Origin of the sequence: Rugamonas violacea (genome assembly GCF_016461825.1) — a bacterium.
Classification (GTDB): Bacteria; Pseudomonadota; Gammaproteobacteria; order Burkholderiales; family Burkholderiaceae_D; genus Rugamonas.
The window spans coordinates 36,239-91,829 of sequence record NZ_JAEMNU010000004.1; the positions used below are offsets into that span (position 1 = coordinate 36,239).

The 55,591-nt window shown below is 64.8% G+C and carries 49 protein-coding genes; 34 read left to right on the plus strand and 15 right to left on the minus strand.

The features are described 5' to 3' along the window. The first annotated feature begins 109 nt into the window (after nucleotides 1–109). Together H7U20_RS01005 and H7U20_RS01010 are read left to right on the plus strand one after the other, a co-directional pair. Entirely contained in the window at nucleotides 110–2,197 is a 2,088-nt protein-coding gene (locus tag H7U20_RS01005) for a 3-hydroxyacyl-CoA dehydrogenase NAD-binding domain-containing protein (protein ID WP_199517755.1), read from the plus strand. A 185-nt stretch (nucleotides 2,198–2,382) separates the two neighbouring features. Beyond that, the gene (locus H7U20_RS01010) at nucleotides 2,383–5,355 is read left to right on the plus strand and encodes an EAL domain-containing protein (RefSeq protein WP_199517756.1); all 2,973 of its coding nucleotides are present in this window, start codon (nucleotides 2,383–2,385) and stop codon (nucleotides 5,353–5,355) included. A 65-nt stretch (nucleotides 5,356–5,420) separates the two neighbouring features. Here H7U20_RS01010 and H7U20_RS01015 read toward each other — a convergent pair whose 3' ends face one another. Further along, entirely contained in the window at nucleotides 5,421–7,124 is a 1,704-nt protein-coding gene (locus tag H7U20_RS01015; RefSeq protein ID WP_199517757.1) for an MFS transporter, read from the minus strand. Between the two features lie 315 nt (nucleotides 7,125–7,439). On the opposite strand from H7U20_RS01015, the gene H7U20_RS01020 reads away from it, so the two are divergent. The 6 genes from H7U20_RS01020 to H7U20_RS01045 all read left to right on the plus strand — a co-directional run bounded on the left by H7U20_RS01020 (nucleotide 7,440) and on the right by H7U20_RS01045 (nucleotide 13,875). Further along, a complete protein-coding gene (locus tag H7U20_RS01020; RefSeq protein ID WP_199517758.1) occupies nucleotides 7,440–8,618 on the plus strand; it encodes an acetyl-CoA C-acyltransferase in 1,179 nt (392 codons plus the stop codon). A gap of 133 nt (nucleotides 8,619–8,751) precedes the next feature. Then, nucleotides 8,752–10,668: an acyl-CoA dehydrogenase gene (locus H7U20_RS01025; RefSeq protein ID WP_199517759.1), complete on the plus strand. Its 1,917-nt coding sequence runs from the start codon at nucleotides 8,752–8,754 to the stop codon at nucleotides 10,666–10,668. A gap of 21 nt (nucleotides 10,669–10,689) precedes the next feature. After that, the gene (locus tag H7U20_RS01030) at nucleotides 10,690–10,992 is read left to right on the plus strand and encodes a Dabb family protein (RefSeq protein WP_199517760.1); all 303 of its coding nucleotides are present in this window, start codon (nucleotides 10,690–10,692) and stop codon (nucleotides 10,990–10,992) included. Nucleotides 10,993–11,142: 150 nt separating this feature from the next. Then, nucleotides 11,143–11,925: an SDR family oxidoreductase gene (locus H7U20_RS01035; RefSeq protein ID WP_199517761.1), complete on the plus strand. Its 783-nt coding sequence runs from the start codon at nucleotides 11,143–11,145 to the stop codon at nucleotides 11,923–11,925. 31 nt (nucleotides 11,926–11,956) lie between these two features. Then, complete coding sequence (locus H7U20_RS01040; protein ID WP_199517762.1) at nucleotides 11,957–12,952, plus strand: NADP-dependent oxidoreductase; 996 nt, start codon at nucleotides 11,957–11,959, stop codon at nucleotides 12,950–12,952. Next, nucleotides 12,952–13,875, plus strand: a complete 924-nt coding sequence (locus H7U20_RS01045) for an SDR family oxidoreductase (RefSeq protein WP_199517763.1) — start codon at nucleotides 12,952–12,954, stop codon at nucleotides 13,873–13,875. Before H7U20_RS01040 ends, H7U20_RS01045 begins: the two co-directional genes overlap by 1 nt. A 203-nt stretch (nucleotides 13,876–14,078) precedes the next feature. Here the strand turns inward: H7U20_RS01045 and H7U20_RS01050 are convergent, their stop codons facing one another. Beyond that, on the minus strand, nucleotides 14,079–14,597 hold the full coding sequence (locus tag H7U20_RS01050) for a hypothetical protein (protein ID WP_199517764.1): 519 nt from the start codon (nucleotides 14,595–14,597) through the stop codon (nucleotides 14,079–14,081). Nucleotides 14,598–14,911: 314 nt separating this feature from the next. On the opposite strand from H7U20_RS01050, the gene H7U20_RS01055 reads away from it, so the two are divergent. The 5 genes from H7U20_RS01055 (at nucleotide 14,912) to H7U20_RS01075 (ending at nucleotide 20,107) form a co-directional block, all read left to right on the plus strand. Continuing rightward, nucleotides 14,912–15,832: a prolipoprotein diacylglyceryl transferase gene (locus tag H7U20_RS01055; protein WP_199517765.1), complete on the plus strand. Its 921-nt coding sequence runs from the start codon at nucleotides 14,912–14,914 to the stop codon at nucleotides 15,830–15,832. A gap of 130 nt (nucleotides 15,833–15,962) precedes the next feature. Beyond that, nucleotides 15,963–18,335, plus strand: coding sequence for a DNA polymerase II (locus H7U20_RS01060; RefSeq protein WP_199517766.1), 2,373 nt, complete (start codon nucleotides 15,963–15,965; stop codon nucleotides 18,333–18,335). 110 nt (nucleotides 18,336–18,445) lie between these two features. Beyond that, the gene (locus H7U20_RS01065; protein WP_199517767.1) at nucleotides 18,446–18,895 is read left to right on the plus strand and encodes a GNAT family N-acetyltransferase; all 450 of its coding nucleotides are present in this window, start codon (nucleotides 18,446–18,448) and stop codon (nucleotides 18,893–18,895) included. A gap of 148 nt (nucleotides 18,896–19,043) precedes the next feature. After that, the gene (locus H7U20_RS01070; protein ID WP_199517768.1) at nucleotides 19,044–19,343 is read left to right on the plus strand and encodes a hypothetical protein; all 300 of its coding nucleotides are present in this window, start codon (nucleotides 19,044–19,046) and stop codon (nucleotides 19,341–19,343) included. A gap of 326 nt (nucleotides 19,344–19,669) precedes the next feature. Continuing rightward, nucleotides 19,670–20,107, plus strand: coding sequence for a GNAT family N-acetyltransferase (locus H7U20_RS01075; RefSeq protein ID WP_199517802.1), 438 nt, complete (start codon nucleotides 19,670–19,672; stop codon nucleotides 20,105–20,107). A gap of 78 nt (nucleotides 20,108–20,185) precedes the next feature. Here H7U20_RS01075 and H7U20_RS01080 read toward each other — a convergent pair whose 3' ends face one another. Together H7U20_RS01080 and H7U20_RS01085 are read right to left on the minus strand one after the other, a co-directional pair. Beyond that, complete coding sequence (locus H7U20_RS01080; RefSeq protein WP_199517769.1) at nucleotides 20,186–20,572, minus strand: Gfo/Idh/MocA family oxidoreductase; 387 nt, start codon at nucleotides 20,570–20,572, stop codon at nucleotides 20,186–20,188. A gap of 163 nt (nucleotides 20,573–20,735) precedes the next feature. Further along, nucleotides 20,736–21,581 carry a hypothetical protein gene (locus tag H7U20_RS01085; protein WP_199517770.1) on the minus strand — a complete coding sequence of 282 codons (846 nt, stop codon included), beginning with the start codon at nucleotides 21,579–21,581 and terminating at the stop codon, nucleotides 20,736–20,738. Between the two features lie 412 nt (nucleotides 21,582–21,993). Between H7U20_RS01085 and H7U20_RS01090 the strand changes: the two genes are divergently transcribed. From H7U20_RS01090 to H7U20_RS01100, 3 genes are read left to right on the plus strand one after another with little or no spacing between them, the layout of a single operon-like run. Further along, a complete protein-coding gene (locus H7U20_RS01090) occupies nucleotides 21,994–24,822 on the plus strand; it encodes a xanthine dehydrogenase family protein molybdopterin-binding subunit (RefSeq protein WP_199517771.1) in 2,829 nt (942 codons plus the stop codon). After that, nucleotides 24,819–25,370: a (2Fe-2S)-binding protein gene (locus H7U20_RS01095; protein ID WP_199517772.1), complete on the plus strand. Its 552-nt coding sequence runs from the start codon at nucleotides 24,819–24,821 to the stop codon at nucleotides 25,368–25,370. The genes H7U20_RS01090 and H7U20_RS01095 overlap by 4 nt, the downstream gene beginning before the upstream one ends. Next, nucleotides 25,370–26,722, plus strand: coding sequence for a c-type cytochrome (locus H7U20_RS01100; protein ID WP_199517803.1), 1,353 nt, complete (start codon nucleotides 25,370–25,372; stop codon nucleotides 26,720–26,722). Before H7U20_RS01095 ends, H7U20_RS01100 begins: the two co-directional genes overlap by 1 nt. A 122-nt stretch (nucleotides 26,723–26,844) precedes the next feature. On the opposite strand, the gene H7U20_RS01105 is transcribed toward H7U20_RS01100, so the two are convergent. The 3 genes from H7U20_RS01105 to ygfZ are packed head-to-tail and all read right to left on the minus strand — an operon-like array spanning nucleotide 26,845 to nucleotide 28,944. Then, nucleotides 26,845–27,588 (minus strand): NRDE family protein, encoded by a 744-nt coding sequence (locus tag H7U20_RS01105; RefSeq protein ID WP_199517773.1) that lies wholly within the window; start codon nucleotides 27,586–27,588, stop codon nucleotides 26,845–26,847. Next, nucleotides 27,579–27,869: a DUF4936 family protein gene (locus H7U20_RS01110; protein WP_199517774.1), complete on the minus strand. Its 291-nt coding sequence runs from the start codon at nucleotides 27,867–27,869 to the stop codon at nucleotides 27,579–27,581. The genes H7U20_RS01105 and H7U20_RS01110 overlap by 10 nt, the downstream gene beginning before the upstream one ends. 1 nt (nucleotide 27,870) lies before the next feature. Continuing rightward, on the minus strand, nucleotides 27,871–28,944 hold the full coding sequence (gene ygfZ / locus H7U20_RS01115; RefSeq protein WP_199517775.1) for a CAF17-like 4Fe-4S cluster assembly/insertion protein YgfZ: 1,074 nt from the start codon (nucleotides 28,942–28,944) through the stop codon (nucleotides 27,871–27,873). 161 nt (nucleotides 28,945–29,105) lie between these two features. Between ygfZ and mltG the strand changes: the two genes are divergently transcribed. The 5 genes from mltG to H7U20_RS01140 are packed head-to-tail and all read left to right on the plus strand — an operon-like array spanning nucleotide 29,106 to nucleotide 32,739. Continuing rightward, on the plus strand, nucleotides 29,106–30,092 hold the full coding sequence (mltG, locus tag H7U20_RS01120) for an endolytic transglycosylase MltG (RefSeq protein WP_199517776.1): 987 nt from the start codon (nucleotides 29,106–29,108) through the stop codon (nucleotides 30,090–30,092). Between the two features lie 14 nt (nucleotides 30,093–30,106). Continuing rightward, the gene (gene tmk / locus H7U20_RS01125; protein ID WP_199517777.1) at nucleotides 30,107–30,739 is read left to right on the plus strand and encodes a dTMP kinase; all 633 of its coding nucleotides are present in this window, start codon (nucleotides 30,107–30,109) and stop codon (nucleotides 30,737–30,739) included. Nucleotides 30,740–30,749: 10 nt separating this feature from the next. Next, complete coding sequence (locus H7U20_RS01130; protein WP_199517778.1) at nucleotides 30,750–31,787, plus strand: DNA polymerase III subunit delta'; 1,038 nt, start codon at nucleotides 30,750–30,752, stop codon at nucleotides 31,785–31,787. A 10-nt stretch (nucleotides 31,788–31,797) separates the two neighbouring features. Next, nucleotides 31,798–32,175, plus strand: a complete 378-nt coding sequence (locus tag H7U20_RS01135) for a PilZ domain-containing protein (RefSeq protein WP_199517779.1) — start codon at nucleotides 31,798–31,800, stop codon at nucleotides 32,173–32,175. Between the two features lie 48 nt (nucleotides 32,176–32,223). Further along, nucleotides 32,224–32,739: a GNAT family N-acetyltransferase gene (locus tag H7U20_RS01140; RefSeq protein WP_199517780.1), complete on the plus strand. Its 516-nt coding sequence runs from the start codon at nucleotides 32,224–32,226 to the stop codon at nucleotides 32,737–32,739. Between the two features lie 15 nt (nucleotides 32,740–32,754). Here the strand turns inward: H7U20_RS01140 and H7U20_RS01145 are convergent, their stop codons facing one another. Further along, on the minus strand, nucleotides 32,755–33,165 hold the full coding sequence (locus tag H7U20_RS01145; protein ID WP_199517781.1) for a tellurite resistance TerB family protein: 411 nt from the start codon (nucleotides 33,163–33,165) through the stop codon (nucleotides 32,755–32,757). 122 nt (nucleotides 33,166–33,287) lie between these two features. Between H7U20_RS01145 and nhaR the strand changes: the two genes are divergently transcribed. The 5 genes from nhaR (at nucleotide 33,288) to H7U20_RS01170 (ending at nucleotide 37,217) form a co-directional block, all read left to right on the plus strand. After that, complete coding sequence (gene nhaR / locus H7U20_RS01150) at nucleotides 33,288–34,187, plus strand: transcriptional activator NhaR (protein WP_199517782.1); 900 nt, start codon at nucleotides 33,288–33,290, stop codon at nucleotides 34,185–34,187. Between the two features lie 105 nt (nucleotides 34,188–34,292). Further along, nucleotides 34,293–35,072, plus strand: a complete 780-nt coding sequence (locus tag H7U20_RS01155; protein WP_199517783.1) for a TatD family hydrolase — start codon at nucleotides 34,293–34,295, stop codon at nucleotides 35,070–35,072. Between the two features lie 52 nt (nucleotides 35,073–35,124). After that, nucleotides 35,125–35,778: an ankyrin repeat domain-containing protein gene (locus tag H7U20_RS01160; protein ID WP_233410417.1), complete on the plus strand. Its 654-nt coding sequence runs from the start codon at nucleotides 35,125–35,127 to the stop codon at nucleotides 35,776–35,778. Nucleotides 35,779–35,909: 131 nt separating this feature from the next. Beyond that, nucleotides 35,910–36,833 (plus strand): methyltransferase domain-containing protein, encoded by a 924-nt coding sequence (locus tag H7U20_RS01165; RefSeq protein WP_199517785.1) that lies wholly within the window; start codon nucleotides 35,910–35,912, stop codon nucleotides 36,831–36,833. A gap of 138 nt (nucleotides 36,834–36,971) precedes the next feature. Beyond that, nucleotides 36,972–37,217 carry a hypothetical protein gene (locus H7U20_RS01170; RefSeq protein ID WP_199517786.1) on the plus strand — a complete coding sequence of 82 codons (246 nt, stop codon included), beginning with the start codon at nucleotides 36,972–36,974 and terminating at the stop codon, nucleotides 37,215–37,217. A gap of 290 nt (nucleotides 37,218–37,507) precedes the next feature. Here H7U20_RS01170 and H7U20_RS01175 read toward each other — a convergent pair whose 3' ends face one another. Beyond that, nucleotides 37,508–38,413 carry a LysR family transcriptional regulator gene (locus H7U20_RS01175; protein ID WP_199517787.1) on the minus strand — a complete coding sequence of 302 codons (906 nt, stop codon included), beginning with the start codon at nucleotides 38,411–38,413 and terminating at the stop codon, nucleotides 37,508–37,510. 122 nt (nucleotides 38,414–38,535) lie between these two features. Here H7U20_RS01175 and H7U20_RS01180 point away from each other — a divergent pair, with 122 nt between their 5' ends. The 3 genes from H7U20_RS01180 (at nucleotide 38,536) to H7U20_RS01190 (ending at nucleotide 40,766) form a co-directional block, all read left to right on the plus strand. Continuing rightward, a complete protein-coding gene (locus tag H7U20_RS01180; protein ID WP_199517788.1) occupies nucleotides 38,536–39,396 on the plus strand; it encodes a pirin family protein in 861 nt (286 codons plus the stop codon). 120 nt (nucleotides 39,397–39,516) lie between these two features. Beyond that, nucleotides 39,517–40,143: an isochorismate family cysteine hydrolase YcaC gene (ycaC, locus tag H7U20_RS01185; protein WP_199517789.1), complete on the plus strand. Its 627-nt coding sequence runs from the start codon at nucleotides 39,517–39,519 to the stop codon at nucleotides 40,141–40,143. A 422-nt stretch (nucleotides 40,144–40,565) separates the two neighbouring features. Next, a complete protein-coding gene (locus tag H7U20_RS01190; protein ID WP_093388956.1) occupies nucleotides 40,566–40,766 on the plus strand; it encodes a hypothetical protein in 201 nt (66 codons plus the stop codon). 46 nt (nucleotides 40,767–40,812) lie between these two features. Here the strand turns inward: H7U20_RS01190 and H7U20_RS01195 are convergent, their stop codons facing one another. Beyond that, nucleotides 40,813–41,880, minus strand: a complete 1,068-nt coding sequence (locus H7U20_RS01195; RefSeq protein ID WP_199517790.1) for a phospholipase A — start codon at nucleotides 41,878–41,880, stop codon at nucleotides 40,813–40,815. Between the two features lie 208 nt (nucleotides 41,881–42,088). On the opposite strand from H7U20_RS01195, the gene fusA reads away from it, so the two are divergent. Together fusA and H7U20_RS31070 are read left to right on the plus strand one after the other, a co-directional pair. Continuing rightward, the gene (gene fusA, locus H7U20_RS01200; protein WP_199517791.1) at nucleotides 42,089–44,200 is read left to right on the plus strand and encodes an elongation factor G; all 2,112 of its coding nucleotides are present in this window, start codon (nucleotides 42,089–42,091) and stop codon (nucleotides 44,198–44,200) included. A 226-nt stretch (nucleotides 44,201–44,426) separates the two neighbouring features. Next, on the plus strand, nucleotides 44,427–44,567 hold the full coding sequence (locus H7U20_RS31070; protein WP_458351861.1) for a DUF7661 family protein: 141 nt from the start codon (nucleotides 44,427–44,429) through the stop codon (nucleotides 44,565–44,567). A gap of 391 nt (nucleotides 44,568–44,958) precedes the next feature. On the opposite strand, the gene H7U20_RS01205 is transcribed toward H7U20_RS31070, so the two are convergent. The 4 genes from H7U20_RS01205 to H7U20_RS01220 all read right to left on the minus strand — a co-directional run bounded on the left by H7U20_RS01205 (nucleotide 44,959) and on the right by H7U20_RS01220 (nucleotide 50,835). After that, nucleotides 44,959–45,474: a hypothetical protein gene (locus H7U20_RS01205; RefSeq protein WP_199517792.1), complete on the minus strand. Its 516-nt coding sequence runs from the start codon at nucleotides 45,472–45,474 to the stop codon at nucleotides 44,959–44,961. A gap of 102 nt (nucleotides 45,475–45,576) precedes the next feature. After that, nucleotides 45,577–46,659 (minus strand): acyltransferase family protein, encoded by a 1,083-nt coding sequence (locus tag H7U20_RS01210; protein ID WP_199517793.1) that lies wholly within the window; start codon nucleotides 46,657–46,659, stop codon nucleotides 45,577–45,579. 34 nt (nucleotides 46,660–46,693) lie between these two features. Next, on the minus strand, nucleotides 46,694–47,935 hold the full coding sequence (locus tag H7U20_RS01215) for a DUF5009 domain-containing protein (RefSeq protein WP_199517794.1): 1,242 nt from the start codon (nucleotides 47,933–47,935) through the stop codon (nucleotides 46,694–46,696). A gap of 128 nt (nucleotides 47,936–48,063) precedes the next feature. Then, entirely contained in the window at nucleotides 48,064–50,835 is a 2,772-nt protein-coding gene (locus tag H7U20_RS01220; RefSeq protein ID WP_199517795.1) for a TonB-dependent receptor, read from the minus strand. A 416-nt stretch (nucleotides 50,836–51,251) separates the two neighbouring features. Between H7U20_RS01220 and H7U20_RS01225 the strand changes: the two genes are divergently transcribed. From H7U20_RS01225 to H7U20_RS01235, 3 genes are all read left to right on the plus strand, one after another. After that, nucleotides 51,252–51,908: a response regulator transcription factor gene (locus H7U20_RS01225; RefSeq protein ID WP_199517796.1), complete on the plus strand. Its 657-nt coding sequence runs from the start codon at nucleotides 51,252–51,254 to the stop codon at nucleotides 51,906–51,908. Next, nucleotides 51,905–53,296: a sensor histidine kinase gene (locus H7U20_RS01230; RefSeq protein ID WP_199517797.1), complete on the plus strand. Its 1,392-nt coding sequence runs from the start codon at nucleotides 51,905–51,907 to the stop codon at nucleotides 53,294–53,296. Before H7U20_RS01225 ends, H7U20_RS01230 begins: the two co-directional genes overlap by 4 nt. A gap of 81 nt (nucleotides 53,297–53,377) precedes the next feature. Further along, nucleotides 53,378–54,778, plus strand: a complete 1,401-nt coding sequence (locus tag H7U20_RS01235; RefSeq protein WP_199517798.1) for a DUF2799 domain-containing protein — start codon at nucleotides 53,378–53,380, stop codon at nucleotides 54,776–54,778. Between the two features lie 310 nt (nucleotides 54,779–55,088). Here H7U20_RS01235 and H7U20_RS01240 read toward each other — a convergent pair whose 3' ends face one another. Then, on the minus strand, nucleotides 55,089–55,307 hold the full coding sequence (locus H7U20_RS01240) for a DUF7661 family protein (RefSeq protein WP_199517799.1): 219 nt from the start codon (nucleotides 55,305–55,307) through the stop codon (nucleotides 55,089–55,091). Between the last annotated feature and the right edge of the window lie 284 nt (nucleotides 55,308–55,591).

Sequence of the window (55,591 nt, forward strand, 5' to 3'; positions counted from 1 at the left end):
CACCCCGGGGGATGGCAGGGGGAAGAAAAAATAATACGATCGTTCTTTTATGCGGTATAGTGAGCTTCTCGCATCCCCGACCCGATTTCATCAAATATAAGGAAGAGACATGAGCGCCGAATACTTAGTTAACGGTTCCGTTGCCGTCATTACGCTGAACAATCCGCCGGTCAACGGCCTCGGCCTGGCCACGCGTGCGGCTGCCGTCGACGGTATCAAGCGGGCTTTGGCCGACGACGCCGTCAAGGCGATCGTCATCACCGGCGCCGGCAAGGCCTTTTCGGGCGGTGCCGACATCAAGGAATTCAATTCGCCGAAGGCGCTCGCCGAGCCCAGCCTGGCCACTCTGATCGCCACGGCGGAGGGTTCGAGCAAACCGGTCGTCGCCGCCATCCATAGCGTGTGCATGGGCGGCGGGCTGGAGCTGGCGCTGGGTTGCCACTACCGGGTGGCGCTGCCGGGCGCGCAGATCGCCTTGCCGGAAGTTAAACTCGGCCTGCTGCCGGGCGCCGGCGGCACGCAGCGCCTGCCGCGCGTGCTGGGTCTGGAGATGGCCTTGAACATGATCGTTTCCGGCACGCCGGTGTTGTCGGAGAAGCTGGCCAAGACCGCCTTGTTCGACGAGGTGTTCGCCGCCGATGCCGATTTGCTGACGGCGGCCGTGGCCTTCGCCGGCAAGATCGCCGACGCCCGTCCGCTGCCGAAGGTGCGCGAGCGCACGGTCGACTATCCCAACCACGAGGCCTTCCTGCAGTTCTCGCGCAACACGGTGAAGGCCATGTCCGGCCCGTTCCCGGCGCCGCTGAAGTGCGTCGAAACGGTGGCCGCCTCGGTCACGATGAAGTTTGACGACGGCATCAAGTTCGAGCGCGAGTGCTTCCTGGGCCTGATGCAAACCACCGAGTCGAAGGCGCTGCGCCATGCCTTCTTCGCCGAGCGCGTCGCCAGCAAGGTGCCCGACGTGCCGGCCGACACGCCGACCCGCGCCATCAAGCGGGCCGCCGTGATCGGCGCCGGCACCATGGGCGGCGGCATCGCGATGAACTTCGTCAACGCCGGCATCCCGGTGATCCTGCTGGAAACCAAGCAGGAGGCGCTCGACAAGGGCCTGGCGACGATCCGCAAGAACTATGAGAACACCATGAAGAAGGGCAAGTTGACGCAGGATAAGTTCGACCAGCGCCTGGCCCTGATCAGCGGCACCCTGTCCTACGAGGAAATCGGCCAGGCCGACATCGTCGTCGAGGCGGTTTTCGAGGACATGGGCGTCAAGGAAACCGTGTTCCGCAAGCTCGACGAGGTGATGAAGCCGGGCGCCATCCTGGCCTCCAACACCTCGACCCTGGACCTGAACCAGATCGCCAACTTCACCCGGCGTCCCGAGGACGTCGTCGGCACCCACTTCTTCAGCCCGGCCAACGTGATGAAGCTGCTGGAAATCGTGCGCGGCGCCAAGACCGGCAAGGACGTGCTGGCGACCACGCTGGCGTTGTCGAAAAAGCTCAAGAAGACCGGCGTGGTGTCGGGCGTGTGCGACGGCTTCATCGGCAACCGCATGATCGAGCAGTACAGCCGCCAGGCCGGCTTCCTGCTGGAGGAGGGCTGTCTGCCGGAGCAGGTCGACAAGGCGGTCGAGAAGTTCGGTTTCGCCATGGGACCGTTCCGCATGGGCGACCTGGCCGGCAACGACATCGGCTGGTACATCCGCAAGCGCCGCTATGTGGAGTCGCCGCAGATCAGCTATTCGAAGACCGCCGACCTGTTGTGCGAACTGGGCCGTTTCGGCCAGAAGACCGGCGCCGGCTGGTATGACTACAAGGCGGGCGACCGCAAGGCCTATCCGTCCGAGCTGGTCAACGCGATGATCGTCCAGCATTCGGCCGATCTGGGTGTGGCGCGGCGCAAGGTCAGCGACCAGGAAATTGTCGAGCGGCTGGTGTTCTCGATGGTCAACGAGGCGGCCTTGATCCTCGAAGAGGGCATCGCCATGCGCGCCTCGGATATCGACATGGTCTACCTGACCGGTTACGGCTTCCCGCTGTTCCGTGGCGGCCCGATGTTCTACGCCGACACGGTCGGCCTGCCCAACGTGCTGGCGGCGATCGAGCAGTACGCCAAGGGCCATCACGGCGAGGCCTGGCAGGCGGCGCCGCTGTTGGTGAAACTGGCGTCCGAAGGCAAGTCGTTCAACGGCTGAGCCCGAAAATAGCCGTCGGAAAGTCCCAAGCCGCTAGCGATAGCGGCTTTTTTATTGCTAGTGTTGCGTGGATGGCGGCGGTGTTCTAACAGGCAAATGGCGAAATAAAAACAAGGTAAGATTGATTTCAGGTTCACCTTTTAGGCCCCACTCGAACACGAAGCACCCGATGAAAGCCTTGCGCCATGGCAGCCCTTTCCAAGTTCAGCGAGAAGTTCCAACAACTCAGTCTGCGCGCCCGCCTGCTGGTCGGCATGGCCGCGCTGGTGGCGCCGGTGCTGCTGGCCGTGCTGGTGGTGACCGCCAGCCAGCAATACCTGTCGTCGGCGTTGCAGGGCTTCATTGAGCGCGACAACCGCATCGTCGAGCTGAGCCTGCGCGCCAGCGCGGCGCTGCTGCAGGGGGGCGCCGAGGGACCGGGCCGGCTCGAGGCGCTGCGCGGCGTGCGCGAGGACATGCGCCTGGCCGCCGCCGTGGCCGCCGAGCCGCTGCGCGGCGAGGCGCAGGACATCGGCCTGCTGAGCTACCAGGCCGCCGCCTATGCGCAGTTGCCGGCCCGGCTGGCGAAGCTGACCGAGCACGCCAGCGAGGCCGGCGCGGCGGCGGAGCGACGCCTGGGCTGGCTGCGCCATCTGAGCACGCTGGTGGCCTTGCTGGCGCCGCTGGCGGCGTTGGCGCTCGGCATGGCGCTGGCCTTCGGCGTGGTGCGCGGCATCGACCGCACCCTGCGCGAATGCGTCGCCTTCGCCCGCGACGTGGCCGACGGCAAGCTGCCGAAACGTCTGCAGGTCAACAGTTCCAGCGAATTCCAGCAACTGGTCAACACCCTCAACGACCTGGCCATCGACGCCCGCCACAACGAGGATGTCCGCCACCAGCAGGCCGCCAGCCTGCTGGTGCTGGAGCGCGTGGCGGCGCTGCGCGGCGCCTGCAACACCGCGCTGGCCGGCGCCGCCGACGAGATGGCGATGCTGCAGGGCTTTTGCGAGGCGCTGGTCGACGCCGGCCACTACCGCCTGGCCTGGGTCGGCTACGCCCGCCGCGACGCCGAGCAGCACATCGAGCCGGTGGCGCACGGCGGCAGCGACCGCGACTATGTCGACCAGCTCAAGCTCAGCTGGGGCGAGGACGTGCGCCGCCGCGCCGCCGCCGGCACCGCCATCGTCCAGCGCCGCATCCTGGCCACCAGCGACGTCGCCCACGACCCGCTGTTCGCCGCCTGGCGCGGCGGCGCGCTGCCGCGCGGGCTGCTCTCCTGCGTCGCCATGCCGCTGTGCTGCGGCGACGAGGTGCTCGGCGCGCTCAACCTGTACGACGGCGCCTCCGGCCGCTTCGACGCCACCGAGCTGGCGCTGCTGGGCGAGCTGCTGCGCAACCTGGAGTACGGCATCGCCCGCGTGCGCGAGGCGTCCGAGCGGCAGCGCATCGAGGCGCTGCTCGACCACCGCGTCAGTTTCGACACGCTGACCGGCCTGGCCAACCGCGTCACGCTGGAGGGCCGGCTGGCCCAGGCGGCCGAGCAGGCCAAGGTCGGCGGCAAGCACCTGGCGGCGCTGTTCATCGACCTGGACCGCTTCAAGGACGTCAACGACAACTTCGGCCACAAGGTGGGCGACCAGATGCTGGCCGAAGTGGCCCGGCTGCTTGAGTCGCTGGTGGGCGACGGCGCCACGGTGGCGCGGCCGGGCAACGACGAGTTCGTCGTCCTGCTGCCCGGCGTCGAGTCGGCGGCGGCGGCCGGCGCGCTGGCCACCACCATCCTGGCGCGGTTGGACCAGCCGCTGCCCGGCGGGCCGCCCAATGTGCGGCCGCTGGCCTCGATCGGCATCAGCCTGTTCCCCGACGACGGCACCGACCCGACGGCGCTGCTGCGCATCGCCGACCTGGCCATGCAGGACGCCAAGGGTCTGGGCGGCAACACCTTCCGCTTCTACGCGCCGGCGATGAACGCCCGCATGGCGGCGCGCTTCTCGATGGAGGCCGACCTGCGCCAGGCGCTCGAACGCGAGGAGTTGCTGATGCACTATCAGCCCCAGGTGAGCCTGAGCAACGGCAACATCACCGGCGCCGAGGCGCTGATGCGCTGGCGCCATCCGAGCCGTGGCATGGTGGCGCCGACCGAATTCATCCGTCTGGCCGAGGAGACCGGCCTGGTGCTGCCGCTGGGCGCCTGGGCCATCAACAACGTCTGCGCCCAGCTGCGCGCCTGGCGCCAGCAGGGCCTGCCGGTGCCGCCGGTGGCGGTCAACCTGTCGGCGCGCCAATTCCACCAGAAGGACCTGGTGCAGGTGGTGCGCGCCGCCCTCAGCGACAACGGCCTGCCGCCCGGCGCGCTCAAGCTGGAGGTCACCGAGAGCGCGGTGATGCACGACGTCGAGGCGGCGGTGGCCATCCTGGCCGAGTTCAAGCAACTCGGCGTCGGCATCTCGCTCGACGACTTCGGCACCGGCTACTCCTCGCTCAGCTATCTGAAGCGCTTCCCCATCGACCAGTTGAAGATCGACCGCTCCTTCGTGCGCGACGTCACCACGGTGCCCGACGACGCCGCCATCTGCAACGCCGTCATCGGCCTGGCGCACAATATGCACATCAGCGTGATCGCCGAGGGCGTCGAGACCGAGGGGCAGATGAACTACCTGCGGCGGCGCCATTGCGACGAGATGCAGGGCTTCCTGTTCAGCAAGGCGGTGGCGCCGGCCGCCTTCGCCGAGCTGCTCGGCACGCACAAGAAGCTGGCGCTGCCGAGCGACGCCGCCGAGCGCATCCTGCTGATCCTCGACGACGAGGTCAACATCGTCAAGGCGCTGGCGCGCACCTTGCGGCCGGACGGCTACCGCATCCTCACCGCCAACAACGCCGCCGAGGCGCTGGCCCTGCTGGCCCTGCATCCGGTGCAGGTGGTGCTGTCCGACCAGCGCATGCCGGAGATGAGCGGCACCGAGTTCCTCAGCCGCGTCAAGGCGCTGTATCCGGAGACCATCCGCATCATCCTGTCCGGCTACACCGACCTGGAGTCGGTCATCGACGCCATCAACCGCGGCGCCGTCTACCGTTTCTTCACCAAGCCGTGGAACGACGAGTTGCTGCGCAATTGCATCGGCGAGGCCTTCCAGCAGCACCGCCTGATGTACCAGCACGAGGTCGCCGAGCAGGCCTGAGCAATGTTGCGGGACGAAAAAAAAGCCGCCATCGCTGGCGGCTTTCGTGTTGCTGCGCGGCTGGATCAGTCGGCCGCGTAGATGTCGTTGTCGCGCGTTTCGGCGACGAACAGGGTGCCGATCACCACGGTGGCCAGGGCGATCACGATCGGATACCACAGGCCGTAGTAGATGTCGCCCTTGAAGGCCACCAGCGCGAAGGCGGTGGTCGGCAGCAGGCCGCCGAACCAGCCGTTGCCGATGTGGTAGGGCAGCGACATCGAGGTGTAGCGGATGCGGGTCGGGAACATCTCGACCAACATGGCGGCGACCGGGCCGTAGACCATCGTCACGTACAGCACCAGGATGAACAGCAACAAGACCATCATCGGCTTGTTGATCTGCTCCGGATCGGCCTTGGCCGGATAGCCGGCCGCTTTGATGGCGGCGCCGGCGTCCTTCTTGAAGGTGGCTTCCAGTTTCTTGCTGGCGGCGTCGAAGTTCAGGCCGTCGGCGGTCATGGTGGCGTTGAACGAGGTCAGTTCCTTGTCGCCCACCTTGATGACGGCCACGCTGCCGGCCGGCGCGTCAAGCTTGCTGTAGGCGACCGAGCCGGCCGACAGGACCTGGGTGGCGATGTCGCAGGACGAGGGGAACTTCTTGGTGCCGGTCAGGTTGAACTGGAAGTGGCAGGAGGCCGGGTCGGCCACCACCACCACGGGCGAGTTCTTCAGCGCGGCTTCCAGCGCCGGGTTGCCGAAGTGGGTCAGGCCGGCGAACAGCGGGAAGTAGGTCAGCGCGGCGATCAGGCAGCCACCGAGGATGATGTATTTGCGGCCGATGCGGTCGGACAGGGTGCCGAAGAAGATGAAGAACGGCGTCGCCAGCAGCAGGGCGATGGCGATCAGGATGTTGGCCGTGGCGAGGTCGATCTTCAGCGTTTGCAGCATGAAGAACAGGGCGTAGAATTGGCCGGTGTACCAGACGACGGCCTGGCCCATGGTCAAGCCGATCAGCGCCAGGATGACGATCTTCAGGTTCTTCCACTGGCCGAAGGCTTCGCTCAGCGGCGCCTTCGAGGTCTTGCCCTCGGCCTTCATCTTGGCGAAGGCGGGCGACTCGTTCATCGACAGACGGATCCACACGGAGATGCCGAGCAGCAGCACGGAGACCAGGAAGGGCACGCGCCAGCCCCAGGCGTTGAAGCCTTCTTCGCCGATCGCCATGCGGGTGCCCAGGATCACCATCAAGGACAGGAAGAAGCCCAGGGTCGCGGTGGTCTGGATCCAGGCGGTGAAGGCGCCGCGCTTGCCCTCGGGGGCGTGCTCGGCGACATAGGTGGCCGCGCCGCCGTATTCGCCGCCCAAGGCCAGGCCTTGCAAGATGCGCAGGGTGACCAGGATGATGGGGGCGGCGATGCCGATCGCGGCGTAGCCGGGCAGCAGGCCGACGATGAAGGTCGAGGCGCCCATGATCAGGATGGTGATCAGGAAGGTGTATTTACGCCCGATCATGTCGCCCAGGCGGCCGAACACCAGCGCGCCGAAAGGACGCACGATGAAACCGGCGGCGAAGGCCAGCAGGGCGAAAATGAAGGTGGTGGTGGGATCGCCGATGAAAAACTGCTTGGCGATGATGGATGCGAGCGAGCCGTACAGGTAGAAGTCATACCATTCGAACACCGTCCCCAGCGAGGAAGCAAAGATGACCTTGCGTTCCTCGGGTGTGATCGGGTTGGACTTTTGGCCCATCTTGCGCACATCCGCAGAACTGCCGGTTGTAACTGCCATGATTTGTCTCCTTATAGTATTTATTGAGCTATGTCAGCCGATTTGGGTGTTTTCCCCGTTTTTATCGGCTTGAGTGAGTGTGACCGCTTAAGCTTACGTCAAACTTGCTTCACGCTTACATAAAGATTACAAAATGACAAGGCATGGGGTGGCAAAAGTGGCTACAAAAAGTTCTCGGAAAATTTGCGAACGACCGTACTAAAATATGCTATTCTCATTCTCACCAGTGGACACAAAGCCGCCACGGCGTGCGGGCCGACCCGCGCGTCGGGCTTGCGGACTCATTACAAAACACTTTTCCTCCAGGAGACTCACATGATAGATGCCGTCATCGTATCGACCGCCCGCACCGCCTTGGCCAAATCGTGGAAGGGCGCGTTCAACATGACGCACGGCGCCACGCTGGGCGGCCACGCCCTGCAGGCGGCCATCGGCCGCGCCAACATCGAGGCCGGCGAGGTGGAGGACGTGCTGGTCGGCTGCGCCAATCCGGAGGGCGCCACCGGCGGCAACATCGCCCGCCAGGTCGCCATCCGCGCCGGCTGCCCGGTCACCACCGGCGGCATGACCATCAACCGCTTCTGCTCGTCCGGCCTGCAAACCATCGCCACGGCGGCCCAGCGCATCATCGCCGGCGAAGGCGACATCTACGCCGCCGGCGGCGTCGAGTCGATTTCCTGCGTGCAGCAGGAGATGAACCTGCATATGTACAAGGAAGTCTGGTTGTCCGAGCACAAGCCGGAGCTCTACTGGTCGATGCTGCAAACCGCCGAGACCGTCGCCAAGCGCTACAACATCAGCCGCGAGCGCCAGGACGAGTACGGCACGCAAAGCCAGCAGCGCGCCGCCGCCGCCCAGGCCGCCGGCTTGTTCAACGCCGAGATCGTGCCGATGACCACCATCATGGGCGTGGCCGACAAGGCCTCCGGCATGTTGCTCAGCCGGGAAGTGACGATTTCCGCCGACGAGGGCATCCGCGCCGACACCACCTACGAGGCCGTCTCCAAGATCCGCAGCGCCATGCCGGGCGGCGTCATCAGCGCCGGCAACGCCAGCCAGTTCTCCGACGGCGCCTCGATGGCCATCGTGATGAACGCCCAGACCGCCGCCGCCAAGGGCTTGCAGCCGCTGGGCATCTTCCGCGGCTTCGCCGTGGCCGGCTGCGAGCCCGACGAGATGGGCATCGGCCCCGTCTTCGCGATTCCCAAGTTGTTGAAGAAGGCCGGTTTGACAGTGGCGGACATCGGCCTGTGGGAGCTCAACGAGGCCTTCGCCGTGCAGGTGTTGTACTGCGCCGACACGCTGGGCATCCCGCTCGAGCGCCTGAACGTCAACGGCGGCGCCATCGCCGTCGGCCACCCGTATGGCGTCTCGGGCGCCCGCCTGACCGGCCATGCGCTGATCGAAGGCAAGCGCCGTGGCGTCAAATATGTCGTCGTGACGATGTGCATCGGCGGCGGCCAGGGTGCGGCCGGCTTGTTCGAAGTCGTCTAGGCGGCGCACCGCCGACCGCAACCGAACCCAAAGGCGGAGTGCCGGGGTCGGACCCGCAGGGTCTGACCCCAGATTGTGCCTGTGGGTTTGCTTAAGCCCCCCCGGCGCATCCCCACACCATCAAGGCACCCGAATGCAATCGACCCTGCTGTCGCGCCGCGACATCGAATTCATGCTCTACGAGTGGCTGGACGCGGCGGCGCTGAGTCGCCGTCCGCGCTTCCAGGAGCACAACCGCGAAACTTTCGACGCCGCCATCGACACGGCCGAACAGATCGCCACCGACTTGTTCGCCCCGCACAACAAGACCAGCGACCAGCAGGAGCCGCACGCCGTGCCGGACGGAAATTGCCTGCGCGTGCAGATCATTCCCGAGGTCAAGACCGCGTTGGACGCCTTCTGCGCCGCCGGCCTGATGGCCGCCGGCCAGGACTTCGAGCGCGACGGCATGCAACTGCCGACGGTGGTGGAAAAAGTGCTGTCGGCCTACTTCACCAGCGCCAACGTCAGCACCGCCGCTTATCTCTTCCTGACCATCAGCAGCGCCAACACCCTGCTCAAATGCGGCACGCCGGAGCAGGTGCGCCGTTTCGTCGAGCCCATGTTCGCCGGCAAGTTCTTCGGCACCATGTGCTTGTCCGAGCCGCAGGCCGGCTCCAGCCTGTCCGACATCAGCAGCCGTGCCGAGCCGGACCCGGCGGCCGGCGTCGACGGCGAGCGCCAGTACCGCCTGCGCGGCAACAAGATGTGGATTTCCGCCGGCGAGCACGAGCTGGCCGGCAACATCGTCCACCTGGTGCTGGCCAAGATCCCCGGTCCGGACGGCAAACTGATTGCCGGCGTCAAGGGCATCTCCCTGTTCGTCGTGCCCAAATTCCTCGTCAACGCCGACGGCAGCCTGGGCGAGCGCAACGACGTCGTGCTGGCCGGCCTGAACCACAAGATGGGCAATCGCGGCACCAGCAACTGCCTGCTCAATTTCGGCGAGGGCAAGTTCCAGCCGGAAGGCAAGGGCGGCGCCATCGGCTACTTGGTCGGCAGCGCCCACCAGGGCCTGGCGAACATGTTCCACATGATGAACGAGGCGCGCATCGCCGTCGGCCTGGGCGCCGCCGTGCTCGGCTATACCGGCTACCTGCACGCCTTGGACTACGCCCGCAACCGGCCGCAGGGCCGCCATCCGGCGCAAAAAGACCCGGCCCAGCCGCAACTGGCGATCATCGAGCACACCGACGTGCGGCGCATGTTGCTGGCGCAGAAGGCGTATGTGGAAGGCGGCCTCGGCTTGGTGCTGTACAGCGCCCGACTGGTCGACGAGCAACGCAGCGCCGAGACGCCGGAAGCGCGCGAGCACGCCGGCCGCCTGCTCGATTTCTTGACCCCGATCACCAAGTCCTGGCCCTCGCAATGGTGCGTCGAGGCCAACAGCCTGGCGATCCAGGTGCACGGCGGCTACGGCTACACCCGCGAATACAATGTCGAACAGTTCTACCGCGACAACCGCCTGAACGCCATCCACGAGGGCACCCATGGCATCCACGGCCTCGACCTGCTCGGCCGCAAGGTGGCGCTGCAGGACGGCGCGCTGTTCAAGGCCTTCGGCGGCGAGCTGCGCAAGACCGTGCGCAAGGTGCGCGGCAGCGTCGCCGCGCCGCTCCACGCCGGTGCTGGACTGCCGGCCGAGCTGGCCGCCGAGCTCGCCGGCGAGCTGCTGGCCCACGCCGCCGCGCTGGAATCCGCCTGGCAGCGGGTGGAACAAGTGACCCAGGCCCTGTATGCTGCCGGGGACATGAACAAGACCCTGGCCAACGCCAGCGCCTACTTGGAAGCGGTCGGCCACGTGGTGGTGGCCTGGATCTGGCTGCAGCAGGCTGTGCTGGCCGCCAGCCAGCTGCCGGAGGCCAGCGCCGCCGACGCCGACTTCTACCGTGGCAAGTTGCAGGCCTGCCGCTTCTTCTTCCGCTGGGAATTGCCCAAGGTGGAGCAGCAGCTGGCCTTGCTCGAAAGCATAGACACCACCACGCTCGATATGCAAAACGCGTGGTTTTAACGACTTCGATACGAAAAACATATGATCAAACACATCGTCTTTTGGAAACTCAAGGACCACGCCGAGGGCGCCGACCGCGCCGGCAACGCCGCCAAGATGAAAACCCTGCTCGACGCCTGCGCCAATCTGGTGCCGGGTATCCTGAAATTGGAGGCGGTGGTGGCCCAGCCCGGTTTGGAAGCGACTTACGACGTGGTCCTCTACTCGGAATTCACCGACAAGGCCGCCTTGGACGCCTACCAGAACCATCCCGAGCACGTGGCACTCAAACCCTTCTTCGGCGCCGTGCGCGAAGCGCGCCAGTGCATGGACTACGAAATCTAAAACCACCCACCGGCAAAAACTGGGGTCGGACCCGCGGGGTCCGACCCCGGCTCTTCGCCTTTGGGTGGTTTTTGTAGCCGCCGACACCTCAAACGCACGGCGGCAAGCGAATTGAGCGACTTACCCCACACACAACAATAAGGAAGAGACATGCGTACAACTCAAGAATTGTTTTCCCTCGCCGGTAAAACGGCACTGGTCACCGGCGGTTCGCGCGGCCTCGGCCTGCAAATGGCGCTGGCCTTGGGCGAGCAGGGCGCCAAGGTGCTGATCTCCTCGCGCAAGCAGGCCGATCTGGACGAGGCGCTGGCCTTCCTCGCCGCGCAGGGCGTCACCGCCAGCGCCGTCGCCGCCGACCTGCAGGACGACGCCCAGGTCAACACCCTGGTCGACGCCGCCATCAGCCAGCTCGGCCACATCGACATCCTGATCAACAACGCCGGCGCCAGCTGGGGCGCGCCGGCCGAGGACCATCCGGTCGAAGCCTGGGACAAGGTGATGAACCTGAACATCCGCAGCATCTTCCTGGTGTCGCAGGCGGTCGGCAAGCGCTCGATGATTCCGCGCAAGTACGGTCGCATCATCAATATCGCCTCCATCGCCGGGGTCAGCGGCAACCCGCCGGGCACCATGAAAACCATCGCCTACAACACCTCCAAGGCCGCCGTCATCAACTTCACCCGCGCCCTGGCCGGCGAGTGGGGCGCCTACGGCATCACCGTCAACGCGGTGGCGCCGGGCTTCTTCCCGTCCAAGATGACCAAGGGCATCCTGGAGAAGCTGGGCAGCGAGGAGCTGGCCAAGGGGGCGCCGCTGCAACGCATCGGCGACAACGAAGACTTGAAGGGTGTGGCGGTGCTGTTCGCCTCCGACGCCGGCAAACACATCACCGGCCAGACGCTGGCGGTGGACGGCGGCGTGTCCGCCGTTTAGGAAATTTGAGAGAAACTGAGGGAGAATCAGCATGACAACTTTTCAACGCATCGTGTTGGCCGAGCGGCCGCGCGGCGAGGTGCAAGCCGGCAATTTCCGACTGGAGACGGTCGACGTGCCCGCCCTGGCCGACGGCCAGGTGCTGGTGCGCAACCATTTCCTCTCGCTGGACCCGTATATGCGCGGCCGCATGAGCGAGGCCAAGAGCTACGCCGCGCCGCAGCCGGTCAACGAAACCATGATCGGCGGCACCGTCGGCCAGGTGGTCGAATCGAAGAACCCCAAGTTCGCCGTCGGTGACCATGTCGCCGGCATGTTCGGCTGGGCCGAGATGGGCGTCTCCGACGGCGCCTTGCTGCGCAAGCTGGACGTCAGCCGGATTCCGCTGTCGGCCTACCTGGGTCCGGTCGGCATGACCGGCATGACCGCCTGGTACGGCCTGAACCAGATCATGCAACCGAAGGCCGGCGAGACCGTGGCGGTGTCCGCCGCCAGCGGCGCCGTCGGCAGCGTGGTCGGCCAGCTGGCCAAGCTGCGTGGCTGCCGCGTCGTCGGCATCGCCGGCGGCAAGGAGAAGTGCGATTACGTCGTCAACGAGCTGGGCTTTGACGCCTGCGTCGACTACAAGGCTGGCAACCTGTCGGCCGACTTGGCCGCCGCCGCGCCGAACGGCATCGACGCCATCTTCGAGAACGTCGGCGGCGCCGTGTTCGACGCCGCGCTGGCGCGCAGCAACGCCTTCGGCCGCATCGCCCTGTGCGGCATGATCGCCGGCTACAACGGCGAGGACGTGCACATCAAGAACGCGCGGGTCTTGCTGACCAACCGCCTGAGCATGCGCGGCTTCATCGTCACCGAACACATGGAATTCTGGCCGCAAGGCCTGACGGAACTGGGCATGCTGGTCGCGACCGGCAAGCTCAAGTACCGGGAATCGGTGGCGCCCGACTTGGCCGCCGCCCCGCAAGCGTTCATGGGCCTGCTCAAAGGCCAAAACTTCGGCAAACAACTGGTGAAACTGATCTGATGAAAACATTCAAAGACAAAGTCGTCGTCATTACTGGCGGCGCGAGCGGTTTGGGTCGGGAATTCGCCAACGTCGCGGCGCGCTTGGGCATGAAGCTGGTGCTGGCCGACGTGCAGCGCGACGCCCTCGACCGCGCCAGGGACGAACTGCTGGCCCAGGGTGCCAGCGTCATCGCCCTGATCTGCGACGTGCGCAAGGGCGAGCAGGTGCAGGCGCTGGCCGATGCCACCGTCGCCGAGTTCGGCGCCGTGCATCTGGTGTTCAACAACGCCGGGGTCGGCTCGGGCGGCTTGATCTGGGAAAACACCGAGGCGGACTGGGAGTGGGTGCTGGGCGTCAATGTCTGGGGCGTGATCCATGGCGTGCGCATCTTCACCAAGCTGATGCTGGATGCCGCCGCCAAAGACCCGGCCTTTGAGGGGCATATCGTCAACACGGCGTCGATGGCCGGCCTGCTGAACGCGCCGGCGATGGGCGTCTACAACGTCTCCAAGCATGCCGTCGTGTCCTTGACGGAAACCTTGTATCAGGATCTGCAACTGGTCGGCGCGCCGGTTGGCGCCTCCGTGTTGTGCCCGTACTTCGTGCCGACCGGCATCAGCCAGTCGCACCGCAACCGTCCGGACGATGTGCGCATGAGCAAGGGACCGACGGCCAGCCAGTTGGCCTCGCAGGCGATGACGGACAAGGCCGTGTCGTCCGGCAAGGTGTCGGCGGCCGATGTGGCCGAGCTGACCTTCAAGGCGATCGCCGACGGCCAGTTCTACATCTACTCGCATCCCGACGCGCTGGCCGGCGTGCAAGCCCGGATGGAAGAGATTGTGCAGCAGCGCAATCCGAGCGACCCGTACAAGGCAACGCCACATGTGCGCGAAGCCTTGCGGGCCAAGATGAAGCTGGGTGAAACGCCGGCAAAAGCCTGATTAGACGCAAAAGCCTGATTAGACTTTAAAGGCACTCAGAAAAACCGCCCAATTGAAAAACTGCCAAATTGTCGTTCCGCATCGGCGGACCGCCGCGCAAGCGGGAACCTATGCGTCGCATCTTGTCTAGCGCAGCATGGGTTCCCGCCTACGCGGCGGTCCGCCGATACGGAACGACGAATTCAGGTTGATTCGCCGCGCCCTTAAGGCTTGCCGACTTCGACGAGCCGTCCGTTCTTCAGCTGCAGCTTAACGGTGCTGCGCTTGCTGGGGAAATTCGGCGCATCGTCCGGGCCGACTTCCATAGTTGGGATGGTGATTTCCAACACCTGCGTTTTCGCATCGCGTACCAGCTTCGCGGCCAGGCTCATCACGACGCGCCATCCTTTACCGCCGATGGGTATCACATCCAGCAAGGTGTACTGGGGTCGCTTTCCATCGTCGTCCGTTGCGTAGCTGAACAGCGCGAAATACTGGGTGTGGCTGTTGCCGCCGCCAAATCCTTCGATCGTAAACAAGGTCAGCGCCAGTTGCTCGCCTTTTTGCGGGCTGACCATCTTGAACAGGGCCGCTTTCGGATAGCCGACCGCGTAAGAATCGCGCAACAGCTCGGTCAGGCGCTCAACCTGATCCAACAGCTGTTTCGGCGCGACTTCGGCGGCGGGCGCGGCCATGGCTGTTGACGTTGCAAACAGAAGGGCGAGGAGAAGGCGAAATGGCATGGGAGTTGCTCCAGTGAAAGTGACGGCGTGATGATACTCTTAAGGGCACTCCGAAAAACTACCAAATTGTCGTTCCGCGTCGGCGGACCGCCGCGCAGGGGGAAACCCATGGTGAGCCAATGGGCATGCGGGGTATGGATTCCCGCCTGCGCGGGAACGACGGTTTTTCGAGGTTCCCTTACAGTTGGTATTGTACTAAGCGATGCAGCGCCGGCGGCGAGCGCACGCGCCGACTCTGCAGTGAAGAACGCTCTCGGGCGTGCTACATTCTCGCATTCCGCCCGCGCCCACCTTCATCGATGAAGAGAGAATTCATGTCGTATCCGTATTTGAGCGATGTCATCAAGGCCTACATCGGCTACGACCTGCCGCTGCCGCTGGCCACCTTCGGCCTGCTGGTCGCCCTGGCGACGCTGGCCGCCGGCGCCTGCATGAAGGTGGAGATGCGCCGGCTGTATCAGGCCGGCCGCCTGGGCCTGGCCTGGCGCCGCAGCAAAGGCAAGGACGGCGTCGCCGTGCTGATCGAGAAGCCGCCGCAGGACATCGTGCCCGACCTGACCATCGCGGTGCTGATCGCCGGAGTGGTCGGCGCCCGGGTCTTCCACATCTTCGAGCATCTGGACAGCTTTGCCGCCGCGCCCTGGGACATGATCTTCAGCCGCTCGGGACTGAGCATCTTCGGCGGCCTGATTTTCGGCACGCTGACCGGCATGGTCTTCGTCAAGCGCTGGAACCTGTCGCCGCGCCCCTTGCTGGACGCCGCCGCCGGCGCCATGATGCTGGGCTACGGCATCGGCCGCATCGGCTGCCAGATTTCCGGCGACGGCGACTGGGGCGGCCCGGCCAACATGGCCTTGAAGCCGGACTGGCTGCCGACCTGGGCCTGGGCGCAAACCTACGACCACAACATCTACGGCGAACTCATCGCCGCGCCCGGCGTCTATCCGACGCCGATCTACGAGACGCTGATGGCCTTCGCCTGTTTCGCCCTGCTGTGGGCCTTGCGCAAGCATCCCTTCAAAACCGGCTGGCTGTTCTCGGTGTATCTGCTGCTGGCCGGGCTGGAGCGCCTGTTGATCGAGCAGATCCGCGTCAACCCGGTGCTCGACTTCGCCGGCATCCACGCCACGCAGGCGGAGATGATCGCCGTCACGCTGATCGTCTGCGGCCTGCTGGGCCTGGCTTTGTTGAGCCGGCGGGCGACGCGGGAGGCCGCCGTAGTTGCCAGCCTGTAAAGATCGCTCAGCGCGCAACGGCGCTTTGCTTTAAGATGCGAGGCCGCCGCCCGCGCACAGCCGGCGGCGCCATGCGAGAAAGCATTGAACAAGCAATAATCAGCCCGAGCGGCGCTTTGAAGGTAGTACCTTGGATCAAACACAGCAGGGTTTCCTGGGTTTCCTGTTAACCCGGCACTGGCGCGACACGGCCGCCGGCACGGAGGTCGACTTCTGGCTGGCGACCGACGAGGGACCGCGCCACCTGCGCTTGCCGCCGCAGACCTCGGTGGCCTTCATCCCGGCCGAGCAGCGCGAACAGGCCGAGCTGGTGCTGCGCGGCGAGCGCCACTGCGAGCTGCGTCCGCTGGCCTTGAACGACTTCCAGCACCGCCCGGTGCTGGGCCTGTATTGCCGCCAGTACCGCGTGTTGATGAAGCTGGAGAAACGCCTGCGCGAACACGGCGTCGACGTCTACGAGGCCGACGTGCGGCCGCCCGAACGGTATCTGATGGAGCGCTTCATCACGGCGCCGGTGCGCTTTGACGGCGTGCCTGGCGCCAACGGCAAGGGGCCGCTGCTGGACGGTCAAATGCGTCCCTCGGCCGGCTACCGGCCGACGCTGCGGCTGGCCTCGCTGGACATTGAAACCACCGCCCACGGCGAGCTGTACTCGATCGCGCTGGAGGGCTGCGGCCAGCGCCAGGTCTACATGCTGGGGCCGGCCAACGCCGAGGCAGGCGAGCTCGACTTCGAACTGGAGTATTGCGACAGCCGCGCCCAGATGATCGAGCGCTTGAACAGCTGGATGGAGCGGCACGACCCGGACGCCATCATCGGCTGGAACCTGGTGCAGTTCGACCTGCGCGTGCTGCGCCAGCACGCCGAGCGCTACCACCTGCCGCTGCGTTTCGGCCGCGACGGCAGCGAAATGGAGTGGCGCGGACACGAGCAGCATTTCTTCGCCGCCGCCACCGGCCGCCTGATTATCGACGGCATCGAGGCGCTCAAGTCGGCGACCTGGCGTTTCCCCTCGTTCAGCCTGGAGCACGTCTCGCAGGCCCTGCTGGGCGAGGGCAAGTCGATCGACAATCCCTACGACCGCATGGCCGAAATCGACCGCCGCTTCGCCGAGGACAAGCCGGCGCTGGCGCGCTACAACCTGAAGGATTGCGAGCTGGTCACGCGCATCTTCGCCAAGACCGAGCTGCTGACCTTCCTGCTGGAACGGGCCAGCGTGACCGGCCTGGCCGTCGACCGCAGCGGCGGCTCGGTGGCCGCCTTCGAACACCTGTACATGCCGATGATGCACCGCCAGGGCTATGTGGCGCCGAACCTGGGCGACGTGGTCGGCGACAACAGTCCGGGCGGTTACGTGATGGAATCGCGTTCCGGCCTGTACGACTCGGTGCTGGTGCTCGACTACAAGAGCCTGTACCCCTCGATCATCCGCACCTTCCTGATCGACCCGGTCGGGCTGGTGGTCGGCACGGCCATGGCCGACCAGGCGGCGACGGTGCCGGGCTTTCGCGGCGGCCGCTTCGCGCGCGACAAGCATTGCCTGCCGGCCATCGTCAAGCAGATCTGGCAGGGCCGGGAGACGGCCAAGCGCGAGCACAACCAGCCTTTGTCGCAGGCCTTGAAGATCATCATGAACGCCTTCTACGGCGTGCTGGGGTCGGACGGTTGCCGCTTCTTCGACCCGCGGCTGGCCTCGTCGATCACCTTGCGCGGCCAGGAAATCATGCACCGCACGCGCGAGCTGATCGAAGGGCAGGGCCATCAGGTGATCTATGGCGACACGGACTCGACCTTTGTCTGGCTCGGCCACGCCCACGACGACGAGCAGGCCGGCAACATCGGCCGCGCGCTGGTGGCGCACGTCAACCAGTGGTGGAGCGGCCACCTGCGCGAGGAATTCGGCCTCGACAGCGCGCTGGAGTTGCAGTACGAAACGCACTACCGCCGCTTCCTGATGCCGACCATCCGCAATTCCGAGCTGGGCAGCAAGAAGCGCTATGCCGGCCTGATCGGCAAGCCGGACGGCACCGAGGAGATGATCTACAAGGGCCTGGAGACGGTGCGCAGCGATTGGACACCGCTGGCGCAGCGGTTCCAGCAGGCTTTGTACCTGCGCATTTTCAAGGGCGAGCCCTACCAGGATTACTTGCGCGACTATGTGCGGCGCACGGTGGCCGGCGAGTTCGATGAGCTGTTGGTGTATCGCAAGCGCTTGCGCCGGCCGCTGGAGGAGTACGAGCGCAACGTGCCGCCGCATGTGCGGGCGGCGCGTGTGGCCGACGAGTACAACCGGCGCCACGGGCGGCCGCAGCAATATCAGCGCGGTGGTTGGATACGCTATGTGATGACGACGGCGGGGCCGGAGCCGCTGGAGGTGCGCCGCGCGCCGATCGACTACGAGCACTATCTGACGCGGCAGTTGCAACCGGTGGCCGACGCCATCCTGCCTTTCCTGCGCGATGATTTCACCACGCTGACCAGCTTGCAGCAGAGCTTGTTCTAAGCGGTGAAGTCTCGGCGCCGACGTTCGCCTTGGCCCGCGTTGCGCGCCGCTTCCATCCACGGCGGATGGCGTGCGACAATCGTCGTTTCGCCATTCCTTGCCCTCGCACCATGACCAATTCAGCCAAGCACGACATCCGTTTCGGCAACTGGGACGCCCTGAGCGCCGACGCCAAACTCATCCGTTTCGAAGTGTTTGTCGATGAACAGAAGGTGCCGGCCGAGATCGAACTCGACGACATGGACGCCGTCTGCCTGCACGCGGTCGCCTACGATGCCGCCGGCTTGCCGATGGGCACCGGACGCTTGCTGCCGGACGGTCATATCGGCCGCATGGCGGTGCGCAAGGCGGCACGGGGCAGTGGGGTCGGGGGTGAGTTGTTGCAGGCCTTGATGGCGCAGGCCAAGGCGCGCGGCGACCGCCAGGTCGTGCTCAGCGCACAGACCCAGGCGGCGCCGTTTTACCAAGGGCACGGCTTCGTCGTCGATGGCGCCGAGTTCTTCGAGGTGGGCATCGCCCATATTCAGATGCAGCTGACTTTCAATTGGTCGAGCAAGTAATTCTTGAATTGTTATTCTCGATCGCTTATCATTAAAATGATTTTAGACAATGAAATATTTTCATGCGACCCTTACTTGTTTCTTGACTCGGTAGTTTGAAGTAAATAGGGGTAATACTAATTATCACGATCATGGGGGCAAAATGGCAATGATTTTTCTCGTCAAAGATGGTCCGCGCGGAAATGCAACCAGCGAGGGATGCTCGAAGCAGATTCAGGAAATTACAAACCGTATTGGAAACCGTGTATGTAAATTTCTTGGTACTGCAACACCTGCATTCAACGTAGCATCTCCGTCAGACGACTATCGGCGTGTCGTGGTTGAAGTTGGTACCGCAGACAACTTGAATAATAAATTCCAACAGATTGGATTTTATATTATCGATGACCTTGATGCGTCGCAGGCCGAGTTCTTACTCAAAAATGTTGACGATAATGGGAATGAATGATGAAATTTATTTCCAAGATAGCGATTGTTGCAAGAAGAGGAATCCCGTGAAATGCGTAATGATTGTCGCGGCCATCATTTGATGTACTCAACCTTTGTCGTTGCTGAGGAGGCGGTATCAGAACCGACGCAAAAGACAGATGCTCCGTATCGAATGTGCAGAAGCTAGAATATACACATGCTTCTGAAATTCGATACACGTACGGGCCAAGTTTGGTAAGTTCAATGGGGTGAAAGAATTGTCGTCTTATCATTCAGATTAACTTGAAAATATTGGCAGAAGGCAAGAGGGCCAATCGTCGTTTCGCCATTCCTTGCCTTCGCACCATGACCAATACAGCCAAGCACGACATCCGTTTCGGCAACTGGGACGCCCTGAGCGCCGACGCCAAACTCATCCGTTTCGAAGTGTTTGTCGATGAGCAGAAGGTGCCGGCGGAGATAGAACTCGATGACATGGATGCCGTCTGCCTGCACGCGGTCGCCTACGATGCCGCCGGCTTGCCGATGGGCACCGGACGCTTGCTGCCGGACGGTCATATCGGCCGCATGGCGGTGCGCAAGGCGGCACGGGGCAGTGGGGTCGGGGGGGAGTTGTTGCAGGCCTTGATGGCGCAGGCCAAGGCGCGCGGCGACCGCCAGGTCGTGCTCAGCGCACAGACCCAGGCGGCGCCGTTTTACCAAGGGCACGGTTTCGTCGTCGATGGCGCCGAGTTCTTCGAGGTGGGCATCGCCCATATTCAGATGCAGCTGACTTTCAATTAGTCGAGGGCGGAAGCTGATGTCCAGTATCCGGTCTGGCGCCGCATGGGTTCCCGCCTGCGCGGGAACGACGGGTATGTCTTAGTAGCCCGTCTTGCGGCCTTCGATGACGGGCAGGGCGTCGTCGCTGATCAGCGCCCAGATCAGCCGGGCGATGGTTTCCGAGGCGATGATGGTGTGGTGGTTGCCCGCCGCCGCCAGCTTGTGGCGCAATTCGTTGCGCACATCGGCCAAGCCGCTCAGCTCGAAGATGACGTCGAGCTTGTCGCCCAGCGCCACCAGGTCGTCCAGGTTGACCACCTGGATGCCGGCGGCGATGGCTTGGGCCTTGCCCGGCGTGTCCATCTTCTCCGCGACATAGGCGAGGTTGATGCCGCCGCTTTTCTTTTTCAGCATTTCGGTGAGGAACGCCGATCCTATGCGTCCAAGTCCAATGATGGCGATGTTTTGATTGTTCTGACTATTCATGGGTGTCTCCGGAAATAGCTGCGCTTACGGTGGGGGTGCGGCTGGGCTGTATTTGCTGTTGCCTGCCGGTAAAGTATAAGCGCGATATTTATCTTCCCACAATAACTATTCCGGATTACAACTTTCGGCGGAAAAACGGCGGTGGCTGGCCCGGGCCGGGCGGCTATTTGGTCCGGCCGGCGACGCTGCCGTAACCGCTTTCGCAACTGCAGGGGCTGTCCGGCTCCAGCGGATACAGCAGGCTGCAGGTGCCGGACCGGGTGACGCAGCTGGAGCCCAATTTGACCTGTTTGGCGGCCTGGGGCGCGGGTCGGGGTGTGTTGCGCAGGGCCTCCAGATCGATCGGGGCGAACTGGCTGAGGGTGGCGCGCTTGTTGACTTCGCCGTCACCGGCGCCGGGCTTGTCGGCGGGCTTGGCGGCGTCGGCCGGGGCCGGGCGCGTGAGCTTGCGCTCCAGAATGTCGCCGGTGCGCGGGTTCAGCCGCTGCCACTCGCGCACGCCGTTCTCCCACTGCCGCTCGCGCACCACGTTGCCGTTGGCGTCATAGCTGTCCTGCTGCTGGTACTGGCCCAGGCCGCGCATCTTGCCGGTTTGCTCGGCGTGGGCCAAGCCGAGGAAGGGCAGGCCGAGAATGGACAGCCCGAGACCGCCCGTCTCGCTCTTGGGAAAGGGGAACCACTGGGTGAACTTGCCGAACTCGACGAAGATGTCGCCCTCGTCGAACACCGAAAAGCGCACCTCCACCGTGCCGTCGCTGCGCCGGATCGGCACGGGGAAGGCGGCCACCGGCTGCTTGTTGAAGTACTTCTTGAACAACTCGACGTTGAGCCGCTCGGACTCCGTCTTGGGCAGCCTGGCCAGCGCGGTGTAGATATCCAGCCCGCCGTTGATGAGCGCCGGCAGCACCACCAACACGCCGGTGAGACCAATCAGCCAGGCCTTGATCCGCTCGAATCCGCTGGCGGGCGCGCCCGCTTGGGCACTGGCGTGTGTCGCAATTTTGGCCATGACGATCTCCCCCGCCCAATAGGAAGGGCGGTAGGCACACGATAGCCCCGCCAGCGGGGCGGCCAAGGGAATCGCATACGGTGTTTGATTTTCCACAAATCCGGCCAGGCCCGTGGCATACCGGTGGCATACCCGGTATATGCGTACGGCTATGGGGTGGGCCATGCCTTGCGGTGATAATGCGGCGCCTCTTCAGTGTCGGCCACCTTGCCGTCCGCCAATTCCGTTCCTGACGAACGGGCGCCGTTGTTTATCCACTCGGATTTCTTCCATATTGTTGACGCCACCATGTAGCTCTGTTCCACTGATGTGGTAACGGAGACAGGACGGTGACGGCCGCACACGGTGGGAATGCTGGTGTAGGCTGGCATTCACAAGAAGCGCATAAGCTCATTCATCGGGAGTGTTACAAATGAAAGCAGAACTTTCGCGCCGCAATTTCCTCAAAGCCGGCTTGGTCGCCGGGGTATCGGTCTACATCGCGCCCTTGGGCGGCAAGGCCTTCGCCTCCTTGTTCGAGGAGAATATCCTCACCCCCATCGACTGGAACAGCAAGACCGGCCAGGTCAAATTCCGTATCGACGGCATCGCCAAAGTCACCGGCGGCAAGGTCTTCGCCCGCGACATCCGTTCGCGCGACATGCCGCACTGGCCGCAACAACAGTCGCACGCCTTCATTCTGCGCGCCACCAAGGCCGACCGCAGCTTCGAGGGCATCGACCTGGCCCTGCTCGGCGACGACCTCAAGCCGGACCGCATGGTCACCGCCGAGGACCTGGAGAAGGACGGCGTCGCCTTCCCTGCCTTCTACGGCGCCGACATGTTGCTGCCCGTAGGCAAGGTTCCGGCTTATCTGGGTCACGCCGTCGCCATCCTGATCTACCACGACTTCGCCCGTTTCCGCTTCGCCAAGGATGCGCTGCAGTTCAAGGAGGGCGTGCTGCGCTACGGCGCCCAAGTGCCGTTCGCCGAACGCGATCCCTGGGGCACTTTCCGCTTCGTCCGCGTCGGCGGCGCCACCTCGGCCGACGACGACGCCTTCTCCAGCCTGAAGGACGCGATGGTCTTCCCCAGTATGATGCGCAAGCAGCAGCCGGTGTGGCCGGACGGCGTCGAACACGGCAAGCTGGGCGAGCAGGGCATGTTCCACGCCAACAAGATCAAGACCGAGCTGGACCAGCCGCCGGCCGACTGGCTGGTGCTGGAGCGCGACTACAACACCCAGTCGGTCGACACGGCCGCGCTGGAGCCGGACAACGCCAACTGCTGGTACGACGCGGCCAACCAGGCGCTACACATGGTGGTGGCTAGCCAGTCGCCCAAGGAAGTGGCCGAGAGCGCCGTCGAAATGATGAAGAAGGGCAAGTTTCCGCTCAAGAAACTGTTCCTCCATCCCTGCTACACGGTGGGTTACGGCTCCAAGGACCATTACAACTTTCCCTTCTACGGCCTGGCCACGGCCCTGTACGCGGACGGCAAGCCGGTGCGCCTGGCCAACGACCGCTACGAGCAGTTCCAGTCCTCGATCAAGCGGCACGCCTTCAAGATGCATTACCGCATCGCCGTCGACCGTAAGAGCGGCATGTTGCAGTCCTTCCAGGGCAGCTTCGAGGCCAACGGCGGCGGCCGCAGCAACTTCTCGCCCTCGGTGGCGATGGTCGCGGCCACCGCCGCCCAGTCGATCTACTATTTCCCGAAGAGCGACTTGGCCGCCGTCGCCATCGCCTCGCGCGCCATCGACGCCGGCTCGGCGCGCGGCTACGGCACCTTGCAGAGCATGGCCGCGACCGAGATGATGATCGACGAGTTCGCCGCCAAGCTGGGGCTGGACCCCATCGAGTTCCGTCTGAAGAACGCGCTGCTCTCGGGCATGAAGAACAGCCAGGGCGCGATTCCGGCGGGCGCGATCCGGGTCGACGAGGTCTTGCAGAAAGCCAAGCTGCATCCGCTGTGGACCGGCCGCGCCGTGAAAAAGGCGCAGTTCGAGACCGCCCATCCGGGCCAGCGCTACGGCGTCGGCTTCGCCTGCGTGCAAAAAGACTTCGGCACCGGGGCGGAAAGTTCCTTCGCCAAGGTGCAGATCGACGCCGACGGCAAGATCCACCTGAGCCACAGCGGCACCGAGATCGGCACCGGCATGTCCACCTCGCAGGCGATCGCCTGCGCCAAGTGGCTGGGCAAGCCGGCCGGCGAAGTGCTGACCGCGATCATCGACTGGGACGACCTGCCGGTCGAGAGCAGCGGCGATCCCTACATCATGAGCCAGGCCGAGCAGGACAAACTGTCGGCCAATCCGCGCTGGTCGCCCACTTACTGCTCGCCGGCCAGCGCGACCAATTCGGCCTTCTACTTCACCCACAGCACGCGCGAAGCGGCGCGGGTGGTGTTCATGCACGGCCTGTGGCCGGCGGCGATGGCGATCTGGAGCCAGGGCATCGGCGGCGGCCAGGCGGCCTCGCTGGTGGTGCGGGTGGAGGACGCCCGCTGGGTCGAGGGCAAGCTGTCGGCCGGCGGCCTGGAGGCGCTGCCGTTCCAGCAACTGGTGGCCAAGGCGCACGAGCTGGGCCTGGTGACGGGCGCCACCGTGCACGTGTTCAACCGCTGGCGCTGGACCGAAGCCGAGTTCGACATCGCTGGCGCTGCTACGCAAACGTTGCCGGTGGACGGTTTGTCGCTGCGTTATGGCGACGGCGCCAACGCCGGCCAGAAGGCCAAGATGAACACCGCCGGCGGCTACCACGTGCTCAACCGCAAGCGGGTGTTCATTCCGCCGGTGCAGCGCAACAACGCCACCGTCACCTATTACAGCGCGGTCGGCACCCTGGTCGAGCTGGCGGTGCACGAGGCCAGCGGCAAGGTCAGCTTGCTGAGCCACCACTCGATCATGGAGTGCGGCAACATGCTGTCGCCACAATTGGTGTCCAGCCAGCTGCAGGGCGGCTTGGCGATGGGCATCGGCCACGCCTTGCTGGAATACCTGCCGTTGTACGAGGACGGCCCCGGCGACGGCACCTGGAACTTCAACCGTTACCAGCTGCCGCGCGCGACGGATGTGGCCGTCTGGAAGCAGACTGCCGACATCCTGCCGCCCCTGACCGACACCGATCCGCCCAAAGGCATCGCCGAGGTGGTGATGATTCCCGTCGTCGGCGCCATCGTCAACGGCATCGCCCACGCCATCGGCCACCGCTTCACCGACTTGCCGGTGAGCCCACAACACATTCAGGAGGTGCTGGCATGAGCCTCACGACCAAACCCATCACGCTGCACATCAACGGCAAGCCGGTCGGCCCGCTGCCCGTCCCCGAGGGCGTGATGATGATCGATTTCCTGCACGAGTACCTGGACCTGACCGGCTCGCGCCTTGGCTGCGGCCAGGGTGCTTGCCGCGCCTGCGTGGTGATCCTGGACAAGCCCGACGGCAGCAGCGAGGAGGTGCGCTCCTGCATCACCGGCGCCCACTACTTCGAAGGCAAGCAGGTGCGCACCATCGAGGGCCATGCCAAGCGCAACGACAAGGGCGAGGTGGTGTCGCTGTCGCCGATCCAGCAAAAATTCCTGGAACATTACAGTTTCCAGTGCGGTTACTGCACGCCCGGCTTCGTCAACGCCGCCACCGTGCTGCTGGAACGGTTGAAGCGCGTGCCGATCGCCCGCGACCAGGTCGAGCTGACCATCACCGAAGGGCTGAACGGACATATTTGCCGATGTACCGGTTACGTGCGCTACTTCGAGGCGGTCAAGGAAGTCGTCTTGACGACACCAGGACTGGTGAAGGAGCCGACATGATGCGCCTCTTCGCTAGCAAGCGCCTGCCGGCGCTGAGCGCCTTGACCCTCGGCATCGGCGCCGTGTTGGCTGCGGCCTGGCTGTCCGGCTGCGGCGAGCGGGCCGACGCGGCCGACAACGCCACCCAAGGCGCCAGCCAGACCGCCGGCCAGAACGCGGCGGCGGCAGGCGGCCAAAACGCCGGCGCCAACGCCGTCACGGCGGCCGCCGATCAGATCGGCCGTGGCCGTTATCTGGCCAGGGCGGCCGACTGCGCCGCCTGCCACACCACCGGCACCGGCGCGCCGTTCGCCGGCGGCGTCGAGTTGAAGTCGCCGTTCGGCACCTTCTACGGCAGCAACATCACTTCGGACAAGGAGCACGGCATCGGCAAATGGAGCGCCGCCGAGTTCTATACGGCGCTGCACGACGGCGTCACGCCGGACAAGCACCTGTATCCGGCGATGCCCTACACCTCCTACCGCACCTTGACGCGCGAGGACAGCGACGCCATCTACGCCTACCTGATGCAGAGCAAGCCGTATGCCGTCGCCAACAAGCCGCACGATCTGAGCTTCCCGTTCAACTTGCGCTTCGGTGTGCGTTTCTGGAATATGGTTTTCCTGAAGGACAGCTTGCCCGACGCCTCGACCGGGCAGTCGCCCAGCTGGCAGCGCGGCCGCTACCTGGCCAACAGCCTGGGCCATTGCGCCGAATGCCACACGCCGCGCGGCGTGGCCGGCCAGCTCGACCTGAAACGCACGCTCAACGGCAACGTGCTGGCGCGCATCGGCGCGCCGGACATCTCGCCGGCCGGCCTGTCGGCGGCCGGCTGGACGGCGCCGGATCTGGCGTCCTTCCTGGCCACCGGCGTGGCGCCGCAGGGCTCGGCCTATGGCGAAATGTTCCCGGTGGTACATCTGAGCACCCAGCATTTGAAGTCGGACGATGTGACGGCGCTGACCACCTATTTGCTGGGCGATACGCCGTTGGCGGCGCAGCCGATGAAACCCGTGGCGGCCAGCGGCGCGGCCATCGACGCCGGCAAGCGCAGTTATATCGCCGTGTGCGCCGGCTGCCATGCCGTCGACGGCGCCGGCAAGCCGCACGTGGCGGTGGCGATGAAGGCCAACACCACCGTGCGCGCGGCCGACCCGCACAATCTGATCGCGGTGACCTTGGACGGCATCGAGGCGCAGCATTTCGGCGCCAAGGAGAGCATGCAGGATATGCCTGGTTTCGCCGGCAAGCTGGGCGATAAGGAGATTGCCGACCTGGCCAATTTCCTGCGCACCAGCTGGGGCGGCCAGCCGGCCAATGTCAGCGAGGCGCAGGTCAAACAGTTGCGGGAGGAGGGTGGCGGGCATCATTGATTTGATGCTCGGCGGCCAAGGCGCCGGCGGTTGCAAAACCACCCAAAGGCATAGAGCCGGGGTCAGACCCCGCGGGGTCTGACCCCAGCCTTACGCCGGTGGGTTTTCTTGACCAGGCCCCGTTACTGGATCAACACTTCGTGCAGCTCGGCCGGGGCCTCGGCGTACAGTTTGACCACGGTCGAGGTGCGCGTGCCGTAGCCCGGCGTTTCGATGCGCACCGCCGACAAGACCCGTTCCAGATCGATCGGCACGCCGGTTTCCGGCAGGCGCATGTCGGGCGCCAGGGTGGTATCGGACAACATTTCAAAATAGGCGTCGTCGGGCGCGCCCAGGCACAGCAGACTGGCGAACTGGGCCTTGGTCTTCAAGACCTTCGGCCACGGCGCGTCGAGCAGCGCGTTGGACAGGCCATAGACGCCCGGCTCCAGCGGCAGGCCGTTGCGCGGGTCGCCCTGGCCCTTGTTGGAGAACCAGATCAAGGTGTCGCGGTCGGCCAGCACCAGGTTGAAGCCGTTGTAGGCCTCGCTGCCGGCGCGGATAGCCTCCACGTATTCCTGCGGCGTCATGGTGCCGGCCAGATAGTCGGCCACCAGATGGCCGCGCGAGGGCGCGTCCGGCTTGTGCTCGGCCGGCGCGCGGATGTTGGTGATGGCGGCGAAGCGCGACGGCTGTTCGGCCGCTTCGCCCTGGCTGATACCCATCCAGCTGCCGCCGGCCTTCAGGTCGCGGCCGGCGTAGATCCGCGGCTGATCCGGCCAGGCGGCGGCCGGCGCGGTGGCGCGCTCATAGAACTCGTCGCGGTTGGCGGCGGCCACCAGCGGAATGGCCGGGATGACCTTCCAGGCGAAAACGATCAAACACATGAGATGACATCCGTAAAGACTTCGGTATGGCGCGGGCCGGCGATCCAGGCGGACAGCCCGGCTTGTTCGACGGCGGCCTCCAGCGCGGCCGGGAAACCGGCCGGCGCGGCCGGGTAGACCTCCATCCAGGTTTGCCGGCCGTCCTTGGCTTGCGGCCGCCGCTTCAGCTGGGCGGCAACGCCGTGGCGCTGCGCCAGGCCGGCCTGCATGGCCGTGACGGCGCCTTGCAGGGCGGCCGTGTCGGCTTCGCCCACCTGGTAATAAATGTACAGGTCGGCCATATCAGAGGTCGAGCGCGTCCAGCACATACGGCATGGCGAGGAACTGCAATGGGGTACCGCCGGCAGAACCCAGGCGCACGGCGCCCTCGGCGACGCCGGCGTCGATCGCCGCCAGCTTCATCTCGACCAGCGCGTCGACACCGCCGGCACCGTTCGGCGCGGCGTTGACGACCATGCCGCACGGCTGCTCGGGGTCGGCCGTGGCGAACACCTCGGCACCCGGCACGGCGGCCCGGTCGGCGATGCTGACCAAGGTGGTGCGGCGCTTCAGCTTGCCCAAATATTGGCTACGGGCGACGATCTCCTGGCCCGGATAGCAACCCTTCTTGAAGTTGACGCCGCCCAGCAGCTCGTAGTTGACCATCTGCGGTACGAACTGTTCCTGCGTGCCGGCGCCGATCTGCGGCACGCCGGCGTGGATTTCGGACAGATGCCAGGCGTCGTTGCCGCCCACGGCCAGGCGCTCGGCCAGCAGCGGCCAGACGGTGGCGGCGGTGGCGCTCGACGTCAGCCACTGGTAGCGCGGCGCGCCGAACACGTCGGCGACGCGCAGCAGCGCGCCCAGCGGGTGGTCGATGCGGCTGTACGGCTGCGCCGGCAGAACGTCGAACCAGGTGCGCAGCAGCGCCTCGACGGCGGCGCCGCCCAGTCCCAGCACCACCTCGTTGGCGGGCAGGGCGGTGGCGTCGCTGAGTTTGGTCTTGGCGCGCAGCACGAACATTTGCAGGCGTTTTTGCAGCGGCGCCTGGATGGTGCGTGGCAGTTGCAAATAGATGGTCTCGGCGTCGCGCCACAGCAGGAAGCTGGCCAGCAGCCGGCCCTTGGGCGAGCAGTAGCCGGCCAGGCGCACTTGCTCCGCGTTCAGATGTTCGACGTCGTTGGTCAACTGGCTGTGCAGGAAGCTGGCCGATTCCTCGCCGTTCAGCGCGATCAGGCCCAGGTCGGTGACGGGGGCGGCGAAACCGGCGGCGAGTTCGGTGGCGCTGAGCGCGCGGCCGAAGTCCAGCACCTGATCCGGCGCCTGCTCGGCGCGGCGCGCACCCTGCGCGTCCAAAAGTTGATTCCAAGTATTCATAATTTCCAATAATTTGACGATTAAAGCATTATCATTACGGGTTCATTATAGTGATGTCGCGCAAATCGCGTCGGACGCGGCCAAAAACCGTATCGTGTTCGGCTGGCCTAGCCTGCATTTCTGGTCCACACTGGTGGATAACCACTTGGCTTGTTTGAGAGATGGCTTTCATAAAAAAAATCATAGTTAGCGGCATGATCGTTGCAGTGGCGGCGGGTGGCTATTTTGCCTATTGGGCGATGGACCCGATCACCACCGAAGAGCCGGCCATCGAATTCGCCATCACCCCCGGCAGCGGCGCCCACGCCGCCGGCCAACAAATCGCCGAGGCCGGCGTGCCGATCGAACCGCTGCTGTTCAATCTGCTGGCCCGCCTCACCGCCAAGAGCGGCAAGCTGAAGGCCGGCGCCTACGAGCTGAAACCCGGCACCACGCCGCTGCGCCTGATCGAGCAACTGGTGCGCGGCGAGTTCGCCCAGGAATCGCTGACCATCATCGAGGGCTGGACCTTCCGCCAGATGCGCCAGGCGATGGCGGCGCACAAGGGCCTCAAGCATGATACCGTCGCCCTGTCCGACAAGGAGTTGATGGCGCGCATAACTTCCGAGTATAAATTGCCGGAAGGACTCTTTTTCCCCGACACCTATCTGTTCGCCAAGGGCGCCAGCGACCTGCAAATCTTCCGCCAGGCGCACAGCATGCTGATCAACCGGCTCAACGAGGCCTGGGCCAAGCGCGACCCGGCGCTGCCCTACAAAACGCCGTACGAGGCGCTGGTGATGGCCTCCATCGTCGAGAAGGAAACCGGGCAAAAGTCCGAGCGCGGCATGATCGCCGGCGTCTTCGTCAACCGGCTCAAGCTGGGCATGCTGTTGCAGACCGATCCGACGGTGATCTACGGCATGGGCGCCAGGTACGAGGGCAAGATCCGCAAACGCGACCTGGAAACGGACACCCCTTACAATACCTACACGCGCAGCGGCCTGCCGCCGACGCCGATCGCCTTGCCGGGTGTGCAGTCGCTGACGGCGGCGCTGGCGCCGGCCAAGACGCCGGCCCTGTATTTCGTCTCGCGCGGCAACGGCACCAGCCAGTTTTCCGACAATCTGACCGACCACAACCGGGCAGTGAACCAATTCCAACGATAGGCAATCCAGTTTTCATGACACAACAACGCGGCAAATTCATCAGCTTCGAAGGCATCGACGGGGCCGGCAAGTCGACCCATATCGGCTTCGTGGCGCAATTCCTGCAAACCCAGGGGGGCGTGGCCATGGAGCTGGTCACCACCCGCGAGCCGGGCGGCACGCCGCTGGGCGAAAAGCTGCGCGACCTGCTGCTGCACGAAAAGATGCACCTGGAAACCGAGGCGCTGCTGATGTTCGCCAGCCGCCGCGAGCACATCGCCCAGGTGATCGAGCCGGCGTTGGCGCGCGGCGCCTGGGTCATCTCCGACCGCTTCACCGACGCCAGCTTCGCCTACCAGGGCGGCGGCCGCGGCATGGACCGCGCCAAGATGGAGGCGCTGGAGCAGTGGGTCCACCCGCATCTGCAGCCCGACCTGACCTTCCTGTTCGACCTGCCGCTGGAAGTGGCCCGCGCCCGCCTCGACGCCACCCGCTCGCTCGACAAGTTCGAGCAGGAGCAGGCCGACTTCTTCGCCGCCACGCGGCAGGAATACCTGCGCCGCGCCGCCCAGTTCCCGCAACGTTTCCGCGTCATCGACTCGACCCAGGACATCGCCGCGATCCAGTTGCAGTTGAGCGGGATTCTGCAAGCGGAACTTTCAGCATAGAATACTACTGATGAGCAATTCAATTTATCCTTGGCAAGAATCGTCCTGGCAGCAGCTGCAACTGCTGCGCCAGCGCATGCCGCACGCCATCCTGTTCCATGGCGCCGCCGGGATAGGCAAGTCAGACTTCATCGAACGCTTCGCTCAGGGCCTGCTGTGCGAGGCCGTGCTGCCCACCGGCCACGCTTGCGGCCAGTGCGCCTCCTGCGGCTGGTTCACCCAGCACAACCATCCCGACTACCGCCGCGTGCGCCCCGAGGCGCTGGAGGACGAACCGCCGGCCGACGGCGAGGAGGGCGGCGACGCCGAGGCCAAGAAGACCGCCAAATCGACCAAGGCGCCGTCGAACGAGATCAAGATCGAGCAGATCCGCAATCTGGCCGATTTCATGAACATCTCCACCCACCGCCAAGGCTTGCGGGTGGTGGTGCTGTATCCGGCCGAGGCGCTCAACATGCCGGCCTCGAACGCGCTGCTGAAAACCTTGGAGGAGCCGCCGCCGGGCACCGTCTTCCTGCTCGCCTCGAACAGCCTGGACCGGCTGCTGCCGACCATCCTGTCGCGTTGCCGCAAGTTCGCCCTGCCGATGCCCAGCCACGCCGAGGCGCTGGCCTGGCTCAAGGCGCAGGGCGTGGCCGACGCCGACAGCTGGCTGCGCGAGCAAGGCGGCGCGCCGCTGGCGGCGATGGCCCAGGCCGAGACGGGCAACCGCGACGACATGGACGCGTTGTTGCAGTTGCTGGCCCACCCGAGCATCGAAGGCGCGCTGAAAACGGCGGAAAAACTGCAAAAAGTGCCCCTGTCGGCGCAAGTTTCCTGGATGCAGCGCTGGCTTTACGACCTGTTTTCCTACAAACTGGCAGGCAGCGTGCGCTATTACCCCCGTTACCAGCGCGAGCTGGCCAGCCTGGCCGACAAGATCCATATCAGCCGCCTGCTGGCCGCCATCAAGAGCGGCAACGAGCGTCGCGCCACGGCCGACCACCCCTTGTCGCCCAAGTTGTTCATCGAAGACATGCTGCTCGACTACACGGCCTGCTGCGCCTGAAAGGGACGACATGAGCGCCAGCCCCTCCGACCCGATCACCGCGCCCGTGGCGCGGCCGACGGTGCTGTCGCTGGCGATCAAGGAAAAGGCCGCGCTGTACGCCGCCTACATGCCGTTTTTGAAGAACGGCGGCATGTTCGTTCCGACCCAGAAGCCCTACAAGATCGGCGACGAAATCTATCTGATCCTGGCGCTGATGGACGACGTCAACAAATACCCGATCGCCGGCAAGGTCGCCTGGATCACGCCACCCGGCGCGCACAACAACAAGGCGCAGGGTATCGGCGTGCATTTCCCCGACGACGACAGCGGCATCCGCACCCGGCTGCGCATCGAGGAGATCCTCGGCGCCGCGCTGCGTTCCTCCCGGGCTACCCACACCCTGTAGCCGTTCTCCGCCCGACCCCACTTCTTCTTTCCCGCATTTTCCGCCTATATGACCGCTTTCCGCCACCGCAACGCCACGCTCGACGACCTGCCCACCATCGTCGCCATTTACAACAGCACCGTCGCCTCGCGCGAAGTCACCGCCGACACCGAGCCGGTCTCGCTCGAATCGCGCCTGGCCTGGTTCCACGAGCACACGCCGGAACGCCGCCCGCTGTGGATCATCGAGGCCGACGACGACGCGGCCGCGCCGACAACGCTGGGCTGGATTTCCTATTCGAACTTCTACGGCCGCCCGGCCTACTCGGGCACGGCGGAAATTTCCGTCTACATCGCCGAGGTCGCGCGCGGCAAGGGCATCGGCCGCTACTGCCTGGAGCAGGCGATCGCCCACGCGCCCAGCATCCAGGTGCACACCTTGCTCGGCTTTATCTTCGGCCATAACGCGCCCAGCCTGGGCCTGTTCAGCAAGTACGGCTTCGCCACCTGGGCCAATCTGCCCAAGGTGGCCAACCTGGACGGCATCGAGCGCGACCTCATCATCCTGGGCAAGCGCGTCGCCTGAGTTCGCCTTCCGGCCTTAAGCCGAGCGGCGTGGCCGGTCGCTGAAGTTCGATTCGGCCGACCACACCGTGTTGGCGCGCGACAAGAGGATCGCCTCGGCGTCGGCCAGCCAACCGTCGGCGTCGGCGATGCGCCACATCGCCTGCAGCAGATGGCGGCGCAGATCGGGTTCGCGGATCTCGTCGAGCAGGCTGTCGATCAGCGCCTGGTCCAGTTGCACGGCGCCATGGACGACGGTTTGCAGCATGTCGTCGCACAAGTCCTGCAACAACTGCTCGAAGCCGGCCACGTCGAGCGCGATGTAGGGCAGGATCTTGCTGCGCTCCAGCGCCCGCAGTTCGGACGGCGTCAAATTTCCGTCGACCACCATCGCCAGCGCAAGAATCCGTCCCGCCGCTTGTGGACTGTTTGTTTGGTATGCGCGCATTGCCGCTACTCCCTTGAAAAGTTTTCGTCGAAACCGACGGAAAACAGTCTAAGCCCAAGCGCCGCAAAAGAATAATCGATTAATATTGCACAATACATCGATTTTTTGGAGCTATCGGCGGCATGTCCTCACTCAACTACAAGCACTTGCGCTACTTCTGGATGGTCGCCAAGGCGGGCAGCATCGCCCGCGCGGCGCAGCAGTTGCATCTGACGCCGCAGTCGATTTCCGGCCAGTTGAGCGAGTTCGCCGACACGCTCGGCGTCGAGCTGTTCCGCCGCAGCGGCCGCAACCTGGAGTTGACCGACACCGGCCGCAGCATCCTGCGCCACGCCGAGGATATCTTCAAGGCCGGCGACGAGTTGCTCGACATCGTGCGCGACCAGTCGCCGACGGCGACCATGTCCTTCCGCGTCGGCTGCGCCGATTCGGTGTCGAAAACCATCGCCTGCCGCCTGGTGCAACCGGCGCTGGCGATGGCCGAAGCGCCCCGGCTGATCTGTCGCGAAGGCCGCCTGGCCAGCCTGCTGGCCGATCTGGCGGTGCACCGGCTCGACATGATCATCGCCGACCGGCCCATGCCCAGCCACCTGAGCGTGCGCGGCTACAACCACCTGCTGGGCGAAAGCGGCCTGACCGTGTTCGCCAGCGCCGCGCTGGCGGCCGGCCTGGTCGGCGACTTCCCCGCCTGCCTGCACCGGGCGCCGATCCTGTTGCCGGGCGAGGACTTCGCCATCCGCCACCGACTGCTGGCCTGGCTCGAAAGCCATGCGCTGCGGCCCCGCGTGGTCGGCGAGTTCGACGACAGCGCGATGATGAAGGCCTTCGGCCAATCCGGCGCCGGCCTGTTTTTCGCGCCCAGCGTGATCGCCGCCCATGTCTGCGCGCAATACGGCGTCGTCCAGTTGGGCGTGGTGCCGACCTTGCTGGAACAGGTCTACGCCATCACCACGGAACGGCGCATGAGCCATCCGGCCACGCTGGCGATCAGCCAGGCGGCGCGACGCGAGGTGTTCGTCTAGCGCGGGCGGCGGGCTGGCCGATGGCAGCGAAATCAATCGGGCCGGCGAGAGCACCCTGGCCAGGGCGACCAGCGTCGGCGGCCCGTCGCAGGGTACAATTACGCCATGTATATCGATTCCCATTGCCATATCAATTTCCCCGAGCTGGCCGCTCGCATGCCCGAGATCCTGGCCAAGATGGCCGACAACCAGGTCAGCCACGCGCTGTGCGTGTCGGTCGACCTGCCGGACTTTCCACAGGTGCTGGCCCTGGCCGAGCAGTATCCGCACATCTACGCCTCGGTCGGCGTGCATCCCGACTACGAGGACACGCCGGAGCCGACGGTGGAGCAGTTGGTGCAGCTGTCCGACCACAAGAAGATCATCGCCATCGGCGAGACCGGGCTCGACTATTTCCGTCTGACGGGCGACCTGGAGTGGCAGCGCGAGCGCTTCCGAACTCACATCAAAGCTTCAAGAATCACTCGTAAGCCCTTGATTATCCACACCCGCGCCGCCAGTGAAGACACTATCCGCATCATGCGCGAAGAGGGCGCCGGCACCGAGGCGGGCGGCGTGGCCGGCGTCATGCATTGCTTCACCGAATCGCTGGAGGTGGCCCGCGCGGCCATCGACATGGGCTTCTACATCTCCTTCTCCGGCATCGTGACCTTCAAGAGCGCCAAGGACTTGCAGGCGGTGGCGCTGGAACTGCCGCTCGAGCGCATCCTGATCGAAACCGATTCGCCGTATCTGGCGCCGATGCCGCATCGGGGCAAGATGAACGAGCCCGGTTTCGTGGCCCACGTCGGCGAGTACATCGCCAAGCTCAAGGGTATTCCCGTGGAGCAGGTGGCGCAGCAGACGTCGGACAATTTTTTCAAACTATTCAACGTGGTACGCTAATTTCCTCATGTCGAATCTCAACAAATTGTTTGCCCCCAAGCGACGCCTCCTGATGGCCGCCCTGGCCGCCGGCTTGCTGGCCGGCCACGCCGGTCTGGCCATGGCCGATGCGGCCGAGGACGCCGTCGATTACTTCCGCGCCGTCCAGCTCGACAACGTCGGCGTCATCCGCCGCGTGCTGGCCAAGGGGCTCGATCCCAATATCCGCGAGCCGGAGCGGGGCGAGACCGGCCTCATCGTGGCCATGCGCTACGAGGCGAAGGACACGCTCAAATTGCTGCTGGCCCAGCCCGGCATCGACCTGGATGCAAAGGCGCCCAACGGCAACACCGCGCTGATGATGGCGGCCTTCCGCCAGAACAAGCCGGCCGTGCTGACCCTGATCGGCGCCGGCGCCAGCATCAACCAGTCCGGCTGGACCGCCCTGCATTACGCGGCGGCGGCCGGCAGCATCGACATCAGCAATCTCTTGCTGGACCGCCAGGCCCAGATCGACGCCATGTCGCCTTCCGGCATGACGCCCTTGATGCTGGCCGCGCGCGAGGGTCAGGAAGAGGTGGTCAAGCTGCTGCTGGCGCGCGGCGCCGACGCCACCTTGAAGGACGGCGGCTTCCACCTCACCGCCGCCGAGTTCGCCATCAAGGCGGACAAGCCCTGGATCGCCAAGGCCATCCAGGCGCATCTGGCGGCCCGGCCCACGCGCTGAATTGCATCGCTGCAAGCCCGCGAACTGGCGGGTGTTTCCCGCTTACCTCGCTGTTTGGCCGTTCAACAATGTTAACGATAATGGTTGCGTCGTATTGATTCCTCCATGCAATGCGTTAACCAAGGATACCCATGCTGAACGAACGCGAGATTGAGAGCTGCTACCTGGGGCAGTTCATTCCAGTCCACTACCATCACAATATGTTGATGGACCAAAACCGCATGCACGGTTTCAAATCGGCCATCGACTACGCCGTCAAGCCGGGCGCCAAGGTGTTGGAGCTAGGCGGCGGCACCGGCGTGCTGTCCTGGTTCGCGGCGGCCAAGGCGGACAAGGTCTACTGTGTCGAGTTCAATCCGGACATGGTCAAGGAGGCCCGCAAGATGCTCGCCCTCAATCCGAACGGCGAAAAAGTGGAAGTGGTGCACGCCGACGCCTTCGAATACCTGCCGCCCGAGCCGGTCGATGTGGTCATCTGCGAGATGATCCACGTCGCCATGCTGCGCGAGAAGCAGGTCGAGGTGATCGAATCGTTCAAGCGCCGCTATCTGGAGCGCTTCGGCGGCCCGCTGCCGATCTTCCTGCCCGAGGCGGTCATCATGGCGGTGCAGCCGCTGCAACAGGAATACGATTTCGAGGGCTTCTACGCCCCCATCGTGCAATTCCAGGAAACCGGCATGATCTATTCTGGCACGCAGGAGATGGCGCCGCCGGCGGTCTACAGCATCATCGACTTCAACCAGCCCAACGAGCTGAGCTACAGCTGGGAAGGCAAGTTCATCGTCGAGCGCGACGGCCAGATCAACGCCATGCGCTTCGTCACCAAGAACATTCTGGCCGTGGTGCCGGAGCGCTCCAGCACCATCGACTGGTTGAACCACTACATGACCTTGCCCTTGGCCAGCGCGGTCAAGGTCAGCGAGGGCGACGTGTTGCAGGTCAGCTTCCAGTACCGCGCCGGCGGCTCGATCCCGTCGTTGCAGGCGTCGCTGCGGGTCGACGTCCTGTACGAGGCCGCCTTGCAACCGCAGCAATACGTGCCGGCCTTCGCTTAATTTACATTGGCACGAAGGTAATATTTCCCAGCGCCCGCCGTCGATCGATGGCGGGCCGCGTCGAAAAAGCTTCCACCTCGGGCGTTGCGCAGCGTATATTTCGTCTTTTACACTTATCACCGATTAGACGGCATTTATATGGAACAGAACGACCAGCGTTACCTCGTGCAACAAAACAAAGTCAGCGATGCGAGCAAGCCGCCCGTGTTTGCCAAGGTCATGCGCAGCAAGGAGGGCGTGTTTGAGGGCGTCTCCTTCATCAAATCGAAGGAAAAGGCGACCGTGATGACCGTCGCCGAAGCCAACGAGGCGATCGCATGGGCCGGCAAGAAGAAGTCCAACGCCCACGAGTACGTCACCAAGATCATTTGCCTGGGGCAGTAATTCTGTTTTAAAAGCACTTCGAGTACGCCCGAGTTTGTCGTTCCCGCGCAGGCGGGAATCCATGCGCCGCATGACTTCCCCCTATACGCCGCAATCTATCTAGCACCGCATGGATTCCCACGTGCGTGGGAACGACGGGCTTGCCGATATGCCGTCAAGTCAATCCGCCGCAGCGCCATGCCGCGCCGATCAACGCGCGGCCGCCGGCGCCGCCCGCCACAGCTCCCCAGTCACAGCTCTTCAAACACAGCCCGGCCGTCCAGGCCGCAGTCCACTCCCCGCAAACCAGTTTAGTCCTCGTCCAGCACCTGGTAGCGCAGCGCCAGATAGTCGATCAAGGCCCGCACCGACGGCAATTGTCCACGCCGCGAGGGATACACGACGTGGATGATTTCCCGTCGCGGCGCCCAGTCCGGAATCACACAGACCAGCGAGCCGTCGGCCAGTTGTTCGCGCATCATCATGGTCGGTAGTTGCACCACGCCGATGCCGGCCACCGCCGCGCTGCGCAGGGCGATCATGTCGTTGCAGATCATCCTGGGCGTGTGGTGCAGGTCGGCGCGCGCGCCGTCGGGACCGAACAACTTCCAGATATGCGCATCGCTCGGCGTCCCCAGACCCAGGCTGGGCCAGTCGGCCAGATCGGCCGGCGCCGCCGGCACGCCGTGCCTGCTCAGCAAGCCGGGACTGGCCACCAGACACTGGCTGCGGTCGGCCAGGATGCGCATGATGAGTTCGCTGTCCTGCAACGGCGGCGGACGCACGCGGATGGCCACGTCGAGCGCCTCGGCGATCACGTCGACGCGGCGGTTGGTGGCCTCCAGTTGCACCGTCACATGGGGATGGCTGGCCATGAAGTCGGCCAGCATGGCGGCCACGTTGGCCTGCAGCAGGGCGATCGGACAGCTCAGGCGGACCAGGCCGCGCGGTTCGGCGCGCGTCAGCTCGATGGCCTCCTGGGCGGCGTCGGCCTCGACCAGCATGGCCTTGCAGTGCTCGTAATAGGTCAGGCCGATCTCGGTGACCGAGAAGCGCCGCGTCGAACGCTGGATCAGCCGCACGCCGAGGCGCTCTTCCAGCATGCCGATGTGCCGGCTCAGCTTGGACTTGGGCATGCCCAAGGCGCGTCCGGCCGGTGCGAAGCCGGCGTGGTCGACCACGTGGACATAGTAAAAGAGGTCGTTTAAATCTTGCATGCCGCCTTCATCGTTCACAAAATAGGACTCTGAAGGTAAATCTTACCCACTTATCAGTGCATTGTCCTGAAACTATACTGTTACTTCGTAGCCAATATTGAGTCTACAGTAAGGAGAACAGCATGAAAAGAGTCCTTGGTGTGTATAGCGCCCCACGCGGCCATTGGGTCGGCGACGGTTTCCCGGTGCGGTCGATGTTTTCCTATCAGGATCACGGCAAACAGCTCAGCCCCTTCCTGCTGCTCGACCATGCCGGTCCGGCCCAGTTCACCCCGACCAGCCGCCCGCGCGGCGTCGGTCAGCACCCGCATTGCGGCTTCGAAACGGTGACCATCGTCTACAAGGGCGAGGTGGCGCACCGCGATTCGACCGGCAAGGGCGGTGTGATCGGCCCCGGCGACGTGCAATGGATGACGGCCGGTTCCGGCATCCTGCACGAGGAGTTCCATTCCGAGGCCTTCAGCCAGTCGGGCGGCGATTTGGAAATGGTGCAACTGTGGGTCAACCTGCCGGCCAAGGACAAGATGACGGCGCCGGGCTACCAGGCCATCGAAGACCAGACGATCCCCAGCCTGGACCTGCCCGACGGCGCCGGCACGGTGCGCGTGATCGCCGGCGAGTATGCCGGCAAGCGCGGCCCGGCCCGCACCTTCACGCCGATGAACGTGTTGGACCTGCGGCTGGCGATGGGCAAGGCCAGCGAGCTGCCGATCGCCGCCGGCTGGACCTCGGCGCTGATCGTGCTGCACGGCACCGTGCTGGTCAACGGCGAGACCGTGGCCCACGAGGCGCAGATGGTGGTGCTCGACCGCAACGGCAGCGATGTGCTGATCGAGGCCAACAACGACGCCGTCGTCTTGCTGCTGAGCGGCGAGCCGATCGACGAGCCGGTGGTGGGACAGGGACCGTTCGTCATGAACAGCCGGGAGGAAATCGGCCAGGCCATCGCCGACTTCAACAGCGGCCGTTTCGGACAAATGTAACTTGCAGCAATGAAATGAGAGATTCGCCGCGTGAGCAAACACACGGCGGCCGGGCAGCCTGCGGCGAATTGGAACTGCCGCCCGCCGCCACATCGACATTTACCAAGAAAGAGTCATATCATGAGCAAATCCTATTCCCGCCTAGACAAAGATCAAGTCGCCGTTCTGCTGGTGGACCACCAAGCCGGTTTGATGTCGCTGGTGCGCGACATCGACCCGGACAAGTTCAAGAACAATGTGCTGGCCCTGGCCGACATCGCCAAGTACTTCAATCTGCCGACCATTTTGACCACCAGCTTCGAGGACGGCCCGAACGGCCCGCTGATGCCCGAGCTGAAGGAAATGTTCCCGGACGCGCCCTTCATCGCCCGTCCAGGCCAGATCAACGCCTGGGACAATGAGGACTTCGTCAAGGCTGTCAAGGCCACCGGCAAGAAGCAGTTGCTGATCGCCGGCGTGGTCACCGAGGTGTGCGTGGCCTTCCCGACGCTGTCCGCGCTGGCCGAGGACTTCGAAGTGTTCGTCGTCACCGACGCCTCCGGCACCTTCAACGACATCACCCGTCTGGCCGCCTGGGACCGTATGACGGCCGGCGGCGCCCAGCTGATGAGCTGGTTCGGCGTGGCCGGCGAGCTGCACCGCGACTGGCGCAACGACGTGGTCGGCCTGGGCACGCTGTTCGCCAAGCATATCCCCGACTACCGCAACCTGATGACCAGCTACAACGCCGCTAGCGCCGTCAAGTAAGCGATGCACAGCGCCGCCGCCCGCGTTTCCGCCGGCGGCGGCCGCCCGGTTCCCTCTCCGGGGCCAGAGTCCACCGGGGTCAGTGCCGACATTCGGACACAGGCTCAGCAGTAGCGCCACCGCGCCACTGGGGTCAGCGCCACTGGGGTCAGTGCCGACATTCGGACACAGACTCAGCAGTAGAGGATCGTTGACATAGCTTATGGTCGAGGTCGTGTCCGAATGTCGGCACTGACCCCGCCGCTCCTTTGACCCCACCGCTCCTGACCCCGTCGCTCTGCTGATGCCGGCTTTCCCTTCATCCCCCGAATCCCACCGTTAGTCGCCGCCACGCGCAGCTGGTCGCATGCCGCTTGTCGCTGCGCACGAGTCCTTTTACAGTGAGGCTGTTGATAACGCCTCATCTGATTCTGGAGCATCCCATGCTGAGCTTTGTGTTGTGGTTGGTTTTACTGTTCCTGTGCTGGCCGCTGGCCTTGCTGGCCCTGCTGCTGTATCCGCTGCTGTGGCTGTTGTTGCTGCCGTTCAGACTGCTCGGGATAGGTGTCGACGCGGTGTTCGAGCTGCTGCGCGCGATTGTCATGCTGCCGGCGCGCATCTTGCGCGGCACGCCCGGGCGCTAAGCGTCCCGGCGAACGTCGGCGACGGCGGCCACGGCCGCCGTTTGCCTTAAAAATCGATCAGGAAACCCGCACCCAGCGATTTTTGCGAGTAGTTGTAGTCGACCAGGCTTTGGCCGTAGCCGCTGAACGCCTGCAGATAACCCTTCAGATTGGCCGTCATCGGGAAGGCCCAGCCCAACTGCAAGGAGCCGTGGCGCTTCTGGAAGTTGCGCCGGCCCGTCACGGACAGCTCGTGGCCGTCGAAGCGGTAGGTGGCGCGCAGGTCGCCATGGCCCATGTAGTCGACGATGTCGAGGTTGTCGTTGTTCGACCGGGCGTTGTCCAAACGCTTCCACAGGCGCAGCGCCAGCGCCAGATCGCCGTGCTCGGCGCCAATTTCCGCATACACCCGGTTCCAGCTGCGCGACAAGGTCGAGGTCTGGCCGTTCGACTGGTGCACCGCGCCCAACGCGGCGTAGCGGATGTCCAGGCCGGGCAGCTTGAGGGCCAGCGGCGTGGTCAGCATCAATTCGGGCTGGTAGTTGGTTTCGCGGAAGGGGCTGGAGGCGGCCCGGTTGTAGGCCTGCCAGTAACTTTGCTGGGTGTAGCCGAACCACAGGTCGATCGGCGTGCTCAGCAACTGCTCGATCATCTTCATCTTGAAGCTGATCTGGTAGGTCAGCTCGGTGTGCTGGGATTCCAGGCCGGCCGGCGTGAAATCCTTGAACGGACCGTCGTTCGAGCTGGTGCTGTAGTTGGCCAGCAGCAGGTAGTTGTCGCGGTGCGGACGGAAATTGAACACGCCGCGCTTGGCCGGCTGGTCCAGCTCCCACCATTGCACCATGCGCGAGATGGACGCCTCGGGCGGGATGGTGGTGACGGCGGCCACGGCGGCCGGCATCACCGGCGTCAGCGGCGCCGCCGGCTGGGTCGAGGCCGGCGCATCGGCGACGGCGTTGATGATGGCCACGGCGCCGTCGGGCGCCGCCTTGGCCAGCGCGTCGTAGCAGGCCAGGCGGGCGCTGGCGTCGCCCAGCACCGAACAGCGTTCCAGGCGGATGCTCAGTTCGTTGGAGTGGGCCAGCGGCGCCAAGGCGAGGCCGGCGAGCAGCAGGGGGAGTGCGGATGGTTTCATCGGGTTGGTCTATAGAAATTCGGGAAATATTGCATGTCACTTATACACCGCCGGAGAGTATATTGACTAGAGGAAAAATCCGGCGCACGCCAGGACACCCCATTGCGGGCTTGAAATCGGCCATGTACGCCATACCTGGGTTTTCCTTTACTGTTAGAATTTAGGCACGACCCGCCGTCGTCGACGGCCGCCGTCCAAGGAGATTGTGATGAGCCGCAAGACACCTATCGAACGCTACCGCAACATCGGCATCAGCGCCCACATCGACGCCGGCAAGACCACCACCACCGAGCGCATCCTGTTCTACACCGGGGTCAATCACAAGATTGGCGAGGTGCACAACGGCGCGGCGACCATGGACTGGATGGAGCAGGAGCAGGAGCGCGGCATCACCATCACCTCGGCCGCCACCACCGCCTTCTGGAAAGGCATGGCGGGCAACTATCCCGAGCACCGCATCAACATCATCGACACCCCGGGCCACGTCGACTTCACCATCGAGGTGGAGCGCTCGATGCGCGTGCTCGACGGCGCCGTGATGGTCTACGACGCCGTCGGCGGCGTGCAGCCGCAGTCGGAGACGGTGTGGCGCCAGGCGAACAAATACGCCGTGCCGAGGTTGGCCTTCATCAACAAGATGGACCGCGTCGGCGCCGACTTCTTCCGCGTGCGCCAGCAGATCGCCGACCGGCTGAAGGGTGTCGCCGTGCCGATCCAGATCCCGCTGGGCGCCGAGGACGACTTCCACGGCGTGGTCGACCTGGTCAAGATGCGCGCCATCAACTGGGACGACGCCAGCCTGGGCGTCAAGTTCAGCTACGAGGCGATCCCGGCCCACTTGGTCGAGCTGGCCCAGGAGTGGCACGACAAGATGGTCGAGGCCGCCGCCGACGCGACGCCCGAGCTGACCGAGAAATACCTGAACGGCGAAACGCTGAGCGAGGCCGAGATCAAGGCCGGCCTGCGCCTGCGCACCATCCGCAACGAGATCGTGCCGATGCTGGCCGGCAGCGCCTTCAAGAACCGCGGTGTGCAGGCCATGCTCGACGCGGTGATCGACTACCTGCCGTCGCCGCTGGACGTGCCGGCCATCGCCGGCCACGACGAGCAGGACCGCGAGATCGAGCGCCACCCCGACGACGCCGACCCGTTCTCGGCGCTCGCCTTCAAGATCATGACCGACCCCTTCGTCGGCCAGTTGACCTTTTTCCGCGTGTATTCCGGCGTGGTCAACTCGGGCGACACGGTGTACAACCCGACCAAGAGCCAGCGCGAGCGGCTCGGCCGCATCCTGCAGATGCACGCCAACGAGCGCAAGGAGATCAAGGAGGTCTACGCCGGCGACATCGCGGCGGCGGTCGGCCTGAAGGCGGTCACCACCGGCGACACGCTGTGCTCGCCCGACCACATCATCGTGTTGGAGAAGATGATCTTCCCCGAGCCGGTGATTTCGCAGGCGGTCGAGCCGAAGACCAAGGTCGACCAGGAGAAGATGGGCATCGCGCTGAACCGGCTGGCGCAGGAGGACCCGTCGTTCCGTGTCCACACCGACGACGAGTCGGGTCAGACCATCATGTCCGGCATGGGCGAGCTGCATCTGGAAATTCTGGTCGACCGCATGCGCCGCGAGTTCGGTGTCGAGGCGACGGTGGGCAAGCCGCAGGTGGCCTACCGCGAAACCATCCAGCGCAGCGTCAGCGAGGTCGAGGGCAAGTTCGTCAAGCAGTCGGGCGGCCGGGGCCAGTACGGCCACGTCGTGCTGACCCTGGAACCGATGGAGCCGGGCAAGGGCTATCTGTTCGTCGACGCCGTCAAGGGCGGGGTGGTGCCGCGCGAGTTCATCCCGGCGGTCGACAAGGGCGTGCAGGAAACCTTGCGCAGCGGCGTGCTGGCCGGCTACCCGGTGGTCGACGTCAAGGTGACGCTGACCTTCGGCTCCTACCACGACGTCGACTCGAACGAGAACGCCTTCCGCATGGCCGGCTCGATCGCCTTCAAGGACGGCATGCGGCGGGCCGACCCGGTGTTGCTGGAGCCGATGATGCAGGTCGAGGTGGAGACGCCGGAGGAGTTCATGGGCAACGCCATGGGCGACCTGACGGCGCGCCGTGGCATGGTGCAGGGCATGGACGAGATCCCCGGCGGCGGCGGCAAAATCATCCGCGCGCTGGTGCCGCTGGCCGAGATGTTCGGCTACTCGACCACGCTGCGCTCGCTGAGCCAGGGCCGCGCCACCTACACGATGGAGTTCAAACACTACGCGGCGGTGCCGCGCCACGTGCTGGACCAGGTTGCTAGCGCGGCCAAGGCCAAGCACTAGGCCGGCTTACACCTGGGCGGCGTGCCACAGGAGCGGATTCAGAGTCCGTTGACGCCGTGTTCGGCTTATCAATAAAAACAAGGACTTAGATGAAAATCTAAGTCCTTTTTTCTTTATAATTTTTCTCATGTAGGCGCCATGTAGGTTTTTGGGAAGATTATACTTATCCGCTTCAGCATGAAATGTTTCCATCGGTAATTGTTCTTCTTGGCGCTGGTGAGTTAGGATGTTGCCTGAGTATTCCTACCGCCGCCGCCACCATTCTCGTAAGGCGCAGCCAAGTGCATCGTGGCTATGTGAGTATCTGGCTGACCTCTACCATGAGAATGCAACGCCACGAAGCTGCAATGCCGTGCAGTTGACCTGAAGTCAGTTCTCGACCAAGACCCGTCATTCCCGCGTAGGCGGGAATCCATACGCCGCTTGTTTGAATACTCAGCATGGGTTCCCGCTTTCGCGGGAACGACGACTGGCAGCTTTGGGGCGAAAACGGGTCTTCGAAAAGCAAATTGGACGTATAAGTGATTGTCGTACTTCTTGAACTAAGACACGGCTGGTATCTTGTTGCCATTGAAAAATATTTTCAACTTACCAAGCGCGTTGGCGCGAAAGATGTTGATCAGCATTTCGGTCGAGTCAAGGTCATATGCATCGCTAGCAGCTTTACGGACTCATGCTCCGCTGGAACTGCGTGCCGGCCGGTCCGCCTCAGCGCTGAAGGCCCATCTTGCTGACGGCCGCCAGCCCGACATTCCAGCTTATTCCCAAGCCTTCACCTTGCACTGCACCGACAGGGCGCCGTACAGGCGATCCTTATAGCTGGGCACCAGCGCCACGTTCACGCCAACCCGCTGATATTCAAAGCTGAGCATCGGCACAACCGCCGGGAACCAGCCGCCGTCGTGCATCTTCGGATAGCCGCTGAAAGCGCCCGCCACCACGCCCACGCGCACTGGGCCGACGGCAAACGGCTGGTAGTAAACCCCGGCGTAATTCGAATAGGCGCGGTCGCTATTGTAGAAACGCCCGGCGGTGGCCGAGGCGACGCTGGAGAAACGGTATTCGACGCCGATGCCGGGGTTGCTGTTGTTCAGGTTCTTGTCGCGCTGAAAATGGTAGGAGTAGAAGCCGGCGTTGAGCCACACCTCGGACAACGGTTTGGACTCGACGGTATGGAACAGCTCGCCAGAGTCGGCCCGCGCACCGCAGGCGGCGGTGGCGAGCAACAGCAGGGCGCCGAAGCGGGCGGCGGACAAAGTAGCGGATGATGTCATCGGTTTGGTTTCTCAAGTGATGGGGGCCGGCGGCGTCAGCGATTATAGCCAATTGCCGGCCGCAAAAGGAGTGGCGTCGTCACCCCAAAGCCTGGCCGAATGTTAGATGACGATGCGCCAGCCGCGCGCCGCGAACCAGCGCATCAACAGCCAGAAGGCGCCGGTAAACACCAGCGCAAACAGCAGCGACGGCAGGTAGGCGCCAAAGAACACCGTCAACGGAGCGAACAGGGCTTTATAAAGCGGCGCCATCAGACCGCTGCCTTCGAGCAAGCAGGTCGCCAGCCAAGAGCCGGCATACGCGGCGATGGCGTTGACGCCCAGGCTGCGGCCCAGCGCCGGCCAGCCGCGCCGGTCGATCAACTGGTGTGCGGCGAGCACGGCGAGCAGGCCGAAGCCGCCCGTCCACAGCACGAAGGACGAGGTCCACAGTTGCTTGTTGAAGGGCAGCACCAAGGACCACAAGGCGCCCAAGGCCAGCGCACCGAGCGCCGCCATGCCCAGTTTGTGCAACTGGCCGCTGCGCAACCAGGCACCGGCGCGCACGCCCAGCAGCACGGTGGCCAGCGCCGGCAGGGTGGACAACACGCCCTCCGGATCATGCGCCAGGCCGCTGGCGGCGTCGTATTGGTAGGCCAGGCGGCCGAGCAGGGCGGTGTCGACGCGGTCGGCCAGGTTCAGCCCCGGCAGCAGAGAACCGCCCCAGGTCAGCAGCCCCCAGTAGCCGAGCAGGATGGCGGCGAAGGCGGCCCACTGCCGGCGCGCGTCGCGCAGGTAGATGGCCGCCAGGCCGGCGGCGCCGAAACAGATGCCTATCCTTTGCAGCACGCCCATCAGGCGAAAGCCGCGTCCATTCAGCAGCAGCGTGGCGGCCAGGTGCAGCGCCAGGCCGAGCAGCACGATGCGCCCGCCGCGCAGCAACACGCTGCGCGCCAGCGGTCCCGGCGCGGCGCCGGCGTCGAGCGGCCGGCCCAGCGCCAGTTCGATCGAGATGCCGACGATCAGCAGAAAGAAAGGGAAGATGAAGTCGGCCGGCGTGCAGCCGTGCCATTCGGCGTGTTCCAGCCAAGTATAGACGTGGCCCCAGTCGCCGGCGTCGTTGACGACCAGCATGGCGGCGACGGTCAGGCCGCGCAGCGCGTCGATCGAGGTGATGCGGGTATTGCTTGCTATTGATGCTTGCATGATTGAAAACGAATAAGTGGATGAAAAGGCCGCGCTACAGTTGCAAGCGGATCTGCAGGCGGTTCAGGCCGCGCACCAGGTAGAGCACGGCGACGGCGTAGGCGAGCGACCACAACAGTCCCGGCAGGCCGGCATTGAGGGCGTCCGGCAGGCCGATGTGAAGGTATTGCAGCAGCGCGTAGACGATGTAGGGAATGATGTAGGCGAGCAGGGGATTGGCCGCCGCCGGACGGAAGAAACCGGTCCAGCCTTGCACCTGGCGCAGGTCGATCAGCCAATACAGCAGGCCGAACAGCAGCACGCAGATGGCCGCGCTGTACAGCGCCCAGCTCGGCGTGGCGTAAATCTTCGAGATGCCAAAATATGGTCGCAGCAGCCAGGCGGCGCCGGCCAAGGTCAGCGCCAACGCGGCGGCCAAGGCGTAGCGGCGCGCGCCGGCATTGCCGTCGAGACGCTGGAAGAACAGCAGGCTGGTGCACACGCCGGCCAGGGCGATGGCCGTGTGGATGGCGTTTTCCGCCTGGCCGGCCAGCAGCCGCGCCAGCGGCGACCAGGCTTCGGCCCGGCCGTGGCTGACACAATACCAGGCGACGCACGCCGCCAGCGCGCCCAACAGCGACAGCAGGCGGCCGCGCGCCAGCGTGTGACACAGGCTGGCGTACAGATAGGCCCAGCCGATCAGGCCGAGGATGCCCCACCATTGCGGCGTCAGGCCTTCGTTGCCGTCCGGGCCGGCGCGGTAGATCGTGGCCAGCCACAGCAGTAGCGCCAGGCCGGCCAGGCGCAGCGCCTTGCCCCATGCCGGATGGTCGAAGCGGTAGACGTTCCACAGCAGGATGGCGGCGGCGTAGAACAGCAGGCTCCACAGGTGGATCGACATGCCCATCGCCGCCTCGTTGTAGCCGCCCTCGGCGTTGACCATGAACACGCCCAGCACCAGCAGTCCGGTGGCGCGCGCCAGCATGTGGCCTTGCAGGCGCCAGGCGCCGTCGCCGGCGGCCAGGCGCTGCGCCACGGCGAAGGGGATGGACATGCCGACGATGAACAGGAAGGCGGGGAAGACCACGTCGGGGAAGGTCATGCCATCGAGCTCGGCGGGGGCGTGGTCCAGCCAGGCCGGCATGCCGCGCACACCGGCCAGCGCGTTGACGAAGATCATCACCAGGATGGTCAGGCCGCGCATGGCGTCGATGGCCAGCACGCGGCGCGCCGGCAGGGTGCCGGGCTGGGCCTGTGGCGGCGCGACGGCGAGGCCGGGATGGGTGATGGAATTCATAAGTGCTCCGGTGAAACAAAAACCACCCAGCGGCAAAGAGCCGGGGTCGGACCCGCTGCGCCAAGGCGGGGAGCCCGACCCCAGTCCTTGCCTGTGGGTTTTCTCAACTTAGCTGCGTCGGGATCGAATTACAGCTTGCCGCGCAGCCCCAGGTAGAACTGGCGGCCGTTGGTGTACGAGGCGATCGGCTGGTCCTTGTTCTGGCCGTAGTAGCGCAGCACGGCGTTGTTCAAGTTCAGCGCGTCGAAGGTCAGCGTGAGGTGCTCGTTGATCTTGTAGTTGACCGACGCGGCCAGGTTGCCGGTGCCGGCCATCACCTGCGGGAAGCTATTGTACAGACCGCCGGAGAAGCTGGAGCGGTAGGTGTAGGCCAGCCGCGCGCTGAGCCGGTCGTCCTCGTAGTAGGCCTCGGCGTTGTAGGTGCTCTTCGAATTGCCGACCACCGGCTTGTTGTCGCCGGCCTTGCCGTCGGTGTAGGTGTAGTTGCCGACCACGCCGAAACCGCCCCACAGGCCTTGCTGATAGGCCAGCTCGACGCCCTTGTTCTTGGCCGAAATATTGGTCGGCGAGGAGATCGAGTAGTTGTCGAAGCGCTTGAAGGAGTTGTTGAAATAGCTCAGGTTGGCGGTGCCGTAGGTCACGTAGGACGACATGTCCATGTAGAACAGGCCGGCCGACAGCAGCGCCTTGGGCGAGAAATACCATTCCAGCGCGGCGTCGTAGTTGGTCGAGCGGATCGGCTTGAGCTTGGGATTGCCGCTGCTGCCGGTCAGATTGGTGTCGTTCAGCGTGACGGCGCCGACCATCGCGCTGTAGTCGGGCCGCGCCATGGTTTTGGCCACGGCGAAGCGCGCCACCAGGGTCGGCGACAGGTCGAGCTTGATGTTGGCGCTAGGCAGCACGTCGTTGTAGCCGCGCTGGTCGGTGGTCGGCGTGTACGGGCCGTTCACATTGTCCAGGCCGATGGGGTTCGTGCCGCCGGGCAGGTTGGTCAAGGTGGTCTGCTGGGTGTGGGCGTAGCGCAGGCCGACGTTGCCGCGCCAGTTTTCGCCGGACAGGTTGAACATGGCGTAGGCGGCCGTGACCTTTTCCTTCACGTCCATTTCGCCGGCCCAGTTCTTGGTGGTCGGGCCGCCGGTCTTGTCGTATTTCTCGGCCCAGGCGGCGATGGCGGCGGGGTTGATCTGCCAGATGCCGCGCAGGAAGCCGGCGCCGGGATTGAGGCCGTTGCCGAAGTTGCCGGGATAGGTGGCGCCATCCCATTGCGGCAGCGGTGCGCTGGTGGTGCCGTCGCAGATGCTGCAACTGCGGTTTTCCGGCTGGCTGACGTTGCGGTGGTGCTCGGCGAAGCGCAGGCCGAACTTGGCCGACTCCAGCACGCCGTTGCTGAGGTTGAGGAAACCGTCGGCCTGGGCGTATTTTTCCGTGTCGAGGGTGATGACGTTGCTGCCCCAGGCCGAGGCGGTGACGAAGTTGCTGAATTTGCTGGTGTCGGCGCCGGGGAAGGACATGGCCGCCGTCGACAGGCCGTTCAACTGGTAGGACGAGCCGCCGCCGATCAGGCCGGCTTCGTAGCCGATGTCGGCCGGGGTCTTGCCGGTGCCGCGCGTGTAGCCGGCGCTGCCGCTCAGTTTGAAGGTGTTGCTGACGCGGTAGCTGGCGTCGAGGTCGATGTAGGCCGACGAGGACGAGGAGCCGGGCCGGTAGATCTGGTCGCCGAAGGCGGTGTACAGCGAGGAGTTGTAGGACTTGGTGGCGCTGGCGGCCGGGTACTGCGAGGCCGGGATGACGGCCGACACCAGGGTGCCGTTGCGGATCGTGTACTGCGACGGCACCACGCCGACCGAGGCGCCGCTGACCGGGTCGGTGGCGTTGATGTTGGCCGAGATGTTGTTGTAGAAACTGCGGTTGTAGTTGGCCGCGTCCAGGCTGGAGGTGAAACCGTTCAGGTCCAGCGTGAAGTCCTTGTTGGGCTTGAACTGCAGGTCGAAGGCGGCGCCGGTGCGCTTGCGGGTCTGCTCGAACAAGGTGGCGCTGATGCCCGACGGCGCCAGCACGCCGGCCAGCTCGGGGTGGGCGAGGGCGGCGTTGCTGTCGGCGGCGATCGGCGTGTAGCCATAGAATTCCTGGCCGTCGCGGCGCTCGTGGCGTTTTTCGGAAAACACCTGGAACAGCACGCCGAAGGTCTTCTCCTCGTTCTTCCAGTTGAACAGGGCGTTGAGTTGCGGATCGGTCTTGCGCGGCAGGTCGGCGTAGATCGCCTGGACGGCGGCCTCGACGGTCAGCTGCTGCTTGAAGTCGAGCGGCTTGCGCGTCTCGATGTTGACCGAGCCGGCCACGCCGCCCTCGACCATGTCGGCCTGCTGGCTTTTCTGCACCGTGACGGCGCTGACGATCTCCGACGGCAGCAGGGCGTAGCTGACGCTGCGCCCGACGGCGGCCGACTGGTCCAGCACGAACCAGTCGCCGGTGCCGATCATGTGGCCGTTGACCAGGGTCTGGGTCAGGCTGGAGCTGGTGCCGCGGATGCTGACGCGGTCGTTCTCGGAGAAGCCGCCCTCGCCGCCGGCGGAGGAGGAGATGTTGACGCCTGGCACGCGCTGGATGGCGTCGGCCACGTTCTTGTCGGGCAGCTTGCCGATGTCCTCGGCCGACACCACCTCGGACACCGAATCGCTGTTGCGCTTGCGCGCCAGCGCCTGTTGCAGGGAGGCGCGGATGCCCGACACCACCACCTGTTCGAGCTTGGGCTCGGCGGCGGCCTCGGCCGACGTGGCCGGCGCGGCGGCCTGCTGCGCCATGGCGTCGCCGGCCGCGCCGGCGGCATAGGCCAGCAGCACGGCCACCGCCGCCGCGATCGGCTTGCGTGTCGTCTTCATCCCTGCAGTAATACCTTGCATCTCGTCTCCTCGTTGTGGCCTCTGACGGGCCGGTTGTCTGGTGTTGACCTTGGCGACGATTGTCCATATTCTTTCTTAATGCTTTCCAAATGAAATCTTAAGATTGGCTAAAGCTTGTCGCGTTTACGCCGTTGACAAGCCGCCAAGAAGATGCGTTCATGGCGGCTCCGCCGGGCGGACAGGAACCGGAGCAATACCGGATGCGACAAACAGGAACACGAAGGCAATGCGGTTAAGCTAAGCAAACCCACCGGCATGAAACTGGGGTCGGCAATGCGGTTAAACTAAGCAAACCCACCGGCATGAAACTGGGGTCAGACCCCGCAGGTCTGACCCCGGCTCTTTGCCTGTGGGTGGTTTGTTGTTGCCGCCGGCGCCCAAACGTAACGGCATTTAGAACACAAGGGTGCTTTCACATGAAGATTTGCCTGGTCGAGGACGACCTGGAATTGGGGCGGGCACTGCAATCGGCGCTGCAGGATGCCGGCCAAGAAGTGATGTGGGTGCGCCGCGAGGCCGACGCGCGGCGCTGGATCGCCAGCGATCCGTTCGACGCCGTGGTGCTCGACCTCGGCCTGCCCGACGGCAACGGCATCGAGCTGCTGCGCCACTTGCGCGCCGAGGGCCAGACGCTGCCCATCGTCGTCATCACAGCGCGCGACAGCCTGGAGGACCGCCTCAACGGCCTCGACCGTGGCGCCGACGATTACCTGGTCAAACCCTTCGTCGTCACCGAACTGCTGGCGCGGTTGCGCGCGGTGGTGCGGCGCGCCACCGGCTGGAGCGAATCGGGCGAGCCGGTGTGGAAGATCAAGGACCTGGTGCTGGACGACCGCCGCATGGTGCTGACCCGGGCCGGCGCCACCGTGGTGCTGTCGAAGACCGAATTCGCCCTGCTGCACGCGCTGATGCGCTACCCGGACCGCGTGCTGACGCGGCGCGAGCTGGAGTCGCGCGCGCTGCCGCACAGCGAGGGCGCGGCGCTGGACGTGCACATGTCGCACCTGCGGCAAAAAATCGGCGAGGGCTATATCCGCACCGTGCGCGGGGTCGGCTACGTGGTCGACAAATGAAGGGTCTGCCGCAGCGCTCGCTGTTCCGCCGCCTGATGCTGGGCTTCACGGCGGTGGTCATGGCGATCTGGCTGTGCAACCTGGCGCTGGACGTCTACGAGACCCGCACGGCAAAGAAACGCGACATGCAGCGCGAGCTGCGCGCCAGCGCCCTGCGCATCCTGGTGCTGATGCAAACCCTGGGCCAGCACAGCCCGGACGAGATCGTGCCGCTGGTGCGCAAGATGGAAAAGCTGCATTACGCGCTGTACACCGAGCTGGGCTGGTACATCCCGGCCTTGCAGACCCAGGTGTGGAAGGACGGCGCGCTGATCTACCAGAGCGACGACGCCGGCCTGCCGCCCACCTTGGCCGGCGCCGGGCCGCAGGGCCAGCCGCTCAAGGACGGCTGGGTGGTGTCGGTCGAGAGCGACGCCGACAGCGGCGTCACCGTGCGCATGGCCAGCGAGGTGATCGGCGAGTGGATGTTGCAGACCACCAGCATCGGCTATTATTTCGCGCCGCTGCTGTTCAGTCTGCCGTTCCTGCTGCTGCCGGCCTGGTTCATCATCCGTGTCGGGCTGCGGCCGTTAAGGTCCATCGTCGGCCAGATCGAGGAGCGCTCGGCGACCGATCTGACGCCGTTGGCGGCCTCGCCCTACCAGGAGCTGGCGCCGCTGGTCGGCTCGGTCAACACCTTGATGGAAAGGCTCAACGAACGGCTGGAGCGGGAGCAGGAGTTCCTCGTCGACGCCGCCCACGAACTGAAGACGCCGCTGTCCATCATCCAGATCAACGCCGATTCGCTGAGCAACTCGCGCACGCCGCAACGCTTGCGGGAGGCCAGCGCCGGCCTGCACCAGGGCGTGCTGCGGGCCACCCACACGGTGCACCAATTGCTCGCGCTGGCGCGTTCCGGCGCCGACCGCGAACATGCGCCGCTGCACCAGCACGACCTGGTCGAGCTGGTCTGCGACCGCCTGGCGCTGGCCGGACAGATCGCCCGCACCCGCGCCGTCGAGATCGAATTGCAGGCGCCTGACGCCTGTCTCCTGCCGCTGCACCGCGAGAGCATGGCCGCGCTGCTCGACAACCTGGTCAGCAACGCCGTCAAGTATTCGCCGGACGGCGGCCGCGTCAGCGTCATGCTGAGCGCGGCCGCCGGCCTGGTCGAACTGAGCGTGGCCGACCAGGGGCCGGGCATTCCGCCCGCGCTGCAGCGCAAGGTGTTCGAGCGCTTCTACCGCCTGCCCGACCAGGACCAGCCCGGCAGTGGCCTCGGCCTGGCTATCGCCGACCGCGCGGCGCGGCGCAACCACGGCCGCATCGAGTTGCGCAACCAGGACGGCGGCGGCCTGCTGGTGACGGTGGTGTTCGCCGGCGCGGCGACAGCGGCGCTGGCGGCCTGAGCGACGCCGGCGCCTCCGCTGGCGGCCTGCACTATAATCGCGTTTCGATAACGAAACACCAACAGCCACCACGGCCCAACCATGACTTTGAATCCACGTTTCCTCAAGACCCTGGCGCTGTTGCTGCCATTAATGCTGGCCGGCTGCCAAACCACCATGCAGCGCATCGCCGACTGCAAGGTGGGCGACTGGAACATGATCGGCCACAAGGACGGCGTGGCCGGCGAGAACCAGAACTTCGGCGAGCGCAAGGATTTTTGCGCCAGCTACGAGACCGACAAGGGCAAGGTCGACTCGGCCGGCAACTATCTGGCCGGCTGGGTGCAGGGCAACTGGGACTTCTGGTCCGGCCGGGGCGTCAGCGACGGCCGCCTAGCCTTGCCGGTCAGCCAGTTCGAGGTGCGCCTGGCCAGTGACGAGGTGCGCAAGCACAACACGCCGGTTAATCGTCCCGCTTACGAGGCCGGCTGGAACATCGGCAATGGCGAGTACTGGAACGGCTTGGGCAAGCGCGACGGCACGGCCGGCCTGCCATTGGCCGGCCAGACGGAGCACGCCCGCAACAGCGCGCAAGGCAAGCAGATCCGCTTCGACGAGAGCAGCTACGTCGCCGGCTGGCAGACCGGCAACCGCACTTTCTGGCAGGACGCCGGCTTCAGCGACGCCCGCAATGGCCTGCCGGACAGCGAGTTCAAATCGCGCGCCGCCAAGGCCCGCGCCGCCGGCGTGCAGGTGCTGGAGGATGCCTACCATAGCGCCTGGAACGCCGAACTGATCAATTACTGGAAGAATCTCGGCACCCAGGACGCCGTCTCCGGCAAGGAATTCGGCCTGCGCCGCGCCGAGGCCAAACAGAAGGGCCTGAAAATATTGGAGTCCGACTACCGCGCGGCTTGGGAAGAGCGGCTCGCGGTCTACTGGCGCCAGGTCGGCACGGACGACGGCTACGGCAAGCCCTTCCAGTTGGAGGAACGCATGGCCAACGCGGCGCGCGACGGCGTGTTCGTCATCGGCCGCAGCCGCGCGCTGTACACCGAGGCGTGGGATGCGCAGAACGCCCGCTACTGCACGGTCGAGAACGCCTTCGAGTTCGGCCGCGCCAACAGCGGCATGGCGATCGAGGTTTGCCAGGGGCCGCTGCGCGACCGCCTGAAACACGCCTTTGTCAGCGGTCAGGACTATGCCAACGCCGCCGTCCGCCACGCCCGCGCCGCCTCGGACGCCAACGAGCTGTATGCCCGCCTGGACGATCTGCAACGACAATTGGGCCGGCTGGAGCGCGAGATTCGCGGCGAGCTGGAGCGCAAGGACCGCGTCGTCAACGACGACACCAGACGCCAGGACCGCCGCCGCGAGCAGGAGCGCCACGAGTTGATCGACGCCATCAACCGCATCGACCGCATGGCCGCCGACGCCGGCCGTCAAGCCGACCGCCTGGAACGCGAGATGCAGCGCCTGCGCCGGGATATTTTTTTGAACTAAGGTGCGAGGTGGTGTGAACCAGCAATAAAGTTTGACTCAAGTGCCCCGATGAAGCGGGCCGATTCTGACACTTCACGCGCGAATTAAAGTTTGACACAATCGCTCGCTTAAGCTTCCAAAACTCGTAGCTTGCGACAATAAAGTTTGACACAACCAGCTCGATTCTCTGGGCCTACGCCACCGGCCACTTCCGCCCCAAAGCTGCCAGTCGTCGTTCCCGCGAAAGCGGGAACCCATGCTGAGTATTCAAACAAGCGGCGTATGGATTCCCGCCTACGCGGGAATGACGGGTCTTGGCCGAGAACTGACCTCAGGTCAACTGCACGGCATTGCAGTTTCGTGGCGTTGCATTCTCATGGTAGAGGTCAGCCAGATACTCACATAGCTCATCCTCCGCAACATCACCTGGTACCACAAAATCTGCGGGACGGCGCTTCCCATCGGTTCCTAGGTAAAAGGCCCGCCAGCCCTTGTCCGAGCCAGCTATGCCGATAAGTGTGCCGAAAATATTAAACCGTAACTCTTTCATTGAAACTCCCAAATCATCTACGCCGTCCGCTCCTGGCCGGTAGGTGCCGATATTACTTTCAAGGGTGAAATACTTGTTCGGATTGCCGCCGCCGCACGATTGCCCGAGCCTTGCGGCGCAGCTTTTGAGGGAGCTTTGTCGTTGTCGCGTTTACTTCAAAGAACTCAGCCATTTCAGCATCTACGGCCACCCCCCCCTGTGTCAGGATAGTTGTCGCGTCATCTGATTTCTCGTAATCGTACAGGGGGCGGAGCAAAGACGGGCAGTGAAACACTATTCAGCAG

Coding starts and splice junctions, on each gene's coding strand:
- H7U20_RS01005 (WP_199517755.1), top strand. CDS start 110: ATGAGCGCCGAATACTTAGTTAACGGTTCCGTTGCCGTCATTACGCTG.
- H7U20_RS01010 (WP_199517756.1), top strand. CDS start 2,383: ATGGCAGCCCTTTCCAAGTTCAGCGAGAAGTTCCAACAACTCAGTCTG.
- H7U20_RS01015 (WP_199517757.1), bottom strand. CDS start 7,124: ATGGCAGTTACAACCGGCAGTTCTGCGGATGTGCGCAAGATGGGCCAA.
- H7U20_RS01020 (WP_199517758.1), top strand. CDS start 7,440: ATGATAGATGCCGTCATCGTATCGACCGCCCGCACCGCCTTGGCCAAA.
- H7U20_RS01025 (WP_199517759.1), top strand. CDS start 8,752: ATGCAATCGACCCTGCTGTCGCGCCGCGACATCGAATTCATGCTCTAC.
- H7U20_RS01030 (WP_199517760.1), top strand. CDS start 10,690: ATGATCAAACACATCGTCTTTTGGAAACTCAAGGACCACGCCGAGGGC.
- H7U20_RS01035 (WP_199517761.1), top strand. CDS start 11,143: ATGCGTACAACTCAAGAATTGTTTTCCCTCGCCGGTAAAACGGCACTG.
- H7U20_RS01040 (WP_199517762.1), top strand. CDS start 11,957: ATGACAACTTTTCAACGCATCGTGTTGGCCGAGCGGCCGCGCGGCGAG.
- H7U20_RS01045 (WP_199517763.1), top strand. CDS start 12,952: ATGAAAACATTCAAAGACAAAGTCGTCGTCATTACTGGCGGCGCGAGC.
- H7U20_RS01050 (WP_199517764.1), bottom strand. CDS start 14,597: ATGCCATTTCGCCTTCTCCTCGCCCTTCTGTTTGCAACGTCAACAGCC.
- H7U20_RS01055 (WP_199517765.1), top strand. CDS start 14,912: ATGTCGTATCCGTATTTGAGCGATGTCATCAAGGCCTACATCGGCTAC.
- H7U20_RS01065 (WP_199517767.1), top strand. CDS start 18,446: ATGACCAATTCAGCCAAGCACGACATCCGTTTCGGCAACTGGGACGCC.
- H7U20_RS01070 (WP_199517768.1), top strand. CDS start 19,044: ATGATTTTTCTCGTCAAAGATGGTCCGCGCGGAAATGCAACCAGCGAG.
- H7U20_RS01075 (WP_199517802.1), top strand. CDS start 19,670: ATGACCAATACAGCCAAGCACGACATCCGTTTCGGCAACTGGGACGCC.
- H7U20_RS01080 (WP_199517769.1), bottom strand. CDS start 20,572: ATGAATAGTCAGAACAATCAAAACATCGCCATCATTGGACTTGGACGC.
- H7U20_RS01085 (WP_199517770.1), bottom strand. CDS start 21,581: ATGGCCAAAATTGCGACACACGCCAGTGCCCAAGCGGGCGCGCCCGCC.
- H7U20_RS01090 (WP_199517771.1), top strand. CDS start 21,994: ATGAAAGCAGAACTTTCGCGCCGCAATTTCCTCAAAGCCGGCTTGGTC.
- H7U20_RS01095 (WP_199517772.1), top strand. CDS start 24,819: ATGAGCCTCACGACCAAACCCATCACGCTGCACATCAACGGCAAGCCG.
- H7U20_RS01100 (WP_199517803.1), top strand. CDS start 25,370: ATGCGCCTCTTCGCTAGCAAGCGCCTGCCGGCGCTGAGCGCCTTGACC.
- H7U20_RS01105 (WP_199517773.1), bottom strand. CDS start 27,588: ATGTGTTTGATCGTTTTCGCCTGGAAGGTCATCCCGGCCATTCCGCTG.
- H7U20_RS01110 (WP_199517774.1), bottom strand. CDS start 27,869: ATGGCCGACCTGTACATTTATTACCAGGTGGGCGAAGCCGACACGGCC.
- ygfZ (WP_199517775.1), bottom strand. CDS start 28,944: ATGAATACTTGGAATCAACTTTTGGACGCGCAGGGTGCGCGCCGCGCC.
- mltG (WP_199517776.1), top strand. CDS start 29,106: ATGGCTTTCATAAAAAAAATCATAGTTAGCGGCATGATCGTTGCAGTG.
- tmk (WP_199517777.1), top strand. CDS start 30,107: ATGACACAACAACGCGGCAAATTCATCAGCTTCGAAGGCATCGACGGG.
- H7U20_RS01130 (WP_199517778.1), top strand. CDS start 30,750: ATGAGCAATTCAATTTATCCTTGGCAAGAATCGTCCTGGCAGCAGCTG.
- H7U20_RS01135 (WP_199517779.1), top strand. CDS start 31,798: ATGAGCGCCAGCCCCTCCGACCCGATCACCGCGCCCGTGGCGCGGCCG.
- H7U20_RS01140 (WP_199517780.1), top strand. CDS start 32,224: ATGACCGCTTTCCGCCACCGCAACGCCACGCTCGACGACCTGCCCACC.
- H7U20_RS01145 (WP_199517781.1), bottom strand. CDS start 33,165: ATGCGCGCATACCAAACAAACAGTCCACAAGCGGCGGGACGGATTCTT.
- nhaR (WP_199517782.1), top strand. CDS start 33,288: ATGTCCTCACTCAACTACAAGCACTTGCGCTACTTCTGGATGGTCGCC.
- H7U20_RS01155 (WP_199517783.1), top strand. CDS start 34,293: ATGTATATCGATTCCCATTGCCATATCAATTTCCCCGAGCTGGCCGCT.
- H7U20_RS01160 (WP_233410417.1), top strand. CDS start 35,125: ATGGCCGCCCTGGCCGCCGGCTTGCTGGCCGGCCACGCCGGTCTGGCC.
- H7U20_RS01165 (WP_199517785.1), top strand. CDS start 35,910: ATGCTGAACGAACGCGAGATTGAGAGCTGCTACCTGGGGCAGTTCATT.
- H7U20_RS01170 (WP_199517786.1), top strand. CDS start 36,972: ATGGAACAGAACGACCAGCGTTACCTCGTGCAACAAAACAAAGTCAGC.
- H7U20_RS01175 (WP_199517787.1), bottom strand. CDS start 38,413: ATGCAAGATTTAAACGACCTCTTTTACTATGTCCACGTGGTCGACCAC.
- H7U20_RS01180 (WP_199517788.1), top strand. CDS start 38,536: ATGAAAAGAGTCCTTGGTGTGTATAGCGCCCCACGCGGCCATTGGGTC.
- ycaC (WP_199517789.1), top strand. CDS start 39,517: ATGAGCAAATCCTATTCCCGCCTAGACAAAGATCAAGTCGCCGTTCTG.
- H7U20_RS01190 (WP_093388956.1), top strand. CDS start 40,566: ATGCTGAGCTTTGTGTTGTGGTTGGTTTTACTGTTCCTGTGCTGGCCG.
- H7U20_RS01195 (WP_199517790.1), bottom strand. CDS start 41,880: ATGAAACCATCCGCACTCCCCCTGCTGCTCGCCGGCCTCGCCTTGGCG.
- fusA (WP_199517791.1), top strand. CDS start 42,089: ATGAGCCGCAAGACACCTATCGAACGCTACCGCAACATCGGCATCAGC.
- H7U20_RS31070 (WP_458351861.1), top strand. CDS start 44,427: ATGTTGCCTGAGTATTCCTACCGCCGCCGCCACCATTCTCGTAAGGCG.
- H7U20_RS01205 (WP_199517792.1), bottom strand. CDS start 45,474: ATGACATCATCCGCTACTTTGTCCGCCGCCCGCTTCGGCGCCCTGCTG.
- H7U20_RS01210 (WP_199517793.1), bottom strand. CDS start 46,659: ATGCAAGCATCAATAGCAAGCAATACCCGCATCACCTCGATCGACGCG.
- H7U20_RS01215 (WP_199517794.1), bottom strand. CDS start 47,935: ATGAATTCCATCACCCATCCCGGCCTCGCCGTCGCGCCGCCACAGGCC.
- H7U20_RS01220 (WP_199517795.1), bottom strand. CDS start 50,835: ATGCAAGGTATTACTGCAGGGATGAAGACGACACGCAAGCCGATCGCG.
- H7U20_RS01225 (WP_199517796.1), top strand. CDS start 51,252: ATGAAGATTTGCCTGGTCGAGGACGACCTGGAATTGGGGCGGGCACTG.
- H7U20_RS01230 (WP_199517797.1), top strand. CDS start 51,905: ATGAAGGGTCTGCCGCAGCGCTCGCTGTTCCGCCGCCTGATGCTGGGC.
- H7U20_RS01235 (WP_199517798.1), top strand. CDS start 53,378: ATGACTTTGAATCCACGTTTCCTCAAGACCCTGGCGCTGTTGCTGCCA.
- H7U20_RS01240 (WP_199517799.1), bottom strand. CDS start 55,307: ATGAAAGAGTTACGGTTTAATATTTTCGGCACACTTATCGGCATAGCT.